General features: G+C 75.3%; 47 protein-coding genes and 3 pseudogenes (1 of these 50 cut by a window edge). 24 read left to right on the top strand and 26 right to left on the bottom strand.

The features are described 5' to 3' along the window. The 5 genes from ABT093_RS17895 to ABT093_RS17875 all read right to left on the bottom strand — a co-directional run. Positions 1-347, bottom strand: the 5' end (the start) of a protein-coding gene (locus tag ABT093_RS17895) for a Gfo/Idh/MocA family protein (protein WP_350565229.1). It extends 805 nt beyond the left edge of the window; 347 of the gene's 1152 nt are visible here — the first part of the coding sequence; the start codon lies at positions 345-347; its stop codon lies off the left edge, out of view. 58 nt (positions 348-405) lie between these two features. Then, a complete protein-coding gene (locus tag ABT093_RS17890) occupies positions 406-1389 on the bottom strand; it encodes a hydroxyacid dehydrogenase (protein WP_350565267.1) in 984 nt (327 codons plus the stop codon). Positions 1390-1487: 98 nt separating this feature from the next. Continuing rightward, positions 1488-2336 carry a carbohydrate ABC transporter permease gene (locus ABT093_RS17885; RefSeq protein ID WP_350565227.1) on the bottom strand — a complete coding sequence of 283 codons (849 nt, stop codon included), beginning with the start codon at positions 2334-2336 and terminating at the stop codon, positions 1488-1490. After that, positions 2333-3268, bottom strand: a complete 936-nt coding sequence (locus tag ABT093_RS17880; RefSeq protein ID WP_502884247.1) for a carbohydrate ABC transporter permease — start codon at positions 3266-3268, stop codon at positions 2333-2335. Before ABT093_RS17880 ends, ABT093_RS17885 begins: the two co-directional genes overlap by 4 nt. After that, positions 3265-4611, bottom strand: a complete 1347-nt coding sequence (locus ABT093_RS17875; protein ID WP_350565225.1) for an ABC transporter substrate-binding protein — start codon at positions 4609-4611, stop codon at positions 3265-3267. Before ABT093_RS17875 ends, ABT093_RS17880 begins: the two co-directional genes overlap by 4 nt. A 339-nt stretch (positions 4612-4950) precedes the next feature. Between ABT093_RS17875 and ABT093_RS17870 the strand changes: the two genes are divergently transcribed. The 3 genes from ABT093_RS17870 (at position 4951) to ABT093_RS17860 (ending at position 8852) form a co-directional block, all read left to right on the top strand. Beyond that, positions 4951-6885 (top strand): DUF2264 domain-containing protein, encoded by a 1935-nt coding sequence (locus tag ABT093_RS17870; protein WP_350565223.1) that lies wholly within the window; start codon positions 4951-4953, stop codon positions 6883-6885. Between the two features lie 9 nt (positions 6886-6894). After that, positions 6895-7677: a sugar phosphate isomerase/epimerase family protein gene (locus ABT093_RS17865; RefSeq protein ID WP_350565221.1), complete on the top strand. Its 783-nt coding sequence runs from the start codon at positions 6895-6897 to the stop codon at positions 7675-7677. Between the two features lie 119 nt (positions 7678-7796). Next, the gene (locus ABT093_RS17860) at positions 7797-8852 is read left to right on the top strand and encodes a hypothetical protein (RefSeq protein ID WP_350565219.1); all 1056 of its coding nucleotides are present in this window, start codon (positions 7797-7799) and stop codon (positions 8850-8852) included. A gap of 28 nt (positions 8853-8880) precedes the next feature. Here ABT093_RS17860 and ABT093_RS17855 read toward each other — a convergent pair whose 3' ends face one another. Further along, positions 8881-9966: a substrate-binding domain-containing protein gene (locus tag ABT093_RS17855; protein ID WP_350565218.1), complete on the bottom strand. Its 1086-nt coding sequence runs from the start codon at positions 9964-9966 to the stop codon at positions 8881-8883. 247 nt (positions 9967-10213) lie between these two features. On the opposite strand from ABT093_RS17855, the gene ABT093_RS17850 reads away from it, so the two are divergent. The 3 genes from ABT093_RS17850 to ABT093_RS17840 all read left to right on the top strand — a co-directional run bounded on the left by ABT093_RS17850 (position 10214) and on the right by ABT093_RS17840 (position 13812). After that, positions 10214-12007 carry a glycoside hydrolase family 35 protein gene (locus ABT093_RS17850; protein ID WP_350565216.1) on the top strand — a complete coding sequence of 598 codons (1794 nt, stop codon included), beginning with the start codon at positions 10214-10216 and terminating at the stop codon, positions 12005-12007. Positions 12008-12177: 170 nt separating this feature from the next. Beyond that, positions 12178-13239, top strand: a complete 1062-nt coding sequence (locus ABT093_RS17845; protein ID WP_350565214.1) for a substrate-binding domain-containing protein — start codon at positions 12178-12180, stop codon at positions 13237-13239. Between the two features lie 171 nt (positions 13240-13410). Further along, positions 13411-13812: a hypothetical protein gene (locus ABT093_RS17840; protein WP_350565212.1), complete on the top strand. Its 402-nt coding sequence runs from the start codon at positions 13411-13413 to the stop codon at positions 13810-13812. Between the two features lie 333 nt (positions 13813-14145). On the opposite strand, the gene ABT093_RS17835 is transcribed toward ABT093_RS17840, so the two are convergent. Beyond that, positions 14146-15390: an MFS transporter gene (locus ABT093_RS17835; RefSeq protein WP_350565210.1), complete on the bottom strand. Its 1245-nt coding sequence runs from the start codon at positions 15388-15390 to the stop codon at positions 14146-14148. A 141-nt stretch (positions 15391-15531) separates the two neighbouring features. Here ABT093_RS17835 and ABT093_RS17830 point away from each other — a divergent pair, with 141 nt between their 5' ends. Continuing rightward, on the top strand, positions 15532-16467 hold the full coding sequence (locus tag ABT093_RS17830) for a LysR family transcriptional regulator (protein WP_350565208.1): 936 nt from the start codon (positions 15532-15534) through the stop codon (positions 16465-16467). A 71-nt stretch (positions 16468-16538) separates the two neighbouring features. Here ABT093_RS17830 and ABT093_RS17825 read toward each other — a convergent pair whose 3' ends face one another. Continuing rightward, positions 16539-16985, bottom strand: coding sequence for an anthrone oxygenase family protein (locus tag ABT093_RS17825; RefSeq protein WP_350565206.1), 447 nt, complete (start codon positions 16983-16985; stop codon positions 16539-16541). 91 nt (positions 16986-17076) lie between these two features. Here ABT093_RS17825 and ABT093_RS17820 point away from each other — a divergent pair, with 91 nt between their 5' ends. Both ABT093_RS17820 and ABT093_RS17815 read left to right on the top strand, forming a co-directional pair. Then, a complete protein-coding gene (locus ABT093_RS17820; RefSeq protein ID WP_350565204.1) occupies positions 17077-17655 on the top strand; it encodes a TetR/AcrR family transcriptional regulator in 579 nt (192 codons plus the stop codon). Between the two features lie 182 nt (positions 17656-17837). After that, the gene (locus ABT093_RS17815) at positions 17838-19187 is read left to right on the top strand and encodes a TolB-like translocation protein (RefSeq protein ID WP_350565202.1); all 1350 of its coding nucleotides are present in this window, start codon (positions 17838-17840) and stop codon (positions 19185-19187) included. Between the two features lie 82 nt (positions 19188-19269). Here ABT093_RS17815 and ABT093_RS17810 read toward each other — a convergent pair whose 3' ends face one another. Then, positions 19270-19701, bottom strand: a complete 432-nt coding sequence (locus ABT093_RS17810) for an SRPBCC family protein (protein ID WP_350565200.1) — start codon at positions 19699-19701, stop codon at positions 19270-19272. A gap of 233 nt (positions 19702-19934) precedes the next feature. Here ABT093_RS17810 and ABT093_RS17805 point away from each other — a divergent pair, with 233 nt between their 5' ends. The 7 genes and pseudogenes from ABT093_RS17805 to ABT093_RS17775 all read left to right on the top strand — a co-directional run bounded on the left by ABT093_RS17805 (position 19935) and on the right by ABT093_RS17775 (position 27850). Then, the gene (locus ABT093_RS17805; RefSeq protein WP_350565198.1) at positions 19935-21206 is read left to right on the top strand and encodes an NAD(P)/FAD-dependent oxidoreductase; all 1272 of its coding nucleotides are present in this window, start codon (positions 19935-19937) and stop codon (positions 21204-21206) included. A gap of 75 nt (positions 21207-21281) precedes the next feature. Then, positions 21282-23228, top strand: coding sequence for a sigma-70 family RNA polymerase sigma factor (locus ABT093_RS17800; RefSeq protein ID WP_350565197.1), 1947 nt, complete (start codon positions 21282-21284; stop codon positions 23226-23228). Positions 23229-23355: 127 nt separating this feature from the next. Further along, positions 23356-23748: pseudogene (locus ABT093_RS17795) on the top strand (FAD-dependent oxidoreductase); the annotation flags it as partial. A gap of 73 nt (positions 23749-23821) precedes the next feature. After that, entirely contained in the window at positions 23822-24424 is a 603-nt protein-coding gene (locus ABT093_RS17790) for a DUF1365 domain-containing protein (protein ID WP_350565195.1), read from the top strand. Beyond that, a complete protein-coding gene (locus ABT093_RS17785; protein ID WP_350565193.1) occupies positions 24421-25704 on the top strand; it encodes a class I SAM-dependent methyltransferase in 1284 nt (427 codons plus the stop codon). The genes ABT093_RS17790 and ABT093_RS17785 overlap by 4 nt, the downstream gene beginning before the upstream one ends. Before the next feature lie 56 nt (positions 25705-25760). Beyond that, the gene (locus ABT093_RS17780) at positions 25761-26540 is read left to right on the top strand and encodes a DUF1295 domain-containing protein (protein WP_350565264.1); all 780 of its coding nucleotides are present in this window, start codon (positions 25761-25763) and stop codon (positions 26538-26540) included. Continuing rightward, positions 26537-27850 carry a cryptochrome/photolyase family protein gene (locus ABT093_RS17775; protein ID WP_350565191.1) on the top strand — a complete coding sequence of 438 codons (1314 nt, stop codon included), beginning with the start codon at positions 26537-26539 and terminating at the stop codon, positions 27848-27850. Before ABT093_RS17780 ends, ABT093_RS17775 begins: the two co-directional genes overlap by 4 nt. 283 nt (positions 27851-28133) lie before the next feature. On the opposite strand, the gene ABT093_RS17770 is transcribed toward ABT093_RS17775, so the two are convergent. The 5 genes from ABT093_RS17770 to ABT093_RS17750 all read right to left on the bottom strand — a co-directional run bounded on the left by ABT093_RS17770 (position 28134) and on the right by ABT093_RS17750 (position 36275). Next, the gene (locus tag ABT093_RS17770; protein ID WP_350565189.1) at positions 28134-29159 is read right to left on the bottom strand and encodes a hypothetical protein; all 1026 of its coding nucleotides are present in this window, start codon (positions 29157-29159) and stop codon (positions 28134-28136) included. Positions 29160-29314: 155 nt separating this feature from the next. Then, on the bottom strand, positions 29315-30070 hold the full coding sequence (pflA, locus tag ABT093_RS17765) for a pyruvate formate-lyase-activating protein (RefSeq protein ID WP_350565188.1): 756 nt from the start codon (positions 30068-30070) through the stop codon (positions 29315-29317). Between the two features lie 109 nt (positions 30071-30179). Beyond that, entirely contained in the window at positions 30180-32462 is a 2283-nt protein-coding gene (gene pflB / locus ABT093_RS17760) for a formate C-acetyltransferase (RefSeq protein WP_350565186.1), read from the bottom strand. A gap of 25 nt (positions 32463-32487) precedes the next feature. Next, a complete protein-coding gene (gene adhE / locus ABT093_RS17755; RefSeq protein ID WP_350565184.1) occupies positions 32488-35136 on the bottom strand; it encodes a bifunctional acetaldehyde-CoA/alcohol dehydrogenase in 2649 nt (882 codons plus the stop codon). A gap of 182 nt (positions 35137-35318) precedes the next feature. Continuing rightward, positions 35319-36275, bottom strand: coding sequence for an ArsR family transcriptional regulator (locus ABT093_RS17750; protein WP_350565182.1), 957 nt, complete (start codon positions 36273-36275; stop codon positions 35319-35321). 85 nt (positions 36276-36360) lie between these two features. Here ABT093_RS17750 and ABT093_RS17745 point away from each other — a divergent pair, with 85 nt between their 5' ends. Continuing rightward, positions 36361-37431, top strand: a complete 1071-nt coding sequence (locus tag ABT093_RS17745) for an alpha/beta hydrolase family protein (RefSeq protein ID WP_350565181.1) — start codon at positions 36361-36363, stop codon at positions 37429-37431. Between the two features lie 28 nt (positions 37432-37459). Here the strand turns inward: ABT093_RS17745 and ABT093_RS17740 are convergent, their stop codons facing one another. Beyond that, the gene (locus ABT093_RS17740) at positions 37460-38347 is read right to left on the bottom strand and encodes a universal stress protein (protein ID WP_350565179.1); all 888 of its coding nucleotides are present in this window, start codon (positions 38345-38347) and stop codon (positions 37460-37462) included. A 256-nt stretch (positions 38348-38603) separates the two neighbouring features. On the opposite strand from ABT093_RS17740, the gene ABT093_RS17735 reads away from it, so the two are divergent. Further along, positions 38604-40316: a GAF domain-containing sensor histidine kinase gene (locus tag ABT093_RS17735; RefSeq protein WP_350565177.1), complete on the top strand. Its 1713-nt coding sequence runs from the start codon at positions 38604-38606 to the stop codon at positions 40314-40316. Between the two features lie 57 nt (positions 40317-40373). Here ABT093_RS17735 and ABT093_RS17730 read toward each other — a convergent pair whose 3' ends face one another. Next, positions 40374-40781 (bottom strand): pyridoxamine 5'-phosphate oxidase family protein, encoded by a 408-nt coding sequence (locus tag ABT093_RS17730; RefSeq protein ID WP_350565175.1) that lies wholly within the window; start codon positions 40779-40781, stop codon positions 40374-40376. Between the two features lie 245 nt (positions 40782-41026). Between ABT093_RS17730 and ABT093_RS17725 the strand changes: the two genes are divergently transcribed. The 3 genes from ABT093_RS17725 (at position 41027) to ftsH (ending at position 44498) form a co-directional block, all read left to right on the top strand. Further along, complete coding sequence (locus ABT093_RS17725; protein WP_350565173.1) at positions 41027-41791, top strand: ribosome hibernation promotion factor; 765 nt, start codon at positions 41027-41029, stop codon at positions 41789-41791. A gap of 414 nt (positions 41792-42205) precedes the next feature. Next, positions 42206-42454: a hypothetical protein gene (locus tag ABT093_RS17720; protein ID WP_350565171.1), complete on the top strand. Its 249-nt coding sequence runs from the start codon at positions 42206-42208 to the stop codon at positions 42452-42454. 88 nt (positions 42455-42542) lie between these two features. Then, positions 42543-44498: an ATP-dependent zinc metalloprotease FtsH gene (gene ftsH, locus ABT093_RS17715; protein WP_350565169.1), complete on the top strand. Its 1956-nt coding sequence runs from the start codon at positions 42543-42545 to the stop codon at positions 44496-44498. 275 nt (positions 44499-44773) lie between these two features. Here ftsH and ABT093_RS40985 read toward each other — a convergent pair whose 3' ends face one another. From ABT093_RS40985 to ABT093_RS40975, 3 genes and pseudogenes are all read right to left on the bottom strand, one after another. After that, complete coding sequence (locus ABT093_RS40985) at positions 44774-45178, bottom strand: putative PEP-binding protein (RefSeq protein ID WP_502884251.1); 405 nt, start codon at positions 45176-45178, stop codon at positions 44774-44776. A 73-nt stretch (positions 45179-45251) separates the two neighbouring features. Beyond that, positions 45252-45599, bottom strand: a pseudogene (locus ABT093_RS40980) (putative PEP-binding protein); the annotation flags it as partial. Positions 45600-45756: 157 nt separating this feature from the next. Further along, positions 45757-46284, bottom strand: a pseudogene (locus tag ABT093_RS40975) (PEP/pyruvate-binding domain-containing protein); the annotation flags it as partial. Positions 46285-46533: 249 nt separating this feature from the next. On the opposite strand from ABT093_RS40975, the gene ABT093_RS17705 reads away from it, so the two are divergent. Further along, entirely contained in the window at positions 46534-47505 is a 972-nt protein-coding gene (locus ABT093_RS17705; RefSeq protein WP_350565167.1) for an ABC transporter ATP-binding protein, read from the top strand. After that, complete coding sequence (locus tag ABT093_RS17700; RefSeq protein ID WP_350565165.1) at positions 47502-48335, top strand: ABC transporter permease subunit; 834 nt, start codon at positions 47502-47504, stop codon at positions 48333-48335. Before ABT093_RS17705 ends, ABT093_RS17700 begins: the two co-directional genes overlap by 4 nt. On the opposite strand, the gene ABT093_RS17695 is transcribed toward ABT093_RS17700, so the two are convergent. The 6 genes from ABT093_RS17695 to ABT093_RS17670 form a co-directional block, all read right to left on the bottom strand. Next, positions 48252-49646 carry a cation-translocating P-type ATPase C-terminal domain-containing protein gene (locus ABT093_RS17695; protein WP_350565163.1) on the bottom strand — a complete coding sequence of 465 codons (1395 nt, stop codon included), beginning with the start codon at positions 49644-49646 and terminating at the stop codon, positions 48252-48254. The genes ABT093_RS17700 and ABT093_RS17695 overlap by 84 nt on opposite strands. 13 nt (positions 49647-49659) lie before the next feature. Further along, the gene (locus ABT093_RS17690; RefSeq protein ID WP_350565162.1) at positions 49660-49941 is read right to left on the bottom strand and encodes a dsRBD fold-containing protein; all 282 of its coding nucleotides are present in this window, start codon (positions 49939-49941) and stop codon (positions 49660-49662) included. A gap of 91 nt (positions 49942-50032) precedes the next feature. Continuing rightward, a complete protein-coding gene (locus ABT093_RS17685; protein ID WP_350565160.1) occupies positions 50033-50566 on the bottom strand; it encodes a flavodoxin family protein in 534 nt (177 codons plus the stop codon). Between the two features lie 125 nt (positions 50567-50691). Beyond that, positions 50692-51549 carry a universal stress protein gene (locus ABT093_RS17680; protein ID WP_350565158.1) on the bottom strand — a complete coding sequence of 286 codons (858 nt, stop codon included), beginning with the start codon at positions 51547-51549 and terminating at the stop codon, positions 50692-50694. Positions 51550-51579: 30 nt separating this feature from the next. Further along, on the bottom strand, positions 51580-52467 hold the full coding sequence (locus ABT093_RS17675; RefSeq protein ID WP_350565156.1) for a universal stress protein: 888 nt from the start codon (positions 52465-52467) through the stop codon (positions 51580-51582). Further along, positions 52464-53453, bottom strand: coding sequence for a nicotinate phosphoribosyltransferase (locus ABT093_RS17670; RefSeq protein WP_502884246.1), 990 nt, complete (start codon positions 53451-53453; stop codon positions 52464-52466). Before ABT093_RS17670 ends, ABT093_RS17675 begins: the two co-directional genes overlap by 4 nt. A 139-nt stretch (positions 53454-53592) precedes the next feature. On the opposite strand from ABT093_RS17670, the gene ABT093_RS17665 reads away from it, so the two are divergent. Continuing rightward, on the top strand, positions 53593-54201 hold the full coding sequence (locus tag ABT093_RS17665) for an Rv1733c family protein (RefSeq protein ID WP_350565154.1): 609 nt from the start codon (positions 53593-53595) through the stop codon (positions 54199-54201). Positions 54202-54251: 50 nt separating this feature from the next. Here ABT093_RS17665 and ABT093_RS17660 read toward each other — a convergent pair whose 3' ends face one another. After that, the gene (locus tag ABT093_RS17660) at positions 54252-56651 is read right to left on the bottom strand and encodes a glycoside hydrolase family 65 protein (protein WP_350565152.1); all 2400 of its coding nucleotides are present in this window, start codon (positions 56649-56651) and stop codon (positions 54252-54254) included. Positions 56652-56827: the final 176 nt, after the last annotated feature.

Here is a 56827-nt window from a genome sequence, read left to right as displayed (position 1 = left end):
GCGGTGGGCTTCTCGGTGTAGACGTGCTTGCCGGCCGCGATGGCCCGGCGGATGGCCTGCTCGCGGACCTGGGTCAGCTGGGCGTCGAAGTAGATCTCGGCCAGCGGGTGGGCCAGGGCCTCGTCCAGGGAGGTGGTCCAGTGCTCCAGGCCGTGGCGCTCGGCGAGTTCCTTCAGCTTGGCGGCGCTGCGGCCGACCAGGATCGGCTCGGGCCACAGCACCTCGCCGTCGCCGAGAGGCAGGCCGCCCTGGTCGCGGATGGCGAGGATGGAGCGGACCAGGTGCTGGCGGTAGCCCATCCGGCCGGTGACACCGTTCATGACGATGCCGATCACCCTGCGGGACATGGGGGTTCTCCAATTCGTGGGGAGCTGGGTCGTTCTCGTGCGGGGGACGGCGCGCGGTTCACGCGGTGCGGTGGACGTCCTCGGCGCGCACGGGGTGGGCGAAGGGCTGCCCGGCGGCGTAGCGGGCCAGTTCGTCGGCGGCCGCGGCGGCCATGCGGTGCAGCTCCCGGCCGAGCGAGCCGGCGATGTGCGGGGTGAGCACCACGTTGGGCAGGTCGTAGAGCGGGGAGTCGGCGGGCAGCACCTCGGGGACGGTGACGTCGAGGACGGCGTCGAGGCGCCCGGAGAGCAGTTCGCCGACGAGCGCCCGCTGGTCGACCAGGGAGCCGCGGGAGGTGTTGATCAGGGTGGCGCCGTCGCGCATCGACGCCAGGCGGCGGGCGTCGATCAGGTGGTGGGTGGCCGGGAGCTCGGGGGCGTGGATGCTGACCACGTCGCTCGCCGCGCAGAGTTCGTCCAGGCCGACGGCGCGCGCGCCGAGCGCGGCGGCCCCGGCCGCGTCCACGTACGGGTCGTGCAGCAGCAGGTCGAGGTCGTGCGGGCGCAGGAGTTCCAGGACGCGCCGGCCGATCCGGGAGGCGCCGACGATGCCGACGGTGCGCCGGTAGTTGCCGGCGTCGGGGTAGCCGCGCTGCCAGTCGTGCGGGACGCCGCGCCGGGCGCGGTAGTCCTCGCGGAGCCGCAGCACCTGCTTGTTGGCCAGCAGGACGGCGGCGACGGTGTACTCGGCGACGGGCAGGGCGTTGGCCCAGGCGGCGGAGGTGACCAGCAGGCCGCGCCGCCAGCAGGCGTCGGTGACGTGGTGCTTGATCGAGCCCGCCGCGTGGATCACCGCGCGCAGCCGCGGGGCGGCGGCCAGCACGCTCTCGTCGATCGCGGGGCAGCCCCAGCTGGACACGATGACCTCGGTCTCGGCGAGGACGGCGCGGGCCTCCTCGGTGCCGAAGTCGTCGAGCACCAGCGCGGGGTCGAGGTCGGCGACCTCCGTCAGGCGGGCCGTCGAGCGCTCGTCGAAGAGGCGGGCGGTGAGCTCGCGGTGCATCGCGAGCACGGCGCGGGGGCGGTGGGCGGGGTGGGCCGGGCCCGCCGCTCGGGGGTCGGTCATGGGGATCTCCGGGGCGGGGGCGGTGGATGGGGTGCTCACTTGACGCTCCCCGCGGTGAGACCGGCCTTCCAGTGCCGCTGGAGCAGGACGAAGGCGAGGATGAGCGGGACGACGGCCAGCAGCGCGCCGGTGACGACCAGCGGGTAGTACTCGGGGAAGGCCTTGGTCTGGGCGTTCCAGCTGAACAGGCCGAGGCTGACCGGGAAGAGCCGGTTGTCGGAGAGCATCACCAGGGGCAGGAAGAAGTTGTTCCAGATGGCGGTGAACTGGAACAGCAGGACGGTGACGAAGCCGGGCATGACCATGCGCAGGCCGATCGACCAGAAGGTGCGCAGCTCGCCCGCGCCGTCCATCCGCGCGGCCTCCAGCACCTCGCCGGGCACGTAGCCGGCGCAGAAGACCCGGGCGAGGTAGACGCCGAAGGGGTTCACCAGGGAGGGCAGGAAGACCGCCCAGAAGGTGTTGACGATGCCGAGTTCGGAGGCGAGCAGGTACAGCGGCAGGGCGAGCGCGGTGGTGGGCACCAGCACGCCGAGCAGGACCAGGCCGAACAGCTTCTCCTTGCCGGGGAAGGTGTAGACGTGGAACGCGTAGCCGGCGCCGACGCACACCAGCGCGCAGAGGAAGGAGCCGATCCCGGCGTAGAGCAGGGAGTTGAGGTACCAGCGGAAGTAGATGCCGTCGCCGGTGGTGGCGAGGTCGCTCAGGTTCTGCCCGAGGTTGAAGTTGGCGGGGGTCAGGGTTCGGCCGCCGAGCAGGTCGGCGGTGTTCTTGGCGGCGGCGGTGAGCAGCCAGCCGAGCGGCAGCAGGGTGTAGGCGGTGGCCAGGACGAGGGCGCCGTTGACGGCGCCCTTCGACAGGGTCCAGGGACGTCGGGTGTTCACGGGCGGGCCTCCCGTCCGCGCCCGGAGCGGGAGCGGGTCAGCCGGGTGACGGCGAAGGAGAGCGCGGCGGCGGCGAGGGCGAGCAGCACCGAGGAGGCGGCCGCCAGGCCGTAGTCGCCGCGCTCGAAGGCGGCGGTGTAGGCGTACATGTTGGGGGTCCAGGTGGAGACCACGCCCGGTGCGGTGCCGTGCAGGATCATCGGCTCGGTGAAGAGCTGGAGCGAGCCGATGACGGTGAACAGCCCGACCATGGCGAGCGAGGGCCGGATCAGCGGGATCTTGATGCTCAGCGCCGTCCGCAGGGGCCCGGCGCCGTCGACGACGGCGGCCTCCAGCACCTCGCGCGGGATGGCCTGGAGCGCGGCGTAGAAGATGACCATGTTGTAGCCGCTCCACTGCCACAGCGCCATGTTGACCACGGCCGGCAGCGGGTTGCCGAGCGGGTCGGGCTGCGCGCCGAGGGCCTCGAAGGCGTCGAGCACCGGGCTGATGCCGGGGGTGTACAGGTACATCCAGATCAGCGCGGCGATGATGCCGGGCACCGCGTGCGGGATGAACAGGGCGAGCTGGAAGAACCGCTTGGCCCGGGCCAGCGCCGAGTCCAGGAGCAGCGCGAGGACGAGCGCGAGGACCGTCATCAGCGGGATGTAGAGCAGGCAGTACCGGGCGATGGTGAGGAAGCCGTCGCGGAAGGCCTCGTCCCGCAGGGCCCGGGTGTAGTTGCCGAGGCCGGTGAAGACCGTCTCGGTGCCGCCGAAGCCGAGGCCGGAGCGGTGCTCGGTGAACAGGCTCAGCCTGATCGCGTAGCCGATCGGGACGAGGGTGCAGGCGGTGAACAGGAGGAAGAACGGGGCGAGGAGCGCGGCCGGTGCCCCGTACCGCCCGCGCCGCCGCACGGCGGCGGCGCGGGGGACCTTGGTGCGGGTCGTCACTGGGCGACCTTCAGCCCGCGGTTCTTGAACTCGGCGAGGGTGGCCTGCTGCCCGGCGGAGAGGGCGTCGTCGATGGTGCCGGTCTTGCCGGCGACCTTGCCGAAGGCGTCCTTCAGGGTGCTGTTGGTCAGGCCCATGACGGGGCCCCAGGTCCAGCCCTGCTTGATCGACTTGGCGGCGTCGGAGAACACCGCGTAGATGTCCTGGCCGCCGTAGAAGTCGGTGTTGAAGGCCTGGGCGGCGACCGGGACGAGCTCGGTGGCGGCCGGGTAGGAGGACGAGGTGCCGGAGGCGATGCGGGCCTTGATGCCCTCGGGCGTGGTGGTCGCCCAGGTGGCGAAGGTGACGGCGGCCGCGGCCTTCTTGCTGTCCTTGGAGACGGCGAAGGTGGTGCCGCCGAGCATGCCGCTGGCGGGGGTGCCGTCCCAGCTGGGCAGCGGGGCGACCGCCCAGGTGCCGTTGACCTCGGAGGTGGTGCCGAGGTTGGCCTTCAGGACGCCGCCGCCCCAGGAGGCGCCGAGGTAGCCGGCGGTCTCGCCCTTCTGCAGGGAGGCGGTCCACTGCTGGCTGAAGGACGGCTGGACGCGGACCAGGTCCTCGTCGATCAGCTGCTGCCAGTAGGCGGAGACCTTCCTGGTCTCGGCGCCGGTCAGGTCGGCCTTCCAGGACTCGTCGGCGGCGGTGAACCAGCGGGCGCCGTTCTGCCAGGCCATCGCCTCCAGGGTGGTGGGGTCGTCCGGGAAGAACGTGGCGATGCGGGCGTCGGGCTGGGCCTCCTTGAGCTTCTGGGCGGCGGTGCGGAACTCGTCCCAGGTCCTGGGGACGGTGATGCCGGCCTTCTCGAAGAGGTCCTTGCGGTAGTAGAAGGTCTGCGGGGCGGCGTCCAGCGGCAGCGCCCAGGTGCGGCCGCCGAGCGAGGTGAGCTCGGTGGCCTGCGGCAGGTACTTGGCCTTGAGGTCGGCCCCGACGAGCTTGGAGATGTCCTGGACGGCGCCCTGGCTGACGAAGTCGGGCAGCTGCGGGTACTCGACGTTGAACACGTCGGGGGCGTTGCCGGCCTTGACGGCGTTGGAGAGCTTCGCGTAACCGCCGGCGTTGCCCGCGGGGATCTCCTCGAAGGTGACCTGGATGTCCGGGTGGCTCGCGTTGAAGGCGGCCACCACCTCCTTGGTGCCCTTGGCCCAGCCCCAGAAGGTGAGGGTGACGGGCTTGCCGTCGGCGGCGTCGGTCGCCTTGCCGCCGTCGCTGCCGCAGGCGGCGAGGAGGGTCACCGAGAGCGCGGCCGCGGTGACGGTGGCGGCGGCGCGGAGGGCTCTGCGGCGGGGGAACGCGAATGAGCGCATGGCACGGCTCCTAGGGGGATGGTCACGGCCCGGGGGGTCGGCCCGGTCGCGGACTCGTGAGGGTGGGGGCGACTGGCAGCCATCCTGAGCAGCTTGCCGATCGGAGTCAAGACCGATAGATCGAATGATCCGATCTGATCGGATGGCCGAGTGGGCGACGGTAGCCGTTGGTGCGCCGTTCACCTGCGAAAATGACGCACCGTCGGGGGGTGGGGTGGCAAGGTCACAATCTGATCAACTGGTTCATTTGATCCGGAAGCCTTGACGAATGATCGACTGCTTTCTAGATTCCGGCCAGGAACCCACCCGTTCCCGGACACTCCAGACGAAGGACACCCGATGCCGCTGCCCCCGGAGGACCGACGCCTCAGCCCCCGTACCGGCTGGACCAGGGCCCACTGGGAAGCGGTGGCCGACGACCTGCTCGCCGCCGTCCGCCCCCACGCGAGCCCCGGCCACGCGCTGATCGACCTGCCCGGCACCCGGCCCAGCTGGTCGGGCCGCCGCTCGGACGCCCTGGAGGGCTACGCCCGCACCTTCCTGCCCGCCGCGCTGCGGATCGCCGGCGCCGGCGGCGCCGACCCGCACGGCCTGCTGGAGCGGTACGCCGCCGGACTCGACGCCGGCACCCGCCGCCCCACCGGCGAACGCGACCTCGCCGACGGCGACCGGGAGTCCTGGCCGCTGATCACCGACCGGGGCCAGGCCATGGTCGAGTCCGCCTCGATCGCCTTCGCGCTGCGGCTCACCCGGCCCTGGCTCTGGGACCGCCTGGACGGCCCGGTCCGCGACCGCGTCGGGCGCTGGCTGGCCGACGCGCTGCACCGCACCCCCAACGACAACAACTGGTGGCTCTTCCCGCTCGCCGTCGGCGGCTTCCTCGCCGAGGCCGGCATCGAGGAGCCGGCCGCCCGCGCCGCCGTGCGCCGCGGACTGGAGCGGATCGACCGCTTCTACCTCGGCGAGGGCTGGTACACCGACGGCCGGCCCCGGGCCTTCGACCACTACAACGGCTGGGCCCTGCACCTCTACCCCGTCCTGCACGCCCACCTCGCCGCGGACCGGGCCCTGCTCGACGCGTACGGCCCCCGGCTCGCCGCCCACCTCGCCGACCACGCCCACCTCTTCGGCGCCGACGGCGCCCCCGTCCACCAGGGCCGCTCGCTCACCTACCGGTTCGCCGCGACCGCCCCGCTGTGGGCCGGCGCCCTCACCGGCCACACCCCGCTCGCCCCCGGCACCACCCGCCGGCTCGCCTCCGGCGCGCTGCGCCACTTCGTCGACCACGGGGCCTTCGACGACCGGGGCCTGCTCACCCTCGGCTGGCACGGACCGGAGCCGCGGCTGGTCCAGCCCTACTCCGGCCCCGCCTCGCCGTACTGGGCGGGCAGCGGCTTCCTCGGCCTGCTGCTCCCCCCGGAGCACCCGGTCTGGACCCACCCCGAGCAGCCCGCCCCGGTGGAGCAGCGCGACACCGTACGGGTCATCGCGAAGCCCGGCTGGCTGGCCCAGTCCACCGCCGCCGACGGCCTGGTCCGGCTGCACAACCACGGCAGCGACGACCAGCCGGCCGACCGGGTCGGGCCGGACGACCCGCACTACGCGCGCCTCGCGCACTCCACGGCCACCGGCCCCACCCACCGCGGCCCGGCCGACAACCACCTCGCCCTGCTGACCGGCGGCGGGCCGACGGAGCGCGGCCGCATCCGGCCGCTCGCCTGCGGCCCCGACTGGGCGGCCTCCCTCGGCCGCCCGCGCGTCGGCGGGCGGGACCTGCCCGGTGTGACGGTCACCTCGCTCACCCTGGCGCACGGCGCCGACGAGGTGCGCGTCCACCTGGTCGCGGGCGCGGAGCCCGGAACCGCCGTCCGGCAGAGCGGCTGGGCCGTCGCCGGCCGCAGCGCCGGGCCCGCCCCCGGGAGCACGCCGCCCGGCGCGGCCGGCTCGGCCGACGACGGCCGCCTCACCAGCGTGCTCCACCCGCTGCACGGCTTCACCACGGCCGCCGTCCTCGCCGTGCCGGACGGCACCGCCTTCGGCCCCGAGGCGGCCCTGCCGGTCCTCGGCGGCGTCCTCGCCGACGGCTCCGGCCTGCTCGTCTGCGCGGTGCGGCTCACCGGCGCCGCCGCCGGGCTGCCGCCGCTGGACGCGACGCGGGTGCGGGTGGGCGCCGCGGAACCGGGCGCGGACACCCGCCGCCTGGACCTGACCTGGCCGGACGGCACCACCCACCGGATCCGCATCGGGGCCGGCACGGTCTCCGTCGACAGCTGAGGACCCGCCATGCCCCTCGCCCTCGCCACCCTCGGCCTGCCCGGCACCCCGCTCGACCGGGTGGTCGGCCTGGCCGCCGACCACGGCTGGCACGGCCTCGAACTGCGCTGCGCCCCCGACCAGCCGGTGCACCCGGAGCTGACCGTGCCCCGGCGCCGGGCGGCGGTGCGGCTGTTCACCCGCGCCGGGATCGTGCCGCTGACCCTCGCCTCCTACCTCGGCGTCGCGGCGCCGGGGCCGGACGGGCCGGTGGTCGCGGACCTGCGGGCCCACCTGCGGCTCGCCGCCGACCTCGGCTGCCGCCATCTGCGGGTCTTCCCGCGGGGCGGCCCCGGGGCGGGCGCGGCGGCCGACGAGGGCGCGGCGCGCCGGCTCCTCGCCGTGGCCGAGGAGGCCCGGTCGGCGGGGGTGCGGATCCTGGTCGAGACCCATGACTCGCACCGGTCGTCGGCGGCCCTCGCGGCGCTGCTCGACCGGGCCGGCCACCCCGCCGTCGGGGCGCTGTGGGACCTCCTGCACACCTGGCTGGCCGGTGAGGAGCCGCGGCGGACCCACCAGCTCCTCGGCCGCCACCTGGGCTACGTCCAGGTGAAGGACGTGGCGTCGGCCGACGACCTCACGCCGCTCGCCCCGGGCGCCGGCGTCCTCCCGATCGCCGACTGCCTGCACTTGCTGCCGCCGGACGGCTGGATCGCCTGGGAGTACGAGGCGCCCTGGCACCCCGGGGCCGCCCCGCTGGCCCCGCAGCTCGCCGCCGGGGCCCGCCACCTGGCGGCCCTGGCCCGGCAATAGCGGCCCCGGCAGGCAAGAGGGAGGCACTGGCGGGCGGCGTGCGAGGGCGGGTGCACGCCGGTGGCGTGCCGCACGCGCGGGATGTACGGCACCGGTGACGGCCTCGGATACTGCCGGTCATGAACAACGGACCAGCAGGTACCCGGCTCCTCGCCGCTCTCGCCGCCTGCGCGGCCGGCGCCTCCCTGCTGGTGGGCGTCCAGGGCGGCCCCGCGTCCGCGGAGGTCGTCTGCGGCACCCACTCGGTCGACGGCGCGATCTGGACCGAGTACACCCAGGCACCCGGTGTGCGGGAGGCCCTCGGCTGCCCCACCGGCGACGAGCTCGGCCTTCCCGACGGGGTCGGCCGCCGTCAGGCCTTCGAGCACGGCTCGATCTACTGGAGCCCGGACACCGGGGCGCACGCCGTGTGGGGTCTGGTCCTCCAGGAGTGGGGCCGGCACGGCTGGGAGGGCGGCTACATGGGCTACCCGCTCACCGACGAACTGCGGAACCCCGACGGGATCGGCGTCCGCCAGCGGTTCCAGAACGCCACGGTCTACTGGTCGCCCGGTACCGGAGCGCACGCGGTGCACGGCAACATCGGGTGGTGGTGGGGGCAGTACGGGTACGAGCGGGGCTCGTACGGCTACCCCACGAGCGACGAGTACGACACCGGCGGCGTCGGCGGCAACGTCGACGACAACAGGGGCGTCCGCCAGGACTTCCAGTACGGCAGGTACCTGCTGTGGAGCGGTGGTCAGGCCGACGCCTTCGAGGCCTGCCACACCGCGTGCATCGGCTACGGCGGCATCACCGACACGAAGTGGGTCAAGAAGACCGAGGTCTACGTCAACTGGACCGACAGCCGTCTGACGCCCGTCCACGTGACCCCGACGGACGCCGCGTTCAAGACCGTCACGGGGAACGACGACGCCGCCAGCGACGTGAACGAGGACTGGCGGCAGGTGTGGTCCAACACGGCGATGTTCCCCGGCGCCACGCCGACCGCGAAGAACTCGACCCTCCAGCAGCTGCTGTGCCACGCGCAGTTCTCCTACCCCAACGGCAGCGGTGGGCACTTCGGCGGTCCGACGTGGGATCTGGAGACCTGGCACCCCGAACTCACCGGGGACGCCGAGGCGAAGCTCAAGAAGATGCTCCGCTCCGGGTGCAACTGGGAGACGGACTCGTAGCCTCCTCCGTGCCGGGACGCTCGGGCGGTCAGCCGCCGCAGGAGGTGCGCACCCGGAGGACGGGCAGCAGGGCGGTGCGGTGGACCGGCAGCTCCTCGCCTCCCGCGAGGCGCCGCAGCAGCAGGTCGAACGCCGCCTCGCCGACGGCGTGCCGGGGCGGCGCCACGGCGGTCAGCGGGGGAGCGGCGAGCGCCGCGAACACGTCGTCGTAGGCGATCAGCGCCACGTCGTCGGGCACCCGCAGCCCCCGGGCGCGCAGCAGCGGCGGCAGCCGGATCGCGTCCTGGTCGTTGTGGACGAGCACCGCGCGGGTGCCCGCGGCGACCGCGCCGGCGATCCGGTCGGCCAGCAGGACGGCGTCGGTCTGCGTTCCCTCGGAGGTGAGCGTGTCCAGCACCGGGAGCTGCGGCAGGTCCAGCAGCCGGGTCCCCTCGCGGTAGCCGGCCCGGACCTCCTCCGCCGTCCAGGAGTCGCTGCGGGCGGCCAGCAGCACGCTGTCGTGGCCGAGGCCGGCGAAGTGCCGCAGCGCCCGCAGCACGCCGTGGCGGTGGTCGGAGCCGACGGCGTCGAGCCGGGAGCCGGCGCCGTCCGGCGTCGGGGAGCGGCGCTCGACCAGCACCGCGGGGACCGGCAGGTCGTCGAGCCAGTCGCAGTCGGGGGAGCGCCGCCCGGGGAGCAGGCCCGGGGCGAGCAGCAGGCCCTCGGCACCGGACTCCAGCAGCCGCTCGACCTGGACCCGGTCGTCACCCGCCTGGTAGGGCGCGATGCCCAGGACCAGCCGGGCGCCGGCGGCGGTGGCGGCGGCGCGGGCGCCGGAGATCACCTCGTCGAAGTAGGAGCCCACCGAGGGGACCAGCAGGCCGACCGTGCGGCCGGAGCCCGCGGCGGTGCCGGCGGCGGGCTCCGCGGTCCGGCCGGCGCCGGGCTCGTCGAGCGAGACGAACCCGTGCGAGCGGACGAGCCGTCCGGCGTCGGCCAGTGCGGCGACGTCGCGCCGGACGGTGACGGCGGGGATGCCCAGCCGGTCGGCGAGGTCCTTGAGCCGCACCTGGCCGCCGAGATCGCCGACGGCCGTGACGATGAGCCGACGACGCTCCTCCCTGGACATGGCCATCCTTTCCCTCCGTGGTTCCGTGCTCTCTCCACCTGTTGAATAGATCAAATGGTATCGTTCGATCGAATCTCGATCAAGAGAAGCGGTCTGTATCGATTGATTGACCGCCCGATCATCCTGCTCATAGGGTGCGTACCGGCGATCGATCGTCGATCTCGCCCACTGCCCCCACCCCCACCCTCACCCTCACCCCGCCCGGAGTCCCTCGCTCCGGCCCACCTCCATGCCCGCACCGACGGAGGCACCCATGGCCGACCAGGCCGCCCACCCCGCCCTGACGCTCGACGGCGACACCTTCCTGCGCGGCGGACGCCCGCACCGGATCGTCTCGGCCGCCGTCCACTACTTCCGGATCCGCCCCGAACTCTGGTCCGACCGGCTCCTGCGGCTGCGCGCCATGGGCGTCAACACCGTCGAGACCTACGTGGCGTGGAACTTCCACCAGCCCGTGCCGGGCGCCGCCGACTTCACCGGCGACCGCGACCTCGCCGCCTTCGTCCGCACCGCCGGTGACCTCGGACTCGACGTCATCGTCCGGCCCGGCCCCTACATCTGCGCCGAGTGGGAGTTCGGGGGTCTGCCGGCCTGGCTGCTGGCGGAGCCCGGACTGCGGCTGCGCCGCGTCGACGGCCCCTACCTCGCGGCCGTCGACGCCTGGTTCGACGTCCTCGTCCCGGTGCTGCTGCCGCTGCTCGCCTCGCACGGCGGGCCCGTCGTCGCCGTCGCCGTGGAGAACGAGTACGGCAGCTACGGCAACGACACCGCCTACCTGGAGCACCTGCGCGAGGGCCTGGTCCGCCGCGGCGTCGACTGCCTGCTCTTCACCGCGGACGGCGCCGAGGACGGCTTCCAGCTGGGCGGCCGGCTGCCCGGACTGCTCACCACCGGCACCTTCGGGTCCCGTCCCGAGGAGTCGCTGGACTGCCTGCGCCGCCACCAGCCGGTCGGCCCCCTGGTCTGCATGGAGTACTGGACCGGCTGGTTCGACCACTGGGGCGTGCCGCACCACCTGCGCGACCCGCAGGAGTGCGCCGACGTCCTCGACCGGATGCTCGCCGCCGGCGCCTCGGTCAACATCTACATGGGCCACGGCGGCACCAACTTCGGCTGGTGGAACGGCGCCAACCACGACGGGACCACCTACCAGCCCGACACGACGAGCTACGACTACGACGCCCCGGTCGGCGAGGCCGGCGAACTCACCACCAAGTTCCACCTGTTCCGCGAGGTCATCGAGCGCCACCAGGGACCCAATCCGCACCAGCCGCCGCCGCCGCCCGCCCGGCTCGCCCCGCAGAGCGTCCCGGTCGCCTCCGGCGCCGCCCTGCTCGCCTCCCTCGACGACCTCGCCACCGTCCACCGCGGCGCCGAGCCCGAGCCGATGGAGGCCTACGGCCAGAACTTCGGCCTGATCCACTACCGCACCCGCCTGCGCGGCCCGCTCGCCCACGGGGAACTGCGCGTCGACGGACTCGCCGACCGCGCCCAGGTCTTCCTGGACGGCGCCCCGATCGGCGTGCTCGAACGGGACCGCCCCGACGAGGCGCTCCCGGTCACCGTGCCGGCCGGCGGAGCGGTGCTCGACCTGCTGGTGGAGAACATGGGGCGGATCAACTACGGGCCGCTGCTGCACGACCGCAAGGGGATCACCGGGGGCGTGCGGATCGACCGCCAGTACCAGTTCGGCTGGGAGGTCCGCCCACTGCCGCTCGACGACCTGAGCACCCTGCGCTTCACCCCGGGACCGCACGCGGGCGAGGGCCCCGCCTTCCACCGGGCCTGGCTGGCCGTCGAGGAACCGGCCGACGGCTTCCTCGCCCTGCCGGGCTTCACCAAGGGCATGGTCTGGCTGAACGGCTTCGCCCTGGGCCGCTTCTGGGACCGCGGCCCGCAGCGCACCCTCTACGCCCCCGCGCCGCTGTGGCACCCGGGCGCCAACGAGGTGGTCGTCCTCGAACTCCACCGGCCGGGTACCCGGATCGAGCTGCGGGACGGCCCCGACCTCGGCCCGACGGCCCCGCAGTGGACGCCCGCGGACTGAGCCTGACCGCCCCGGCCCCGACGCGCCCGCCGAAACCGGCACCCGCGCCGGGGCCGGGGCGGCTGATCGCGACCCGATCGTGTCCCGATCACGGCCTGACCGAATGGTAGATTCCTGTCCGCGTTGCGCAGATCACTTCGCACCGACCGGAGCAAGGCGCAGGGAGTGACATGTCGATCTCGGCCGACGAACGCCGCAGCCGCATCCTCGAAACCGTGCAGGGCCTCGGCTCGGTCCGGGTCGCGGAGCTGGCGGAGCGCCTGGCGCTCCCGGCGGTCACCGTGCGCCGCGACGTCGCGGCACTCGCCGACGCCGGCCTGCTCCGCCGCTCCCACGGCTCGGTGTCCTGGGCGGCGGCCGCCCCGCAGAGCGGTCCGGCGCGCGGTGAGGCACCGTCACTCGGACTGCTCGTCCCCGCGGTCGGCCAGTACTTCGACGAGGTGATCGCCGGGGCCCGGGCCGCCGCCGCCCAGGCCGGCGCCCACCTGGTGCTCGGCATCTCCTCGTACGAGGCGAGCGCCGACCAGGTCCAGGTGGAACAGCTGCTCAAGTCGGGCGTCAAGGGGCTGCTGCTCGCGCCCAACTGGACCCCCGCCGACACCCCGGGCCGCGGGGACTGGGTCGAGGACCTCCCCGTCCCGGCCGTCCTGGTGGAGCGCCGCCCGGCGCCGGGCAGCCCGGCCGAGGAGCTGGACTCGGTCGCCTCCGACCACCGCCACGGCGTGCTGCTCGCCGTGCGCCACCTCGCCGGACTCGGCCACGGCTCCGTCGCGCTGGTCGCCCGCCGGGACACCTGGACGGCGCACGAGATCCGCCGGGGCTACGCCGAGAGCTGCGAGCTGCTGGGCCTTCCCGCCGAGCCCGTCATCGACATCGTGAACCCGGTGGCGGACGCCGAGGCGGTGGCGGACGCCCTGACCGAGGCCTGCGCGCGCGGTGTCCAGGCGGCGCTGGTCCACAACGACCAGGACGCGATCCAGCTGCTGCCGCTGCTGCGGGTCCGCGGCATCCAGGTGCCGGACCAGCTGGCGGTGGTCAGCTACGACGACGTGCTCGCGGCCCTCGGCGCTCCGCCGCTGACGGCGGTCGCCCCGCCGAAGCGGGCCGTCGGCTCCGAGGCGGTCGCGCTGCTGCTGCGCCGTCTCGGCGGTGACGACCCGTTCCCGGTCCACCACCTCCTGCTGCTGCCGAGGCTGACGGTCCGCGAGTCCTGCGGCGCCCGCACCGCCTGACACGGCTCCGCGGTTCGCCCCGGCCCTCGACCCCCGGTTCCCCGAACTTCTACAGTCCTGTAGATTCTCGCTGGTGGCGGCCGTCGGCGCGGGCCCGGCCCGGCCTGCCCGGGTGCGGTGTCCGGCCGTCCGGCGCGCCCGCCGGAGCCGACAGAGACGACAGGAGTAGCAGTGAGTTCGCGTGTGCTCGCGAAGATCGCCCCCGCCCTCGTACTGGTCGGGCTGGTGCTGGGCTCGCCCGGCGCCGCCCAGGCCGCACCCGCCGTCGCCCAGGCCGCACCCGCCGTCGCCCGGGCGGTGCCCGCCGTCACCCAGGTGGCCGTCACCCAGGCCGCCGGCCCCGGGACCGCCGCGCAACCCGGCGGCGAGCGGCCGGAGGCCGTCCGGACCGCGGGCGACCGCGCCGCGCTCGCGGCCGGTGACACCAAGGAGAAGAAGAAGGGCGGCTTCTTCAAGAAGCTCGGCATCGCCGCCCTGGTCGTCGTGCTGCTGATCGTGCTGTTCTTCGTCGCGCTCGTCGTGGCGATCGTGTTCGCGCTGCGCCGGATCTTCCGCCGCCGCCGGGAGGCGTGACCGGACCGGCCGGCCCGCCGGCGGCGAGCAGGTCGTCCGGGGGCGCGGACCCGACGCGGCGGCAGCTGGTCATGGACCCCGGCGACCGCGTCAGGCGGGACGTGCGGCCGCCGGCCGCGGTCGGCCGCATCGGGGACGGCGCCGCCGGTGCTGCGTCCGGCGATGGCCGGCGTGGTGACGCCGTGTTCGCGCAGTCGGCGGCCGGGATCCGTGGCGGCCGGCGCGCCGAAGCGGGTCCGGCGTGCGGCGCGGTCGCCCGCCCGGCGCGTCGGGCGGCGCGTGGACGGCGGTGGCGGCGTCCACGTGGTGCGGGAGGCGGTGCGGAGTTGGCGGTCAGCCGCGGCCGGGAGCCGGGTCCGGCAGGTGCCGCGGCGTCAGGTCGCCGCGCGGCAGCAGCAGCGGACTGGCCAGGATGAGCAGCCCCGCCGCCGCGATGGCGGTGCGCGGGCCGGTGGCGTCGGCGAGCAGTCCGCCGAGCGCGGTGAGGAGGGCGATGGACGTCTGCTGGGCGACGGACCAGGCCGACAGGGTGCGGGCGACCAGCCACTGGGGCGTGCGTTCGAGCCGGTAGGTGGCGAGCACCGGGTTGTACAGACTCATGTGCACGACGATCGCCAGCTCGACGGCGATCACGGTGACCAGGCCGACGACGCCGGGGCGGACGAGGACCAGGCCGATCAGCCAGACCGCCCGCAGGGTGCCGACGGTGCGGAACACCCGCTGCCGGCCGTGGCGGGCCACCACGCGGGCGGCCAGCCGCGAGCCGAGGAGGCCGCCGAGGCAGGGGACGGCGAAGGCGAGGCCGTACTGCCAGGGCGCGAACCCGAGCCGGCCGAGCAGGAGCACGGCCAGCAGCGGCTCGGTGGCCATGATCAGGCCGGAGACCAGCATGTTGTTGAGGCAGAGCGCCCGCAGCCCGGGCTCGCCCATCAGGTGCCGCCATCCGTCCAGCACGGCGCCCGGCCCCACCCGGCCCGCGCCGGCCGGTCGCGGCGCCTCCTCCCGGCCCCGGATCGCGGCGATGCCGAGCGCGGAGAGCAGGTAGCTGAACGCGTCGGCGAGCACGGTGGTGACCGGCCCGAACAGGCCGATCGCCGCCCCGCCCAGCGGCGGTCCGATCGCGATGGAGCTCCAGTTCGTGGACTCGAAGCGGGCGTTGGCCACCAGCAGGTCCTCCGGCCGGACGAGCGCCTTGAGGTGGGCGCCGCTCGCCGCGTTGAACGCGATCCTGGCGGCGGCGACCACGGCGGAGACCACCAGCAGCTGGACGAAGCCGAGCCGGCCGACGGCGTGGGCGACGGGCACCGAGGCCATGGCGGCGCAGCGCACCAGGTCCGTCGCGATCATGACCGGGCGTTTGCGCCGGAACTCCACCCACGGTGCGAGCGGCACCGCGATCAGCGCGCCGACCGCGGGCCCCACCGCCGACAGCGCGGCCACCTCGCCGGGACCGGCGTGCACCACCAGCACGGCGATCAGCGGCAGGGCCCCGAATCCCAGCCCGGATCCGTAGGCGCTCGCCGCGTAGGCCGCCCACAGCCAGCCGAACTGCCGGCCCAGCGCTCTCCTGCCCGTCATGCCGCGCACGCTCCCCTTCGCCGTCCCGACCGAACAAACCGGCGTTGACCGGGGAGAGCCAAGCGCTCCGGAGAAGCGCAGGTCAAACAACCTGCTCACCGGATCCGCACAACCTCCGGTTGTTCACTAAGGTGGGCCGGCATGGACCTCGAAGCTGTACGCACCTTCGCCGCCGTCGCGGAGGCGGGCCAGTTCCAGAAGGCCGCCGCCGACCTGTCGATCACCCAGCAGGCCGTCTCCAAGCGCATCGCCGCGCTGGAGCGCGACCTGGGCGTGCGGCTGTTCGACCGCACGCCCAGGGGCGCCGAGCCGACCATCGACGGGCGGGCGTTCCTGCCGCACGCGCGCGAGCTGCTGCGCGTCGCCGAGCGCGCGGTCGCCTCCGTGCACGCCGGCCGCCGTCCGCTGCGCGTCGACGTGATCAACCTCCGCGGCGCCGCGTCCGGCCTGCTGCGCGGCTTCCACCGCGCGCACCCCGGCACCGAGCTGGACGTGCTGACGCTGCTGGAGATCGAGGCCGCCGTCACCGCGATCCGCTCGGGCACGATCGACGCGTCCTTCCGGGCGGTCGCGATGCCGGGCCGGCCCCTTCCCGAGGACCTGGCGTCCGTCCGGGTGGTCGACGAGCCGCTCCAACTCCTCACCGGCCCCGGCCACGCGCTGGCGGACGCCCGGTCGGTGACCCTCGCCGAGCTGGCCGGGCACCGGATCTGGATGCCCGGCATGCTCCCCGGCAGCGAGTGGGCCGCCTACTACGACGACCTCGTGGCGGAGTTCGGCCTCACCATCGAGGCGACCGGCCCCAACTTCGGCTCCGAAGCGCTCCTGGACACCGTCGCCGACACCCCGGCGCTGGCCACCTTCATGGGCGCGCACACCCGCCTCGTCTGGCCCGCCGGCCACGGCCTGCGCCTCGTCCCGGTCACCGACCCCGCGCCCGTCTACCCGCACGCCCTGCTCTGGCACCGCGACAACCTCCACCCGGCCCTGGCCGCCCTCCGCACCCACCTCGCCGCCACCGGAGCCGTCCACGACGCCCCCGGCACCTGGCGCCCGCGCTGGGTGGTCCCGGGCTGACCGCCGCGCCGCCGTGCTCCCGCGCTCGGCCGGGGACCGCGCGCCACCGGCGCGGTGTGCGGCCCCCGGGCTCAGGCGAGGGCGGCGACCAGCAGGGCGAAGGCGGCGATGATGACGGCGACGCGGGCGTAGTGGTAGCGGTCCCAGCGGTTCATCTGCTCCTTCCAGTCCTCGGGCCGGTTCTCGGGGGTCCACGTCTTGCCCTGGTCGTTGATCGGGACGAGCAGCAGCACCGACATGAGCACGCTGACGATCAGCAGCCCGCCGGCGGTGACGACGAGGCCGGCGCCGTGGTGGTGCCATCCGGCGACGGCCCATGCCGCGACGAGGACGAGCGAGGTGATGTACCAGACCGGCATCACGGCGCCGAGCATCCGGCCCCCGTGGGCGCGGCCGAGCTGGCCGCTGTCGCCGGGGAGTGCGTCGAGGATCCGGTTGACGACGAAGGCGACGGAGAACTCCACCCCCACCATCACGCCGACGGACACGGTGGTGAACACCTGGAGTGCGTTGAGCATGATGACCCCTCCTGGGATCTAGCGCTGCTAGCTGATGAGGCAACGCTAGACCTGCTGTCGCTCGATTGTCTAGCGGTGCTAGGATCGGGTCATGTCGGTACAGGAACGCAAGCAGCGCGAACGGGCGGAACGCGAACGCCTCATCGTGGCGACGGCCCGCGAACTCGCCGAGCAGCAGGGCTGGGACGCGGTCACCACCCGCCGGCTCGCCGAGCGCATCGAATACAGCCAGCCCGTCCTCTACAGCCACTTCCGCGGCAAACGCGAGATCATCGGCGCCGTCGCCCTGGAGGGCGCCGCCGAGATGGCCGTGGCGCTGCGGGCCGCGACCTCCGCCGCGGACGGCCCCCGCGGCCGGGTCACCGCCCTCGCCCACACCTACCTCGACTTCGCCGCCCGCAACCCGGCGGTCTACGACGCCCTGTTCCGGCTCGACGGTGGCCTGGCCTTCGCGGACGAGGACACCCCGGAGCCTCTGAAGGACGCCTTCGCCGCCCTGCTGGAGAGCCTCGCCGAGGTCGCCGGGGACGGTGTCCACCCGGGACTGTTCACCGAGGTGTTCTGGGCGGCCCTGCACGGACTGGCCACCCTGACCAGGGAGCGACGGCTCCCGCCGGAGGAGACCGGGCGCAGGGTGGAGCTGCTGGTGGACCGGCTCGCCGTGCTGTGACCCACCGCACCGGCGTCGGCAGCGGTGTCCAGTCGGCGAACTCACCGGCGGCGTATTCTCCGGGCGGTTTCCCCGCGCACCGTTGACCGCCGGCGCCGCGCGGCGCTTGGCTCTCCTCGGGCCCGCCGGCACGGGGAGCAGGGGGCGGGCCGGACTCGACCGTCCGGGGAGGACGCATCACCATGCAAGCGAGCAACCGAACGGGCCGCATCCGCCGCACGGCACGAGCCGCCGCCCGCGTGCTCGCGGTGGCCGCGGCGGTCGCCGCCGGCGCCGCGCCGGCCCAGGCCGCCCCCGCCTGGGGCCGCACCGTCCAGGCCGACCTCGGCGCGGACGGGGCCCGGGCCGACCGGCAGTCGACGGGCCTGGGCATCAGCGGCAACGGCCGCTACGCGCTGTTCGGCTCGTCCGCGACGAACCTGCTCCCGGGCGCGGCGGCCCCCGCGTTCGGCCTGTACGTCCGCGACCTGCGGACCGGGCGGACCGAGCTCGTCAGCCGGGCCGACGACGGCACCCCGTCGGCCGCCGTCGACGAGACGGCGGGGATCAGCGGCGACGGCCGCTACATCGCCTTCTCCGCCGAGGCGGACGGCGTCCACAACGTCTACGTCCGCGACCGCGTCCGGGGCCGCACCACGCGGGTCACCACCGGAACGGCGAGCGCCGAGGGGCGGGACAACGGCGCCTACCACCCGGCGATCAGCGCGGACGGCCGGCGCATCGTCTTCATGTCGGCCCGCGCCGACGTCGTCCCCGGCGCCCCCGCGGCTCCGGACACCCGCAACATCTACGTCACCGACCGCCTCACCGGCGCCACCCGCCTGGTCACCGTCGGAGCCGACGGGCAGCCGGCCGACGCCGACTCGGACCGTCCGACGATCAGCGCGGACGGCAGGACGGTCGGCTTCGGCTCCCGGGCGAGCAACCTGCTCCCGGCGGCGGCGGGCGGGACCACCGCCGGCCTGCTCCGGCCGCGCTACACCACCCTCTACGCCACCGACCTGCACCGCGGCACCACCGTCGTCGCCGCACTCGCACCCGACGGAACGCCCGGGCCGGCGGACCCGGTGCTGCGTCTCAGCCCCGACGGCCGCTACGCCGTCTACGCCCTCGCCGCGCCTCCGCTGCCGCACGGCAAGGCCCGCACCGAGCTCTTCGTCCGGGACCTGCGGACGGACCGGGTGCGGAGCATCAGGACGTCCGCCAACCCGGACGCGATCTGCTGGGCGGACGCGTCGGCGGCCGTCACCGCCGACGACCGGTGGATCTACTTCTCCGGCGGCTGCTCCGACACGGTCATCCCCGCGAGCCGGGCGCGCTACGACCTCCACCGCCAGGACCTGGCCACCGGGCGCACCGAACTGCTCACCACGGCCGCGGACGGCTCGCCGCAGGACGGCGCCGCCGTCAGCCCGTTCGTGACCGCCGACGGCCGCACGGTGCTGTTCAGCGACAGCAGCACCAACCTCCTCCCCGGGGACCCCGGCCCCTACGACTGGCACGTCTACGTCCGCTCACTCACCCGCGGCTGACCCGCGGTGCCCGGGCCGGTCATGGCCCGGGCACCGCCCGGCCACGCGTCCCCGGCGCCGGAAGACCGGGGGAAGCCCCTGGTCACCCTCCCGAAGCCACCCGGGGAAGCCGCCGCGCCACCGCGTCGGCGAGGCGTTCGAACTCGGCCCGCAGGAACGGCGACGCGAGGCGCGCCGGCCCGTGGAACCGCAGCCGCGCACGGTAGACGACCACCGCGCGGTTCCCGGAGGCCCGGACCGTGATGTCGTCGGTGGCCGTGACGGTCCGGTTGCGCCCGACGAACACCAGGCGGCCGGGCTCGTACCGCTCCAGGCGGTAGTGGAGCTCGGTCCGCCGCCCCCTGAACCTGGAGACGTTGCGCCAGGACGCCCCTTCCGCCAGGGCGGCGCCGTCCAGGCGCACGCAGCTCTCGGTGCCCGGATCCCACTGCGTCGCGTGGCCGAAGTCCGCCAGGTAGCGCAGGACCTCCCCGGCAGGCCGGTCCACGACCATGGTGCGCTCCACGCTGATCATCGGGCCTCGTGAAGTCGGCGGACGATGTCCATCAGTGCTCCCGGAATCTCGGCTGCCATGACCCGTGTCCGCCTCCCACCCTGGGACCGGTGGCCCGCCGGTGGCAGCCGCAGCGTTGGTGCAGCGGTCGCGGCGCCTTCCCCGGCGAGGGCGGTCCGATCCGCGGCGTCGCCGTCTCCGAAGCACCGGGGTGGAAGCCCCGCGTCCGCGCGGAGCGGGAAGGAGCGGGCGAGATGTCACTGGACGCGACCGAGGTGGTCGTCGTGGGCGCGGGCCTGGCCGGCCTCGCGTGTGCGCTGGACCTGACGGCGGCCGGCCGGGACGTGCTGCTCGTCGAGGCCGCCGAGGAGGTGGGCGGCCGGATGCGCACCGACGTGGTGCGGGGCTTTCGCCTGGACCGGGGCTTCCAGGTGTTCAACACCTCCTATCCGCAGGTGAAGCGCCGTCTGGACCTGCGCGCCCTACGGTTGCACCCGTTCACCGCCGGGTTCTTGACCGCCGGCGCCCGAGGCTCGCACCGCGTGGTGGACCCGACCAGGCACCCGGGCCGGAGCCGCGACCTGCTGCCCGGTCGGCTGATGCCCCTGCGCGACCTGGCGGCGCTCGGGCTGCTCGGGGCGTGCGACGCGGTGCTGCCGGCCGGCGTGCTCAAGCGCCTGCCGGAGACCAGCACCGCTCGGGCGCTGCGGGCCGCCGGCGTGTCGCGGCGCACCCTGGACACGCTGCTCGCACCGTTCCTCGCCGGGATCTTCCTGGAGGAGGGACTGGAGACCTCCAGCCGGATGTTCCACCTGGTGTGGCGCAGCCTGGTGCGAGGGAGCCTGTGCCTGCCGCGCGACGGCATCGGCGCCGTCCCGCGGCAGCTGGCCGACCGGCTGCCGGAAGGACGGCTGCTGCTCGGCGCGCCGGTGGACCGGGTGACGGCCGACGGCGTGGCGCTCGCCGACGGGTCGGTGCTGCGGGCCGGCGCGGTCGTGGTGGCGACCGGGATGGCGCGGGCCGCCCGTCTGCTGCCGGGCCTGCCGGTCCCGGCGGGCCGGGCGGTGACGACGTTCTACCACGCGGCGCCGGCCGCCCCGCTTCGTGAGCCGACGCTCGTCGTGGACGCGGATCGGCACCTGCTGAACACGGTGGTGCTCTCGGAGGTCGTCCCCGGCTGCTCGCCGGACGGACGCGCGCTGGTGTCGACCTCGGTGCTGGGAACGGACGCCGACGAGGAGGCGGCCCGGACTCGCGCGGGCGTGCTGTACGGGGCCGACACCTCGCGGTGGCGGCTGCTGGCCGACTACCGGATCGCCGACGCCCTGCCGGCCGGACCCGCCCCGCTCGCGCTCAGCCGCACCACCCGGTTCGCACCGGGCCGTTACGTGTGCGGGGACCACCGGGCGACGGCGTCGGTGCAGGGGGCGCTGGCCTCGGGCGCGCGGGCGGCCCGGGAGGTGTCGGCCGATCTGGACCGCGCCCGCCTCGCCCGGCCCGCCGTGCGCGGGGGCGCCGGCCGGTGATCACCCCCGCTCGGGCAAACGCTGCACAAACGCTTCGACTGCGCCCCGCGCTCCGGACCGCTGCAGCGTGGAACCGTGACCCCAGCCGCACAGTGCCACCCCGACCCGCGCGTCGCCGACGCTCCGGCCACGACGACCGAGGACCTGGCCCGCCTTCTGGCGAGCTCGGCGGGCGGGGACGACGCGGCGTACGAGCGGCTGTACCGCGCGGTCGCCGGGCCGGTGTACAGGGTCGCCCTGCGCACGCTGCGCAGCCCCGCCCACGCCGAGGAAGTGGCCCAGGAGGTCCTGCTGGAGGTGTGGCGCACCGCGGCGGCCTACCGGCCCGAGCGCGGATCCGTGCTGGCCTGGGTGCTCACCATCGCGCACCGCCGGGCGGTGGACCGGGTGCGGTCCGCCCGGGCGGCGGCCGAGCGGGACCTCCGCGCCGCGCTGAGGGAGCCGGTGGACGACGAGCCGCCGGACGTCCGGGTGGCGCGCTCGCTGGACGGGCTGCGGGTGAGGGCGGCTCTCGAACGGCTGAGCGGGGTCCAGCGCGAAACGGTGGTGCTGGCCTACTACGCCGGGTACTCGCAGCGGGAGATCGCGGATCTGCTGGACGTGCCGCTGGGGACCGTGAAGACCAGGACCCGTGACGCCCTGATCCGGCTCAGGGCCGTGGTCGGCCCGTGCGACCGGGCAGCGCCGCCGCCGCCCGCCGCCCGGGCCGTGCCCGTGACCCCCGGAACACCCCCGACCGCGGGAGGACGTCATGACCCCCGACCGAGACCTGCTCACCCACGGGCGCCCGGTGCCCGCGAGTCCTCCCACCGGGCCGCCCGAGGGCGAGGGACCGATGTGCGCGGTCAGGTCCACCCCGGAGCGGGCGGAACTCCGCTCGGCACGGCCCGGTTGGATTCCCCCGCCGGTGATCGCCACCATGGTGGTGTGCTGCCAGGGGTTCACCGTGGGAAGGATCGCCGGATGGTGACGTCGACGGCCGGCGGCGACACCGGACGGCAGGGCGGCGAACCGCCCGCGGCGTCCCGCCCACCGGAGGACGTGGGGCTGCCGACCGGCGGCGTGGCCCAGCGCCTCGGCGTGTCGCCCACCACCATCCGCTCCTGGGAGCGCCGCTACGGCATCGGCCCGGCCCACCGTGAGGCGGGGCACCACCGCCGCTGGAACCACCAGGACATCGCCGTGCTGGAGGCCATGTGCCGCCTGACGGCCCGGGGGGTGCCGCCGGGCGAGGCCGCCCGCGCCGCGCTGGCCGAACGCGCCGCCGCACACCGCGGCACCGGCCCGGTGGATCCTTCCGGGGAACCCGGTACGGCCGCCCGCGGCGGTGCGCGGTCCGCCCCGGGTCCCGGCCCCGGCGGGAGCAGGGCCCTGCGGGTCGGGGCGGTGCGCCCGGAATGCCGGGGCCTCACACGGGCGGCGGTGCGGCTCGACGCGCCGGAGGTCGCCGGGATCCTGCGCGAATCCGTCGGCACCCTCGGCGTGATCGACGCCTGGACCGAGGTCATGATGCCCGCCCTGCGGGCCGCGGGCCGCAAGTGGGCGGCGGACGGCGAGCAGTACGTCGAGGTCGAGCACCTGCTCTCGTGGCACGTCTCCAGCGTGCTGCGCGGCGTGGCGGTGGACGCCGTCACCGCGAGGCCGGTGCCGCCGGTGCTCCTGGCGGCCGCGCCCGGCGAACAGCACAGCCTCCCGCTCGAGGCGACGGCCGCCGCGCTGGCCGAGCGCGGCCTGCCGTACCGCATGCTCGGCGCGGCCGTCCCGCCCCGGGCACTGCTCGACGCCGTGCACCGGATCGGCCCGGTCGCGGTGATGGTCTGGTCCCAGGACCGGCGTACCGCCGACCGCGAGCTCGTACGCCGGGTCGCCGCCAGCACGTGGGGCCCGCGCGGTTCCCGCGGCCGGGCGCTGGTGGTGGCCGCCGGACCCGGCTGGGCCCGCACCCGGCTGACGGCCGGCACCGCGCGCCCCCGCACCCTCCGGGACGCCGTGGACCTCCTCGAACGGGCGGTCACGGCCTGACACCCGCGCCCTCGCCCGGGGTGACGCGCCGTCGGAAAACCGGACCCAATCCGCTGCGCGGTCGGCTCCGAAGAATCGGTGCAACGACAGTGCAGGCCGCCTGACGGCCCCGCCGGGAGGGACCCTCATGACCACGTTCGACACCGTCTCCGCCGACCGGGCCGGCCCCATCGCGCAGAACGGCGAACGACCGCGCCGGGTGGTGGTCGTGGGATCCGGTGTCGCCGGACTCACGGCGGCGTACCGGCTGACCCGGGCCGGCGTACGGGTCACGCTGTTCGAGGCCGACGCACGACTCGGCGGCCACGCCCACACCCAGGAGGCCACCGGGGCGGACGGCCGGGCGCTGGCCCTCGACACCGGCTTCCTCGTCCACAACGAGCGCACCTACCCCCATCTGCTGCGGCTCTTCGCCGAACTCGGCGTCCGCACCCGCGACACCGAGATGAGCATGTCCGTGCGGTGCGACGGCTGCGGCCTGGAGTACGCGGGCGCGCGCGGCCCCGGCGGACTGTTCGCCGGGACGGATCGACCGGCTCCCGCCCGTCCCGGGGCCGCTCCGGCCGCTGGCCCGGTTCCGGCACGAGGACCACGTGCCGGACCGTGACCGGCGGAAGGCGACGATCCGCCGGTCCCTGGACGGCTACCTCGCCGGCCACGGGGTCCGGCTCGGCGGCGGACAGGTCCTGATGCTGACCCAGGCCCGGTCGCTGGGACACGTCTTCAACCCGCTGACGGTCTACTGGTGCCGCGACGGTGCGGGCCGGCCACTGTGCACGGTCGCCGAGGTCCACAACACCTACGGCGGCCGGCACCGCTACCTGCTGCCCCCCGATCCCGGCGGCCGTGGCGAGACCCTCAAGGACTTCTACGTCTCCCCGTTCCTCCCCGTCGACGGCCGCTACCGGATGGTGCTGCCCGAGCCGGGGGAGCGGCTCGATCTCACCGTCCACCTGGACCTCCCGGCGGGCCGCGCCTTCACCGCCACCGTCCGCGGCACCGCGCGGCGGGCCGGCCCCGCCGCCCTGCTGGCCGCGGCGCTCACCCACCCCTTCGCCACCTGGGCCGTCAGCCTGCACATCCGCTACCGGGGCATTCGCCTGTGGCTCGGCGGCCTGCCCGTCCACCCCCGCCAGACGACCGGCTCCCGGCGCGCCGAGCGCGCCGGGCCCACCGAAGAGGTGCCCGCCCCATGACCACCACGGCTTCCCCGGCGAGGCCCGCGCCCGTCGTCGATCCCGCCCGCTGGCCGGACGTGGCCCGGGTGCCGCACGTACCGCTGCGCGCCGCCCTGGCCGGGCGGCTGCTGCACCGGGCGGCCGCGCGCCGCGGCCTGCGCGTCGAGCTCCCCGACGGCCGGACCCTGCGGCCGGCCCCGGCCGACGCGCCGGTCCTGCGGCTGCACCGCCCGGGGGACTTCCTGCACCGGATCGGCGCCGGCGGCCTGATCGGCTTCGGCGAGTCCTACCAGGCCGGCGACTGGGACAGCCCCGACCTGGTCGCGCTGCTGACCGAACTGGCCACCGCCCCCGAGACACTGGTGCCGGCCGGCACCCAGTGGCTGCGCCGGCTGCACGTCCGGCGCCCGCCGACGGCGGAGCTCCCGACGGCGGCGAACGCGCCCCGCAACATCCACCGGCACTACGACCTGTCCAACGACCTGTTCGCCCTGTTCCTCGACCCGACGATGACCTACTCCTCGGCGGTCTTCCCCGTCGGCCCGGGCCCGGTGCCGCTCGTGACCCGGGACGCCCTGCCCGCCGCCCAGCACCGCAAGATCGACCGCCTGCTCGACCTGGCCCGCGTCGGCCCGGGCACCCGGCTGCTGGAGATCGGCACCGGCTGGGGCGAACTCGCCGTGCGGGCGGCGGCCCGCGGCGCCCGGGTGGTCAGTCTCACCCTCTCCGAGGAGCAACTCCTCCTCGCCCGCCGCCGGATCGCCGACGCGGGTCAGGCGGGGCGGGCCGAGGTCCGGCTGTGCGACTACCGCGCCGCCGAGGGCGCGTACGACGCCGTGGTCAGCGTGGAGATGATCGAGGCGGTGGGACGGCCCTTCTGGCCCGAGTACTTCGCCACCCTCGACCGCGTCCTCGCCCCGGGCGGGCGGGTCGCCCTGCAGGCGATCACCATGCCGCACGACCGGATGCTCGCCACCAGCCGCACCTACACCTGGATCCTCAAGTACGTCTTCCCCGGCGGCCGGATCCCCTCCCTGCGCGCCGTCGAGGAGACGGCGGCCCACGCCACCCGGCTGCGGGTGGTCCGCGCCGACGCCTTCGGGCCGCACTACGCCGAGACCCTGCGACTGTGGCGCGAGCGCTTCACCGAACGCTCGGCCCAGGTCGCGGACCTCGGCTTCGACGAGGTCTTCCGGCGGACGTGGGAGTTCTACCTCGCCTACTCGGAGGCCGGCTTCCGCTCCGGCTACCTGGACGTCCACCAGGTGCTGCTCGCCCGCGAGGGGGTGGGGCCGTGAACGCCGGTGCCTTCGCTCTCGGCCTCGCGGTCGCAGCCACCGTCGTGCTGGCCGTCATGCTCGCGGCCTTCGGTGTCGGGGTGCGCACCGGGCGCCACCGCGGTGTGGACGTCGCCTGGGGGCTGGCCTTCACCGCCGTGGCGGTGAGCGGACACGTGCTGTCGGACGGCCACGGCGACGCCGGACGCCGGCTGCTCGCCACCGTGCTCGTCGCCGTCTGGGGCCTGCGGCTGTCCGCGCACATCCGGCGGCGTGCCCGGGGCGCGCCCGAGGACCCGCGCTACGCCCGGATGCTCGCCCGCGCCCCCGAGGGCCCGGCCCGCACCCGGTACGCGCTGCGGAAGGTCTACCTGCTCCAGGGCGCCCTGGTGTGGTTCGTCTCCCTTCCCGTCCAGGCCGCCCAGTACATTCCCCGGCCGCCGGGCCCGCTCGCCTGGGCGGGCACCGCGGTGTGGGCGGTCGGCCTGACCTTCGAGGCGGTGGGGGACCGGCAACTCGCCCGGTTCAAGGCCGACCCCGCCAACCGCGGCCTGATCATGGACCGGGGCCTGTGGCGCTACACCCGCCACCCCAACTACTTCGGCGACGCCTGTGTGTGGTGGGGGCTGTTCCTGCTCGCCGCCGACACCCCCGCCGGCTGGGCGTTCGTCCTCAGCCCGCTCCTGATGACCTGGCTGCTGGCGTTCGGCAGCGGCAAGCCGCTGCTGGAACGGCAACTGGGCGCACAGCGCCCCGGCTGGTCCGCCTATGCGGCCCGTACCAGCGGCTTCGTACCGCTGCCACCGCGCCGGAACCCGAGCATCCCGACCACACCCCCCGTGAGGCCCCACCCGTGACCGTGTCGATCGCCCTGTTCACCCAGGACCTGCGTCTGCACGACAACCCCGTCCTGCACGCCGCCTGTGCCGCGGCCGACGAGGTCGTGCCGCTGTTCGTCCTCGACCCCGCGGTCGAGAACGGCGGATCCGCCGCCCCCAACCGCACGGCGTTCCTCGCGGACTGCCTCGCCGACCTGGACGCCTCGCTGCGCCGGATCGGCTCCCGGCTGACCGTGCGCCGCGGTGAACCCGCGGAGCAGACGGCGCGTGTCGTCGCCGCGACCGGCGCCGCCACCGTGCACGTCGCCGCCGGTGTCAGCCGTTTCGCCCAGCGCCGTGAGACCCGGTTGCGTGAGCTCCTCGGAGACCGCCTCCAGGCGCACGACGGTTCCACGACGGTGGTGCCGCCCGGGCGGGTCGCCCCCGCCGGCCGCGACCACTACGCGGTCTTCACCCCCTATCACCGCGCCTGGCAGGGGACGCCCCGCCGCGCCGTGCTCGGCGCACCGCGGATCATCCGCACCCCGGACGGCATCGGCAGCGAGAACATGCTGGTCGGCGGCCCGATCTCGCCGGGCCTGCCGCCGGGCGGCGAGACGGCGGCCAGGGAGCGATGGCGGCGGTGGGACGTCGGTGCCTACGCCGGCGTCCATGACGACCTCGCGGCCGACGGCACCTCCCGGCTGTCCCCGTACCTGCACTTCGGCTGCCTCTCCCCGACGGAACTCGTGACGCGCGCCCTGCGGCACGACGGCGCCGGTGCGCAGGCCTTCGTCCGACAGCTCGCCTGGCGGGACTTCCACCACCAGGTGCTCGCCGCCCGCCCCGACGCCGCGCACCGCGACTACCGGGACCGCGGCGACCACTGGCACCAGGACGAGCGCGAGGCCGAGGCGTGGCGGCAGGGCCGCACCGGCTATCCGGTCGTCGATGCGGGCATGCGTCAGCTCGCCCACGAGGGATGGATGCACAACCGGGCCCGACTGCTGACCGCGAGCTTCCTGGCGAAGAACCTCTACCTGGACTGGCGGATCGGCGCCGCCCACTTCCTGTCCCTGCTGGTCGACGGTGACGTGGCCAACAACCAGCTCAACTGGCAGTGGGTCGCCGGCACGGGCACCGACACCCGGCCCAACCGGATCCTCAACCCGCTGCGGCAGGCGGACCGCTACGACCCCACGGGGGACTACGTGCGCCGCTGGGTGCCCGAACTCGCCCATCTTCCCGGCCCGTCCGTCCACCGCCCGTGGCTGTTCACCGACGGCTACCCGGCCCCGATCATCGGTCCCGACGCGCTGACCGCCCGGTTCCGGCACGGGCGGCCGTGACCGCGACGAGGCGTCCACGGCTACCCTGCCCGCCGGGCGGCGGCTGGGCGAGGACCGGGTCGCCCGGACGGCCCGGATCGCCGCCTGGTGGGCATCGGCGCGCTGCTGTTCCCTGTTCCCCTACGCGCTGCGTCGCCCCGCCGGGTGGCCCGTCCAGGTCGTCGGGGTCGCGTGGGGGCTGGCCGGTCCCGCCTTCCTGGTCTTCGGCGGGCTCGACCACTTCACCCACATCGGGCTGATCGTCACCACCATGTGAGCCGCGGCCCGCGCCGGACCGCCCGTCCTACGCGTCGATCATGGTGAGGTCCGGGTAGACGTCCTGCCAGCGGTAGCGGCGGCAGTGCAGCTGCCAGTGGGTGAACCCGGTGAGGTAGCGGTCGAGGTGGGGGCGCTGCTCCTCGGTGGCGAGGTCCAGGACGCGGCGGTGGGCGGCCCGGCCGCCGGCGAGCACCCGGCGGTAGGCGGCGAGGTAGGGGATGCCCTCGGTGACCGCCCGGCGGTGGATCCGGCCGGTGGCGAAGTCCGCGCCGTGCACGGCCTCCTTGTAGAACGAGACGACGTCGTTGACGTCGTTGAGGAACGCGACCCCGGAGCTCAGGGCCGCCGACCAGAACGCCCGGTGGGTGTCGGCGCGCAGGCAGGGGGCGGTGAACTGGAGCGAGGTGAACCAGAACTGGGAGAAGCCGTTGAAGGTCCGGGCGAAGTCGCTGTCGATCCCGTCCGAGGCCCCGGGGTCGAACTCGGCCTCCAACAGCACGCCCGTGATCGCGTTGTAGAAGAAGTTCTTCCAGACCGCGAGGAAGGTCGGTTCGCAGAACGGCGCGACCTCGTCGAACATGTGGCGGATGTACCGGGTGACCGGTGAGGACGGCGGTGCGTCGGGCAGCAGACCGGCGCGCATCACCGCCGCCGCCTGGCCGCGGTCGTGGCAGCAGACGTCGTCGGTGCGGGTGGTGAACACCCAGATCCGGTCGACGGCGAGGGCGAGCGCGTCGTCGGCGATCGGCACCATCACGGCGCGCATCCGGGTGATGTGGCGGATCGTGGCGGCGGGCACCTCGACGCCGAAGGCCGCGAACTCCGCGGTGAGCACCTCCACGGCGGTGCGGCACTGCGTCCCGTTCACGGGAGGGTCGAACGCGGCGGTGGCGGCGATCAGCCCGTCCACCAGCCCGGAGCCGAGGACCTCGGCCACCATGGCGCGGTGCCGGGGGTCGGGGATCGCGGCGAGGGCGCCGTGCGGACGGTAGCGGAGGGTGTCGATGCCCGGCGGCGGGTGTCCGACCGGGCTGCGGACGGTGGGGTTCACGCTGCGCCCTTCCGAGGTGCGGGGACCGGTGTCGTCCGGCGGCTCGTGCCGGATCCTCGCCCGGCCGCCCGGCGTCCAACCGCGGACGACGCAGCTTGAAGCCGAACAGGTGAATCCCGGGTTGACGGGTTGACGGGTTGACGGCGGAACCGGGCTCAGACGGCGTACAGGCCGTGGGCGGTGAAGACGGCGCGGGCGGCGGCGATATGGTCGGCGGTGGGTACCGGGGTGTCGGCGAGCGGGAAGTCCAGGCCGAGGGCGCGCCACTTGGCGGCGCCGAGCTTGTGGAAGGGCAGCACGTCGACCCGGCTGACGTTGCCCAGCGAGGCGGCGAAGGCGGCGACGCCCTCGACGTTCCCGGCCGGGTCGGTGAGGCCGGGGACGAGCACGAAGCGGACCCAGACCTCGGTGCCGAGGCCGGCCAGGCGGCGGGCGAAGTCCAGGGTGGGGGAGAGCCGGCGGCCGGTCACCCTCCGGTAGAGGGCGCGGTCCCAGGACTTGACGTCCAGCAGCACGAGGTCGGTGTCGGCGAGCAGCGCGTCGTCGGCCCGGGCGCCGAGGTAGCCGGAGGTGTCCAGCGCGGTGTGCAGGCCCAGGTCGTGCTTGAACCGGTGCAGGAGTTCCCCGGTGAGGGCGGGCTGCAGCAGCGGCTCGCCGCCGCTGACCGTCGCGCCGCCGCCGGAGGCGTGGATGAAGGCGGTGTACTGGGCGGCCTTCCGGACGAGTTCGTCGGCGGTGACCGGGCGGCCGTCGCTCAGGTAGCGGGTGTCGGGGTTGTGGCAGTACTGGCAGCGCAGCGGGCAGCCGGCCAGGAAGGCGACGAAGCGGGTGCCGGGGCCGTCGACGCCGGTGGACAGGTCCCAGGAGTGCAGCATGCCGGTCGCGGGGGCCGTGGGGGCGCCGTCGGTCATCGCGGGTCTTCTCCAGCGGTAGGGGGCGCCGCCGGTGCCCGGAACGCGGGGCACCGGCGGCGCGGGGGCGGGACGGAGGACGGGGACGGGCGGGGACGGGCGGGGCGGGCTACAGCGCGTCGTGGAAGGTGCGGTTGACGACGTCGAGCTGCTGCTCGCGGGTCAGCCGCACGAAGTTGACCGCGTAGCCGCTGACCCGGATGGTCAGCTGCGGGTACTTCTCCGGGTGGGCCATCGCGTCCAGCAGGGTGTCCCGGTTCAGCACGTTGACGTTCATGTGGAAGCCGCCGACCGCGGTGTAGCCGTCCAGCACGCCGACCAGGTTGGTGATCCGCTCCCGCGCCGTGCGCCCGAGGCCGTCCGGGGCGACGGTGTGGGTGAGCGAGATGCCGTCCTCGGCCTGCGCGTACGGGAGCTTGGCGACCGACAGCGCGCTGGCGACGTAGCCGTGGCGGTCGCGGCCGTTCATCGGGTTGGCGCCGGGGGAGAACGGCTCGCCGGCCCGGCGGCCGTCCGGGGTGTTGCCGGTCTTCTTGCCGTACACCACGTTGGAGGTGATGGTGAGCACCGACTGGGTGTGCTCGGCGCCCCGGTAGGTGGGGTGCTTGCGCACCTTGCGCATGAACTCCTCGACCAGGTGCACCGCGATCGCGTCCACCCGGTCGTCGTTGTTGCCGTACGCCGGGTACTCGCCCTCGATCCGGTAATCGGTGACCAGCCCGGTCGCGTCCCGCACCGGGGTGACCTTCGCGTACCTGATCGCCGACAGCGAGTCCGCCGCCACCGCGAGGCCGGCGATGCCGCAGGCCATGGTGCGCCGCACGTCGCGGTCGTGCAGCGCCATCTCCAGCCGCTCGTAGGCGTACTTGTCGTGCATGTAGTGGATGACGTTGAGCGCGTGGACGTACGTGCCGGCGAGCCACTCCATCTGCTCCTCGAAGCGCGCCATCACCTCGTCGTAGTCGAGCACCTCCGAGGCGATCGCCCCGGTGGCGGGGCCGATCTGCTCGCCCGACTTCTCGTCCCGGCCGCCGTTGATCGCGTAGAGCAGCGTCTTGGCGAGGTTGACCCGGGCACCGAAGAACTGCATCTGCCGGCCGACCGGCATCGCCGAGACGCAGCAGGCGATCGCGGTGTCGTCGCCGAAGCGCGGGCGCATCAGCTCGTCCGACTCGTACTGCACCGAGGAGGTGTCGATCGACACCCGGGCGCAGAACTCCTTGAAGCCCCGGGGCAGCCGGGGCGACCAGAAGACGGTCAGGTTCGGCTCGGGCGCCGGGCCGAGGTTGTACAGGGTCTGCAGGTAGCGGAAGGAGGTCCGGGTGACCAGGGTGCGGCCGTCCTCGCCCATGCCGCCGATCGACTCGGTGACCCAGGTCGGGTCGCCGGAGAACAGCTCGTCGTACTCGGGGGTGCGCAGGAAGCGGACGATCCGCAGCTTGATGACGAAGTCGTCGATCAGTTCCTGGGCCTGTTCCTCGGTCAGCCGTCCGGCGGCGAGGTCGCGCTGCAGGTAGACGTCGAGGAAGGTCGAGGTGCGGCCGAGCGACATGGCCGCGCCGTTCTGCTCCTTCACCGCCGCCAGGTAGGCGAAGTACAGCCACTGGACGGCCTCCCGGCCGGTCGTGGCCGGGCCGGCGAGGTCGTACCCGTAGGCCGAGGCCATCGCCTTGAGCTCGCCCAGCGCCCGGATCTGCTCGGCGAGTTCCTCGCGCCCGCGGATGGTGTCCTCCAGCCGCGCCGGGTCGGTGGGCGCGGCGTCCAGCTCGGCCTTCTCGGCGAGCTTGCCGGCGATCAGCCGGTCCACGCCGTAGAGGGCGACCCGGCGGTAGTCGCCGATGATCCGGCCGCGCCCGTAGGCGTCCGGCAGGCCGGTGACGACGCCGGCCTTGCGGGCGGCCCGGATCGCGGGGGTGTAGGCGTCGAACACCCCGGCGTTGTGGGTCTTGCGGTACTCGGTGAAGACCTTCTCCAGCCCGGGGTCGACCGGGTAGCCGTAGGTCTTCAGCGCGCCGGCGACCATCCGCCAGCCGCCGTTGGGCATGATCGCGCGCTTCAGCGGGGCGTCGGTCTGCAGGCCGACGATCAGCTCGCGCTCCCGGTCGATCCAGCCGGGCGCGTGCGCGGTGATGGTCGAGGGGACGTCGTACGCGACGTCGTGGACGCCCTTGGCGCGCTCCTCGGGGAAGCGATCGGTGATCCGCCGCCAGACCGCGAGGGTGCGCTCGGTGGGGCCGGCCAGGAAGCCGGCGTCGCCCTCGTACGGGGTGTAGTTGCGCTGGACGAAGTCCCGCACGTCGACGCCGTCCTGCCAGGGGCCGGGGGCGAAGCCGTCCCAGGCTCCGGCCGGCGTGGTGGTGGGGGCGGTCCGCGTCCGCTGCGAGGTGGTCATCTCGGTGTCTCCTCTGTCCGGGCCCTCAGGCCCGGTCGCCGTAGTAGGCCTGGCGCATCAGCCGCTGCATGTCGGTGAGCAGCGGCATCCGGGGGTTGGCGGGGGCGCACTGGTCCTCGTAGGCGTTCATCGCCTGCTGCGGCAGGGCCGCCAGGAAGGCGTCTTCGTCGACGCCCGCGTCCTTGAAGGAGCGGGGGATGCCGACCCGGTCGCGCAGGTTCTCGACCGCCGCGGCGAGCGACTCCACGCCCTGTTCGGGGGTGGCGGCCGGCAGGCCGAGCGTCCGGGCGATCGTCTGGTAGCGCTCGGGGGCCGTGTAGCTCCGGTACTTGGGCCAGCCGGTCACCTTCGCCGGCGCCGAGCCGTTCCAGCGGATCACGTGCGGCAGCAGCAGGGCGTTGGTCCGCCCGTGGGCGACGTGGAAGCTGGCGCCCAGGGTGTGCGCCATGGCGTGCACGGCGCCCAGGAAGGCGGAGCCGAAGGCCATGCCGGCGATCGTGCCGGCGTTGTGCATCTTCTCCCGGGCCCGCGGGTCCCCGGGCCCGGCGGTGACGGCCCGCTCCAGGTTCTCGAAGATCAGCCGGATGCCCTGCAGGGCCAGGCCGTCGGTGAAGTCGTTGGCGTAGACCGAGACGTAGGTCTCGATGCAGTGGGTGAGGGCGTCGAAGCCGGTGTCGGCGGTGACGTGGGCGGGCAGGCGGGTGGTGAGCGCCGGGTCGACGATGGCCACGCTCGGGGTGAGCGCGTAGTCGGCGAGCGGGTACTTCTGGCCGGTGGCGGTGTCGGTGATCACCGCGAACGGGGTGACCTCGCTGCCGGTGCCCGAGGTGGTCGGGATGCACACCAGCCTGGCCTTCTCGCCGAGGTCGGGGAAGGTGAAGGCGCGCTTGCGGATGTCGAAGAACTTCTCCTTGAGGTCCGCGAACTCCACCTCCGGGTGCTCGTACATCAGCCACATCACCTTGGCCGCGTCCATCGGCGAGCCGCCGCCGAGCGCGATGATGGTGTCCGGCTCGAACTCCCGCATCAGCTCCGCGCCCCGGCGCACCGTGTCGATGCTCGGGTTGGGCTCGACGTAGTCGACGACCCGCACCTCGACCGGCTCCCGGCGCCGGTCCAGCACACCGCGGATCCGCTCCAGGTGGCCGATCGCCACCATGGTGTGGTCGGTGACCACGACGACCCGGTGGGCGCCCGGCATGCTCGCCAGGTACTTGACGGAGTTGCGCTCGAAGAAGATCTTCGGCGGGACCTTGAACCACTGCATGTTGGTGTTGCGCCGCCCGATCCGCTTGATGTTCACCAGGTTCAGCGCCGAGACGTTGCCGGCCACCGAGTTGTGCCCGTAGCTGCCGCAGCTCAGGGTCAGCGAGGGCGTGAAGGCGTTGTAGACGTCGCCGATGCCGCCCTGCGAGCTGGGCGCGTTCCAGATGATCCGGCAGGCCTTGACGGCGTGTCCGAACTCCTCGGTGAACGCCGCGTCCTCGGTGTGCACCGCCGCCGAGTGCCCCAGCCCGTCGAACTCCACCATGGCGGCGGCCAGTTCGACGCCCTCCCGGCGGGAGCCCGCGGTCAGCACGGCGAGTACCGGGCAGAGCTTCTCCCGGGTGAGCGGTTCGGCCGGGCCGACCCGCTCGCAGTCGGCCAGGATCACCGAGGTGTCGGCCGGCACCTCGAAGCCGGCCGCCGTGGCGATCTCGGCGGCGGTGCGGCCCACCACCTCGGCGTTCAGCTTCGCACCCGCGCACGAGGCCCCGTCGCCCACGCCGAACAGGTAGCGCTCCAGCAGCGCCTTCTCCTCGGCGCTCGCGTGGTGCGCCTTCAGCCCGCGGAACTCGGCGAGCGCCGCGTCGCGGATCTCCGCGTCCAGGATCACCGCCTGCTCGGAGGCGCAGATCATGCCGTTGTCGAAGGTCTTCGACAGCACGATGTCGTTGACCGCCCGCCGCAGGTCCGCGCTGCGCTCGACGTACGCCGGCACGTTGCCCGCGCCGACGCCCAGCGCGGGCTTGCCGCAGCTGTAGGCCGCCCGCACCATCGCGTTGCCGCCGGTGGCCAGGATCGTCGCCACCCCCGGATGGCGCATCAGCGCGTCGGTGGCCGCCATCGACGGCTCCTCGATCCACTGGACGCAGTGCGCCGGCGCACCGGCCGCCACCGCCGCGTCGCGCACGATCCGGGCCGCCTCGGCCGAGCAGCGCTGGGCCGCCGGGTGGAAGGCGAAGACGATCGGGTTGCGGGTCTTCAGCGCGAGCAGCGCCTTGAAGATCGTGGTGGAGGTGGGGTTGGTGACCGGGGTGATGCCGGCGACCACGCCGACCGGCTCGGCGATCTCCACGATGCCGTCGATCTCGTCCCGGCGCACCACCCCGACGGTCTTCGTCCTGGCCATCACATGGGTGACGTTCTCGCAGGCGAAGACGTTCTTGACGGCCTTGTCCTCGAACAGGCCCCGCCCGGTCTCCTCCACCGCCAGCACCGCGAGCCCGGTGTGCTGGGCCAGCGCGGCCAGCGAGGCCTTCCTGACGATGTGGTCGACCTGCTCCTGGGTGAAGGAGCCGTACTCCTCCAGGGCGTCGAGGGCGGCGGCGACCAGCCGGTCGACGCTGTCGGGCGGGGCGGGAAGGGCGCTCGTGGTCGACGGCTGCGCATCGTGCTTCGGGCGGGAGGTCATGCTGGACTGCCTTTCCGGTCGTCGTCCGACATCGGGCGCCTCGGGCGCCTTCGGTTCCAGACTCCTCGCCCGGGGGCCGGCGGGGATCCGCCCAACGGGACCTGTCCGCGGTCCGAAGGTCCCTGCCGCGGAGGGTGGTTGGTCCCGGTGCCAGGAGGGGGCCGAGCGGCGGGCCGCGGCGCTCAGGCGCCCGCGACCAGCGCGCCGAGGGCGGTGCGCCGGTGGGTGACCGAGCGGCCCGTGCGGGTCGTCGTCGCCATGCCCGCTGCCCGCAGCGCCGCCGCGTGGGAGGAGGCCGTCGCGTTGCTGACGCGCAGGGCGCGGGCCAGGGAGGTCGTGGTGTGGGGTTCGGCGAGCAGGCGCAGGGTGTCCAGCCGGGTGCGGCCCAGGACGGCGGCCAGGGACTCGGCGGGGACGACCGGGTGCCCCGCGGCAGGCGGGAGCCCGGGACCGGCCGGGTACGTCAGGACCGCGGGACGGCCCGGGACGTCCTGGAGGAGCGGGCCCGCCGGGTGGTGGAAGGTGGGCAGCAGGACCAGGCCGCGCCCGTCGAGGCGGACCTCGCGGTCCGGCGCCGCGCCGGGCCATTCCCACACGTCCTCGTGGAGCCGGCTGCCGGGGGTCAGGCCGGTCAGTGCGGCGGCCGTGCCGTGCTCGGCGACGGTCAGGGCGTAGCGGGTGAACTCCTCGCGGTGCAGGTCCTGGACGGCGGACCAGACCGGGGCGAGGACCGCCTCGTACGCGGCCCGCTGGGCGCGGCGCAGGGTGCGCCAGGCCGTCCCGTCGCCCGCGTGCAGACCGCGGATCCAGTGCGGGGCGGGCACCGCCCCGTGGACCCGCTCCAGCTCGGAGCGGACGAGAGCGGGGCGGGCGGCGCGGATCTGTTCGAAGCCCTCGGCCATGGTGTCGCCGAGGACGTCGAGGAAGGAGGGCGGGCGGCCGGCCGGGACCAGGTCGGCGAGCGGGTCGGCCGCGGCGGGGAGGGAGCGCAGGACACGGCCGCGCCACGGCGCGAACAGCGGCCCGCCGCGCCGGGTCACGGCCGTCGTCAGGGCGGCGTGCAGCTCCTGGAGCGGCGCCGGGCGGGGGGCGAAGCGGATCCGGGCGAAGTCCCGCGCGGTGAAGTGGATCCGCAGCACCCTCGCAGCTCCTCGTCCCGGGCCGGCCTTTCGGTCAGAGCCTGAACCTTCGCATCGTGACGGCCCCCGCCCCAAGGATGTTCGTATGACTTCTCGACGCGCTCTTCTGAAGGGCACCCTACTCGGAACCGCCGCCGCCCTGCTGCCCACGGCTGCGTCCGCCGCCGCCGGCCCGGTCCTCCGGCTGCCCGCGCCCACCGGCCCCTACCCCGTGGGCCTGCGGACGGTCCATCTGACGGACCCGGCCCGGACCGACCCGTGGGTGGGCGGCGTCCGGGAGCTGATGCTGACCGTCCTGTACCCGGCCCGGTCGGTACGCGGCTTCTCCCGGGCCCCGCAGCTCACCCCGGCCGAGGCCGCGGTGTTCGCCGAGTACGCCCCGGGCCGCCACCCCGGGCTGCCGGAGCCCGGAGCGGTGGACTGGGGCGCGGTCCTCACCCACGGATACGTGGGCGCGCCGCCGCTGCCCGGGCGGCGGCCGGTGCTGGTGTACTCACCGGGCGGCGGTGACTCCCGCACGCTCGGCACGACCCTCGCCGAGGACCTGGCGAGCCACGGCCGGGTGGTCGTCCTCGTCGACCACCCCGGTGACGCCTCCCAGGTGGAACTGCCGACCGGGCTGCGGACGACCGTCCTGATCGGGCCGCCGGACCCGGCGACCTTCCGCACGATGGTGGACACCCGGATCGCGGACCTCCGGCTGGTCCTGGACGGGCTCGGCGACCTGCCGCTCGCACCGGTCGTGGACCCCGGCCGGATCGGTCTGTACGGGCACTCCGCGGGCGGCACGGCGGCGGTGTACGCGGCCCGCGGCGACCGCCGGGTCGGTGCGGTGGCGAACCTGGAGGGCTATCTCGACCTGTACCCGGCACCGGCCGAAGCCGGCCGGCCGCTGCTGCTGCTGCGCACCGACGGATTCGAGGGCGCGGCCCGTGTCGAGTCCTCCTGGGCGGGCCTTCCCGGCCGCCGCGTGCTGCTCGCCGACGCGAACCACTGGGCGTTCACCGACTACGGCCCGCTCGTCGCGCGCCTTCAGGCCGCCGGCCTGGTGACGGCGACGACGCGGGCCGCGCTCGTCGGCGCCGGCGACCCGGCGGTGACCCTCGCCGACGTCCGGCGCCGGGTGGGGGCCTTCTTCGGCCGCCACCTGTCGTAGCCGGACGGCGAGGAGGCGGCCGGTGGTTTCAGTGGTGCGGCACGACGGCGACCGGGGCGTGCGCGTGGTGGAGCACCGACTGGACCACCGGCCCGAGGTGGGGCCCCGTCAGCGGGTGCCGGGCGGTGCGCCGGCCGAGCACCACCAGCGAGGCGCTGCGGGAGGCCTCCACCAGCACCCGGCCCGCGCTCCAGGGGCACACCTCGGCCTCGACCCGGACCTGCGGGAACTTCTCCCGCCAGCGGGCCAGCGCGTCCCGCAGCCGCACCTGCTCGGCGGCGGCCAGCGACTCCCTGATCTCGGCCTGCTCGACCGGGGCCTGCGTGGTGTAGACGTCGTGGGAGGTGGTCCGGCTCTCCACCGCCCGCAGCCGGGCGCCGCGGTCGGCCGCCTGCTGGAAGGCGAACTCCAGGACGGCGTCGCACGGCCGGTCGCCCTCCACACCGACCACGACGTCGCCCGGCGCGTCGATCCGGTCGGCTGCGGCTTCCGCTTCGGTCTCGGCCTCGGTCTCGGCCCGCACCAGCACGACGGGGGAGAGCGACCGGGCGGCGGTCCGCAGCCCGACGGAGCCGACCAGCAGGCCGGTGAATCCGCCGAGGCCGCGCGATCCCAGCACCAGCAGCTCGGCCCGACCGCTCGCCGCGGCCAGGGTGTACGCCGGGTGCCCGGGCTGGACCTCGCAGGTGACGTCCAGTTCGGGCCACCCGGCGGCGATCCCGTCGCAGATCTCGGCCACCCGCCCGGGCAGCGCCCGCCCACCGCCCAGGTCGCGCTCCAGGGCGTCGGCCTCGGTGCCCGCCACGTGGATCATCCGCAGCGCGAGCCCGCGCCGGTGTGCCTCGCGGGCGGCCCACTCGGCCGCCGCCGCGCTCTGCACCGAACCGTCGATGCCCACCGTCACGTTGTGCGTCATGTCCGCGACCTCCCCGGTCCCCGGCGGTCCGCGTCACCGGTGCGCGCGATCCCGTCAGGCCTCAGCCTCCCGCCGGGACGGGGGCCGGCCCCAGGGTCCGAGCAGCCCCATCCGCCTGCCGAAGGTCCCGGGCGCAGAGCGCCTTCCGGGCCGTGCCGCCGCGCGTGCCGGGTGATGGCCGGAGCTGTGAGGCCGCCCTTGCGCATTCACCGCGATCTGTCACAATCGCGCGGGCGGCGGACACGAGGAGAGCTCTGTGAGCAGCGAGACGGTGCGGTCGAGGATCCCGCAGCTTCGGCTGGACGAGTTGCTGGAGGAGTTGCAGGCCCGCATCGACGCGGCCCGCGGCACCCGGGACCGGGTGCACAGTCTGCTGGAGGCGGTGCTGTCGGTCGGCCGCGAGCTGGACCTCACCCAGGTGCTGCGCCGGATCGTCGAGGCCGCCGCCGTCCTGGTCGACGCCCGGTACGCGGCGCTCGGGGTGATCGGAGCCGACGGCGAGACGCTCTCCCAGTTCCTGACGGTCGGTCTGTCGGAGGAGGAGATCGCGCGGATCGGGCCGTACCCGACCGGGCGGGGCCTGCTCGGCGAACTGATCCGCAACCCGGCGGCGCTGCGGCTGGAGGACCTCTCGCAGCACCCCTCCTCGGTGGGCTGCCCCGCCCACCACCCGGTGATGCGGCGCTTCCTGGGCGTCCCGGTGCGGGTGCGCGAGGAGGTCTTCGGGAACCTCTACCTGACCGACAAGCGCAACGGCGAGGAGTTCGACGCCGACGACGAGGCGGTGATCTCCACGCTGGCGGTGGCCGCCGGGGTGGCGATCGACAACGCCCGGCTGTTCGAGGAGGCGCAGCGCCAGCAGCGCTGGCTGAGCGCCAGCGCGGAGATCACCCGCGCCCTGCTGTCCGGCGGCTCCCGCTCGGAGGTGCTGGCGCTGATCGCGCAGCGCTCGCGGGAGATCACCGGCGCGGATCTGGCCGACGTCTGCGTCCCGGTGGACGGGACCGGCACGGTGCGCGTCGAGCTCGCCTCGGGCGGGGACGCCCCGGGCCGGGAGGGCCTGGCGGTCCCGCTGGAGGGGTCACTGGCCGGCGAGGCCTGCGCCTCGGGGGTGCCGGTCATCACGGCGGACCTCGCGGGCGACCCCCGGCGGGCGGCGGGGACGGGGCGTTTCGCCGGGCTCGGTCCGGCGGTCGCGGTGCCGCTCGGACGGGACACCGGCCGGATCGACGGCGTGCTGATGCTGGCCAGGACGGCCGGTGCGGCGGAGTTCACCGACCGGGAGACCGGCCCGCTGCTGGGCTTCGCCGACCAGGCCGCCCTGGCCCTGGAGGTGGCCGAACGGCGGCGTGACGCCGACCAGTTGGCGATGCTGGAGGACCGCGACCGGATCGCCCGGGACCTGCACGACCTGGCCATTCAGCGGCTGTTCGCCACCGGGATGACCCTGCAGAGCGCCGCCCGGCTGATCGACCATCCGGGCGCCTCGGACCGGGTGCTGCGCGCGGTGGGGGACCTCGACGAGACCATCAAGATCATCAGGTCGACGATCTTCGGCCTGCGGGCCCGCGAGGAGGCCGTCGGCCACGGGCTGCGGGCCCGGGCGGTCAAGGTCGTGGAACAGGCCCAGGCGGTGCTCGGCTTCGCGCCCCGGCTGAGCATGGAGGGGCTGCTGGACACCGACGTACCGGCCGAGGTGGCCGGGCACGTGCTGGCCGTGCTCGGCGAGGCGCTGAGCAATGCCGCCCGCCACGCCGCGGCGAGCCGGGTCGAGGTCGCGCTGCGGGCCGCGGGCGGGCAGGTGGTGCTGACCGTCGCGGACGACGGCGTCGGGGTGCCCGAGCAGGGGCGGCGCAGCGGTCTGCGCAACCTGGCGGAGCGGGCCGGCTCGCTCGGCGGGGCGTTCGCGCTGGAGCGCCCGGCGGAGGGCGGCACCCGGCTGGTCTGGTCGGCGCCGCTGCCGGTCTGAGCCGTCCGCGGGGCGGGCCGTCGCGCGGGCCGGGCCGTCCGGCGGGACGGTCGGACGTCAGCGCGGGGTGTCCGGCAGCAGCCGGCCGGTGACGAGTTCGGGCCGGATCCGGATCGATACCCGGCCCGGGCGGGCGTCCGCCGGGCGGGCGTCCGGGGGCGGACCGTCCGGGGAGACGTCGGCCCGGCCGAGCACGGTCACGCTCCAGCCGGCCCCGTCGGCCTCGTCGACCTCGCCCGCCTCGAACGCCACCAGCGCGCCGGACACCGCCCGCGCCAGCTCGGAGCGGGCGGCGGCGCTGAGCAGCACGCTGCCGTCCCGCCCGAGCCGGTAGCGGACCGGCAGGACGGCCGGCAGCGCGCCGACCGTGTAGACCACCCGGCCGACCGAGGACCCTGCCAGCAGGCGCCGGCAGTGCCGCTCGTCCAACGGGGCGTGCGCGGTGGGGATGCGGTCGGATTCCATGGGCTCGATGGTCGGCCTCCCCGGGCGCATGGGAGAAGGGTCGTTCGGTCCCCCACCGCCCGGCCGGACGCCCCCCTCGGCAACCGCCAGGGACCCTCGGGACGTCCGCACCGGGACCGGTGGCGCCCGCGAGGGGGTCCTCCGGCCCTGCCCCCGGTGTCCCGGCCCCCGGAGGATCGGTGCCACGAACACGGCGACCAGGTCGGCGTGTTCGGCTCCCGGCGCCTTCAGGAAAGGACGTTCAGATGAACCCGCTGCAGAGCCTCCCGGCCGTCGAGATCAGTGTGACGACCCGTGGTGAGGTCTCCCTGGCCGCGCCCGACTACGCCCGCGCCAAGCTGGAGGCGGTGCTCCGCCGGATCCACGAACCCGTCCTCGCGGTGCGGGTGAAGCTCACCCAGGAGCCGCACCACTCGGTGGTCCGCCCCTCCGTCGCCCAGGCCGTCGTGGACCTGAACGGCCGCCCGGTCCGCGCCCAGGTCGCGGCCGCCACCATGCAGGAGGCCGTCGACCGGCTCCAGGACCGCCTGTCCGCCAAGTGCGCCAAGGTGGGCCGGCGTCACCACACGAGCGCCTGGGTCGAGCGGCACGGCGAGGAGCACAGCCCGCAGCATGTCGAACGGGCGGCCGCGGAGCGGGAGATCGTGCGGCACAAGACCTACGGCCTGGCCCGGCAGAGCGCCTGGGCGGCCGTGCTCGACCTGGAGGCGATGGACTACGCCTTCCACCTGTTCACCGACGCCCGCAGCGCCGCCGACAGCGTGGTCTACCGCGACGACCGCACCGGCGCCCACCGGGTCGCCTCGGCCGGCGCCCCCGCCGAGCCCGTCCCCGGCCTGACCGTGAGCACCGCCGACGTACCGGAACTGACGGTGGGCGGGGCGGTGGAGCGCCTGGACCTCTCGGGCCTGCCGTTCGTCTTCTTCACCGACGCGGCCACCGGGCGCGGCAACGTCCTCTACCACCGCTACGACGGCCACTACGGCCTGATCACCCCCGCCCAGGACTGAGCGGGTCCCCGGCCATGGCGCGCCGGCCCGCCGGCCCGCCGGCCCGGAGGTCGGCGGGCCGGCGGCCCGGTCACGGAGGCGTGGGGGTACCGTGCCACAGCATGTCCTGCCCGGCCGTACGGGGCCACGGCAGGGCGGCGTCGGGATCGGGGCAGCGGGGGCCGTACGGCACCGCCTGGCGGACCCCGCCGCCCGGCAGCGACGTCCTGGTGGTCTCGGGCGGCATCGGACTCGCCCCCCTGCGGCCGGTGATCGAGGAGGTCCTCGCCCGCCGCGACGCGTACGGCACCGTCACGGTGCTCAGCGGGTACCGCGCTCCGGGTGGGCAGCTGTTCCTCGGGCAGCTCGCCCGCTGGCGCTCGCGCGCCGACGTCCGGGCATCCGGGCCGGGTCCACCGGCTCACCCTGCACCCGGTGCCGCCGGAGCAGCCACTGGACACCGCGACGGCGGTCGGCACGCACGGGCTGGGCCTGGGCCAGGGCACCGCGCTGGCCGCCGAGCTCGGCAGACTGCCCGGGGAACTCGTGGTGGTCGCGGTGGAGGGCGGCGACTTCACCATCGGCCAGGGCCTCGGCCCCGCCGTCGCCGCCGCCGTGCCGAGGGCCGCCGAGGAGGTCCGCGCGGTGCTCGCCGCCCACCGGGACCGCCCGGCGGGGCAGTGACCGGCCGAGCCGCGTGTCCGGCCGGGGTGGGCCGGACGGCCCTGCCCGTGGCCCGCGCGGTGGCGGACCATGGAGGCGGAGGCACCAGATGACCGCACGCAACCGCTTCCCGGTCCGGCACCCGACACGGAGGGCGAAGCCGGGCCCGCCGCCCGCCCCTCCGAAGCCCGCCGGCCGGGAACCGGGACGGCCGCCCGCGGGCCTGCGGCGGTGGCTGCTGCCGGTCGTCGTCGCGGTGCTCCTGATCCTCGTCCTGCTGACCCGGATGCCGTCGGGGACGGCCGACCGGTACTCCTACTCGGACTTCACCGGCCGGGTCGGCGCGGGCCAGGTCAAGACGGTCGAGATCACCGACAAGGGCGCCGTCAGCGGCACGCTGAAGGACGGCACGAAGTTCACCACGCAGATCCCGACCGCGCTGGACAGCAGCGGGCTCACCCGGCAACTGCAGGCGCAGCAGGTCGAGATCACGGCGAAGCCGACCGGCGGCGGCTCGGTGCTGACCACCCTGTTCGTCTTCCTGCCGCTGATCGTCCTGGTGGGGCTGTTCCTCTGGTCGGGGCGGGCGGCGACCAGGGCGATGACCGGCGGCCTCAGCGCGATCGGGCGGTCCCGGGCGAAGATCATCGAGGCCGAGCGGCCGCACACCCGGTTCGCCGACATCGCGGGCTACGAGGGGGTGAAGCAGGAGGTGAGCGAGGTCGTCGAGTACCTGCGCAGCCCCGGGCGGTACGCCGCCGCCGGCGCGAAGGGCCCACGCGGGGTGATCATGGTCGGCCCGCCCGGCACGGGAAAGACCCTGCTGGCGCGTGCGGTCGCCGGTGAGGCCGAGGTGCCGTTCCTCTCGGTGACCGGGTCGGCCTTCGTGGAGATGTTCGTGGGAGTCGGGGCCTCCCGGGTCCGCGACCTGTTCGAGGAGGCGCGCAAGAGGGCGCCGTCGATCATCTTCATCGACGAGATCGACGCCGTCGGCGCCCGGCGCGGCGGGGGAGCGCGCCTCGGCGGGAACGACGAGCGGGAACAGACCCTCAACCAACTGCTCGCCGAGATGGACGGCTTCGACCAGAGCGTCGGCATCGTGGTGCTCGCCGCGACCAACCGTCCCGACGCCCTCGATCCGGCCCTGCTGCGGCCCGGCCGCTTCGACCGGCAGGTCACGGTCCCGCTGCCGAACCAGGCGGAGCGGGCGGCCGTCCTCGCCGTCCACGCGCGGGGCAAGACGCTGGCCGGGGACGTCGACCTGGACCGCACCGCCCGGGCCACACCCGGGTTCTCCGGGGCGGACCTCGCCAACCTGGTGAACGAGGCCGCCATCAACGCCGTGCGCGCCGGCCGCACCGTCATCACGGCACAGGATCTGGACACCGCACGGGACCGGGTCCTGCTCGGCCGCCGGGAGTCCTCCAACGCCCTGCTCCCGGAGGAACGCCGAGCGGTCGCCGTGCACGAGTCCGGCCACGCCCTGATGGCCGCGCTCTGCGAGCACGCCGACCCGGTCGCCAAGGTCACCATCCTGCCGGCCGGCATGGCCCTCGGCGCGACCCAGCAGCTGCCCGAAGCCGAACGGCACCTCTACAGCCAGGGGTACCTGGAGGACCTGCTGGCCGTCCAGCTCGGCGGCCGGGCGGCGGAGCTGGTCGTCCTCGGCGAGGGCTCCAGCGGCGCCGCCGACGACCTCGCCAACGCCACCGTGGTCGCCACCCGCATGGTTCGCGAGTTCGGCCTCTCCGACGCCCTGGGCCCCGTCGGTTATGCCTCCGGCACACCCCAGTACCTCGGCGAGAGCGCCGAGGACCGGCTGCGCCGTCCCTACTCCGAGCAGACCCAGCACGCGGTGGACGAGGAGGTGGCACGACTGCTGCGGCGGGCGGAGCAGCGCGCCGTCGAGCTGCTGCGCGGCCACCGCCGGCAGCTGGACGAACTGGCCGGGCGGCTGATGGCGGAGGAGACGGTCGACGGGAAGGCCGTGCTCGCCATCCTCGGCGCCGAGCAGCCGCCGCCCATGTCGCTCCGCAAGCCGCGGGACCCCGGGGAGCGGGAATGACCACGGCGGGCCGGGGCGGTGTCGTCACCCGTGAGCGGATCGGCCGGGCGGGCACGCTCGTGCTCCGTCCGCCGGTCAGGCGCCGTGGTGGAGGCGGTCGGGGCCCGCCAGGGCGATTCCGTCCAGGGCCGCTTCGGCACGCAGGCCGGGAGTGAAGCCGGCTCCGCTGTAGCAGGCCGGCCGAGCGCGGCTCACGTCCGTGCCGCTCGCGCCGGGGCGCCGGATCGTGCAGGGCCGGTCGGTCCACCGTTCCGGTCCGACCGGGCGGGCCCGGCTCACCCGCTCCGCTCGGCGGCGGCCACGGCCCGCTTCACCGCGGCGAAGCTGTCCGGGCTGACGGAGATCGAGTCGATCCCGGCCGCGACCAGGAAGCGGGTGAAGTCCGGGTCGTTGCTGGGACGCTGTCCGCAGAGGCCGACGTGGCGGCCGGCCGCGTGGGCGGCGGCGATCAGGGACTCGATGCCGCGGGTGACGGCGGGGTCGCGCTCGTCGAAGAGGTGGGCGAGCAGGCCGGAGTCGCGGTCGACCCCGAGGGTGAGCTGGGTGAGGTCGTTGCTGCCGATCGAGAACCCGTCGAACCGCTCGGCGAACCGCTCCGCGAGCAGGATGTTCGCCGGGATCTCGGCCATGACGAAGACACGCAGGCCGTTCGCGCCCCGGGTGAGCCCGTTGTCGGCCATCACCGCGAGGACCCTGGTCGGCCTCCCGGGGGGTGCGGCAGAACGGGATCATCACCATGACGTTGGTCAGCCCGAGTTCGTCGCGGGCCCGGCGCAGCGCCCGGCACTCCAGGGCGAAGCCCTCGCGGTACCCGGGGTCGTAGTAGCGGCTCGCGCCGCGCCAGCCGATCATCGGGTTGGCCTCGTCCGGTTCGAACGGGCTGCCGCCGATCAGCCGGGCGTACTCGTTCGTCTTGAAGTCGCTGGTGCGCACCACCGGGTCCGGCCAGCGGGACGCGGCGATCCTGGCCACGCCGTGGGCGAGCCGGTCCACGAAGTACTCGGTGCGGTCCGGGTAGTCGAACGTCAGCTCGTCGACGCGCCGGCGGTCCCCGGCACAGAGCCGTTCGGGATGGACCAGGGCCATCGGGTGGATCCGCACCTGGTGCGCGACCACGAACTCGGTCCGGGCCAGCCCCACGCCGTCCGCCCCCCGCTGATCCCGTCCTTGGCCCACTCCAGATCCATCGGGCACCGGCGCCCGCGAGGTCGGAGCGGACCATCAGCTGGACGCCGACCGACAGCGCCACGGAGAGGTGGTCGAAGCCCATCCGCTCCCGGTAGTCGATCGCCCGGTCGGTGAACAGCGAGGCGAAGCAGCGCCGGCAGGCGTCCAGCAGCGCTCCGGCGCCCCGGACGTTGAGGAAGGTCTCCTGCCGGCCCGCGAAACTGGCCCCGGGCAGGTCCTCGGCGGTGGCGCTGCTGCGCACGGCGACGTCGGGATCCTCGCGGCCCGCCTCCCGGGCGAGCCGCCGGTACGCCTCGGTGATCTCCTCGGCCGTCTCCGGGGGCAGCGGCGCGGCCAGGACGGCGGACCGGATCGCGGCGCCGGCCTCCGCCAGCGGCACGCCCCGGTGCAGGCGCTCGACCTGCCGCGCGATCACCTCGCGCAGGCCTCCGGCGTCCAGCAGCTCCCGGTAGGCGTCGGCCGTGGTGGCGAAGCCGTCGGGGACCCGTACGCCGAGGGGGCCGAGCGCGGTGATCAGCTCACCGGGCGAGGCGTTCTTGCCTCCCACCACGCCGGTGTCCGCCCGGCGGAGTTCGCGGAAACGGATGACACGGCGCATGGCTGCCCCCGGTGTCTCGCCGAGTGCCCCGGACCGCACGGGGGCTCCGTTCCCTCCACGGTGCGCCACCGGACGGCCCGACGCCAGGGACCGCCGGCCCGGGACCCTGGCCCGCCGGGTCCCGCCGCGCAGGGCCGTTCGGCCCCGTGCGCCCCGGCCGCGGGCGCGCCAGGGTGGGGGAGCGGCAGCCCGGTACGCGATGCCGTCGCGCGGGAACCATGGAACGGCGCTCACCACGGGAGGTGGAACATGTCCGCTGCGGGCACGGCGGTGATCGAACTCAGATCGCTGACCAAACGGTACGGCCGGAGCGTCGGCGTCGACGGCCTGGACCTCGACATCGGAGCCGGCGAGGTGTTCGGCCTGCTCGGGCCGAACGGCGCGGGGAAGACCACGACCCTGCGCTGCCTGGTCGGCCTGCTCAAGCCGAGCGCCGGCGCGGTCCGCGTCCTCGGCCGGGACCCGGTGGCCGACCACCGCCGGGTGGCGCCCTCCATCGGCTACCTCCCGGGCGAGCTGCGGCTCTACCCCGAACTCACCGGGCGCCAGACCCTCGACCTGCTGGCGAACCTCCAGGGCGCCCCCGCCCCGCGGCAGGCCGAGCTCTGCGCCCGGCTGAGCCTGTCCCGGGCGGACCTGGACAAGACGGTCGGCGCGTACTCGCGCGGCATGAAGCAGAAGCTGGGCCTCGTCCAGGCCCTGCAGCACCGGCCGGCCCTGACCGTGCTCGACGAACCCACCGAGGGGCTGGACCCGCTGGTCCAGGAGGTGTTCTTCGAACTCCTCGCCGAGGAGACCGGGGCCGGCCGCACGGTGCTGCTCTCCAGCCACGTGCTGCCCGAGGTGCAGCGGGCCTGCGGCCGGGTGGCGATCATCCGCGGCGGGCGGCTGGTGGCCGTCCAGTCGGTCTCCGCGCTGCGCCGGGCCCGCGCCCGGCGGATCCGGCTGGTGCTGGCCGACGGGCTCGGCACGCGGCCGCTCGGCGCGGCGGAGCAGTGGTCGCCGCGCTGGGACGGCGACCGGGTGGAACTCCTGGTGCCCCCGGACGACCTCGTGGCGGCGGTGCGCGACCTGCTCGCCGCCCTGCCGGTCGGGGACCTCACCGTCGAGGAGGCCGGTCTGGACGAGGCGTTCCTCGACCTCTACCGGACCGGCGACGGGGCTTCCCCCGAGTCCGGGGCCAGCTCCGGCGACGGCCACGCCCCGGAGCAGCGGTCATGAGCCGGGCCACCGTCAGCCGACGGCTCCCGTTGCTCTGGCTGGCCCTGCACCGGCGCCGCCGGATGCTGCTCTCGCTGGTGCTCGGCATGGTCGTCTTCGAGGCGCTGATCGTCGTGATCACCGGCACCGTGCCGCCCACGGACCTGTTCGGCGGCACGGCGAACCCGCCCGACGCCTTCAAGGCGTTCAGCGGCTCCAACGGGGACGTCTCCATCGCCAGCTACCCCGGTCTGCTCGGCGCCGGGCTCACCCATCCCTTCTGGATCGCGCTCCAGCTGACCGCCATCGGCGCGCTGGGCGCGGCCGCGGTCGCCGCCGACGTCGAGTCCGGCACCATCGAGCTGCTGATGACCCGTCCGGTCTCCCGCCGCCGGCTGCTCGCCGAGCGGACCGCCGCGCTCGCCGCCGCGTCCGTCCTGCTGAACGCCGCGGCCACCGCCACGGTGGCGCTCGGTGTCGCCCTCTCACCCGACCTGCGGGCCGCCGTCCCGGTCGGCGGGGTGCTCGCCGCCGGGCTGCTGGGCTGCGGCTTCACGCTCTGCCTGACCGGGCCCGTGCTGGCCGTCTCGGCCGTCAGCCGCCGCCGGGCCCATGTGGTCGGCGCCGCGGTCGCCCTCGGCGCGGTCGGCTTCGCGCTCAACTTCGTGGCCCTCGCCTGGGCCCCCGCCGCGCCGCTGCGCTACCTCAGCCCCTTCCACTACTACACGCCCGGCGACGCCCTGGCCCACGGCAGCGTCCCGTGGGCCTCACTGGCGGTCCTGTGCGCCGTCGGCCTGGCCGGCCTGGCGGCCGCCTTCGCCCTGCTGGAGCGCCGCGACCTGGCGATCTGACGCGACCCGGCGCTCCGGGCGGGCGGACGGCGCGGGTGGCGGATCGCCCCGGTGCCGCCCGTGGCCGGCGGCGATCCGCCCGGCGTGCGCGACCAGCTCCGCGGCCGCCCGTTCGCCGACCCCGAGGGCTTCGTCGAGGCGCCGGGCGCTCCAGCCGTGGCGGGCCAGGAGGACGGGCAGGCCGTGGTGTCCTGGCTCCCCGGCGGGGACCGGCGCGGGGACCGGCGCCGTCACCGGCGCGGGGCGGTGACGGCGTACGGTGGCGCGGCGCAGCTCGTCCGCACCCCAGACCAGGAAGGGGAACGGTGTCACGGTCAGCAGCTGTGCCGGGGAGAGCGCGGCCGTGCCGAACACCCCGTGCAGTGCGGGCAGGTAGACGATCGCCGCGGCGAAGGCGAGCGAGAAGCCGATGCCGCCCAGCAGCCGGCGGTTGCCGAGCACACCGACCGACCGCAGCGAGGCCCGGTCGGTGCGGGCCGCGAAGGCGGTGCCGATCTGGCAGGCGACGATGCCCAGCCAGGCGACCGTGGTGGCCTGGCGGTAGACCTCGTGCAACGGCGTACCGGGACCGGTCGGGTCGCCGGGGTGCCAGCCGCCGCGGCCCAGGGTCAGCAGGAACCCGCCCATGACGAGGGCGGCGGAGATCAGGCCGAGGAACCCCCAGGCACGGGCGAGCATGCCCGGCCGGATCACCCGCTCCGCGCGGGGCCGCGGCGGCCGGTCCATGAGCCCGGGCTCGGCGCGTTCCCGGCCGAGGGCGAGAGCCGGAAGGGTGTCCGTGCCCAGGTCGACGGCGAGGATCTGCAGGCGCGCGTCCGCCGGGATCCGGTCGCCCTCCTCGACGACCAGCACGTCACCGGGAACCAGGTCGCGGGCCGGCACCCGCCCGCGCCGGCCGTCGCGCACCACCGACGACAGGTCGGGCAGGAACCCGGACAGGGCCTCCACCGCGCGTTCCGCCTGGCGCTCCTGCGCGAAGGCCAGCAGGGCGTTGAGCAGGATCACCGCCGCGATCGCCACCGCCAGGGCGGGGGAGGAGCTGACGGCGGCCAGCACCGCGGCCAGCGCCAGCAGCACCGCGAGCGGATGGGTGAACTGCTGGACCAGTTCCCCGGGCCACCGCCGCCGCTCGTGCCGGGCGAGGACGTTGGGGCCGTGCACCACCAGACGGTGACCGGCCTCGCGCGCGGTCAGGCCGTCGGGCGACGTCCGGAGGTCCCGCAGGAGCAGGGCGAGGGGTTCCCGGGGATCGGGCGCGGCCCGGTCCTCCGGGGGGCCGGGCCGCGCCGCGGCCGGTGTGCTGCCGGACACGCCGCGTCGGCGCTCAGCCGTCGTCGCGGGGCTCGTTGGCCGCGGCGTCGGTGCGGCCGGCGTGCAGCAACTGCTGCCCGAGGTCGATCAGGGCCCGGGCGGCCGCGTACTCGTCGCCGATCTCCGGCACCGGCGGGTCCTGCGGGTTGCGGTGCGCCTCGGTGCGGCTGTGCAGGGTGGTGTCCCCGGTGTCGAGGACGGCGTGGACCTTGGTCACGTCGCCCTCCTCGAACAGGTCGAGCCGAAGGGCCCAGCGCTTGGTGCGCATCGGCGTCGTGGTGGCGTTGGCGGTCATGGCCGTTCGGTCCTTTCGAACGCGGGGGTGCGGCGGGCGGAGGGCGGGCCGGGGAAGGGACGCGGGCCCGTCGCGCGCCCGGTGGTCGCCGTCAGACGAGGCCGGCGCCCCAGGCGCGGGCGCGGTCCAGTTCGCCCGCGCGCAGCGGGCCGTCGGCGCCCTCGACGACGAAGCCCTCGGGCTCGGCGACGATGTCGTAGTGGTGGTGTTCGAGGCGGTGGGCGATGCCCGGTGCGGCGCCGCCGCTGCCGGTGCCGGCGCCCCGGGTGTCGAAGGCGGCGGCGTAGGTGCCGGGCTCGGTGTCGGGCAGGTGGCGGAACCAGGTGCGCAGGCCCTCGCCCTCGGCGGTGTCGTGGGCCTCCCGGGCGGCTTCCTCGTGGCCTTCCTTCTTCGCCTCCGCACTGGCGGCCATCCGGCGGCTGAGGCCGGAGGACATGCCGCGCATGTGGGTCGGTCCGCCGACCACCAGCAGGTCCGCGGACCGGGCGAGTTCGGCGGAGGCCCGGGCCACCGGCAGGCAGTCGACGGCCGCGCCGGGGTCGGCTTCGTGGACGCCCTCGGCGATCGCCTCGGCGATCTCGCGGGTGTTGCCGTACATGCTCTCGTACACGATCACGGTGTGCATGGCTGTCACCTCTCGTCGGTGTCGCACCGGTCGTCACCTCCAGGCTGGCCCCGTGACCGGTGCCGGGGGTTGGGCCGTTCGGTCCGGAGCGGCCGCCGAACGGCCCGGCTGCGGCGGCCCGGTGGTCAGTCGTACGGGACGACGGCCACCGGGCAGCCGACGTGGTGGACGGCGGCGTGCGCCACCGGCCCCAGGTGCGGGCCGAACGGCCGGCGCCGCACGCGGCGTCCCACCACGACCAGGCCGGCCGTCGCCGAGGCGTCGACCAGGGCGTCGGCGGCCGCGGCGTGCACCAGCTCGGCCGTCGCGTCCACCTGGGGGAATCGGTCGCGCCAGGGGGCCGCCAGGGCGTCCAGCAGGTCCCGGTCGACCGCCGACAGGTCCCGCTCGGTGCCCTCGACCGCCGTGGCGGAGAGGTACTCGCTGCCGAGCGGCGGCTGCCAGCCGTGGACGATCCGCAGCCGGGCCGAGCGCAGGGCGGCGGCCTCGAAGGCGAAGGCGAGGAGTCCGTCGCACGGGTGCGCCAGGCCGACGCCGACGACGACGTCCCGCACGGCCTTCCCGTCAGGTTCGGCCCCGCCGGCGCGCACCAGCACCACCGGGCAGGCGGCCCTGCGCAGCACCTGCTGGCTCACCGAGCCGACCAGGAAGCCGTGCACGGTACCCAGCCCCCGGGAGCCGAGCGCCAGCACGGTGGCGTCCCGCCCGGCCGCCGTGAGGGCCTCGACGGGGTCCTCGGGGACGTGCGCGGAGCCGACCTCGGTCCCGGCGAGTTCGGCCCGCAGCTCCGCCTCGCGGGCCGCGAGCCGCTGCCGGCTCCAGCGGATCGCCTCGTCGGTGCCGAGCACGTCGGTCTTCGGCCAGGGCCAGGCCTGGAGCAGTTCGAGCGGCAACTCGCGCCGCCGCGCCTCGCGCGCCGCCCAGTCGGTGGCGGCCAGGCTCTCGGGCGAGTCGTCGAATCCGACGACGACGGGTCCGTTCACGGTGCTCTCCCAGGAATGATCGGCCAGGGGTCAGCCGGCCTCGTCGGACGGCAGCGGGACGGTGACGACGGGGCAGCGGGCGCGGCGGAGCAGCCCGTGCGGCACGGAGCCCAGCCGCATGCCGGTGAACCCGCCGGAGCCCCGCCGTCCGACCACCACGGCGAGCGCGTGCTCGGACGCCCGTGCCAGTTCCTCGACGGGATGGCCGTGCAGCACCTCGTGGGTGAGGTGCGGTCCGGGGTCCGTCGCCCGCAGGCCCGCGGTGGCCTCGGACAGGAGCCGCCGCGGCTCCGCCTCGGCCTCGTCCGGGGCGGTCCGGCCGCCGAGCGGGCCGCTGCTGCGGACCAGGACGGCGCGCAGATCGGCGCCGCGCCGGTCGGCGAGGCCGTGTGCGAAGCGGACGGCGGCGGCCGAGGTCGGACTGCCGTCCACGCCGACCACGACGTAGGGCCGTTCCTGGGTGACGTGCTCCGGGCCGGGCACCACGACCACCGGGCAGTGGGCCTGGGCGCTCACCGGGACGGTCACCGAGGCGAGGCTCAGCACCTCCTCGACCCGGCTCAGCCGCCGGGTGCCGAGGACGACCAGCGAGGCGTGCGCCGACTCCCGGCACAGCGCCGGCGCCGGCACGTCCTCGGCGACCACGGTGGTGACCGTCAGCCCCGGGTGCCGGGCGCGGGCCGCCGCGGCGGCCCGTCCGAGCGCCCGGTCGGCGCGCTCGCGCAGCGCCTTGTGGTAGCGGCCCTCGTCGAACGGCCGGAACTCGCGGACCACCGAGGGGACCGCGTGGACCAGCCGCAGCGGCAGTCCGCGGCGGTGGGCCTCGTCGGCGGCCCAGGCGGTGGCCATCGGCCCGGGGTCGGTGTCCACCCCGAGAACGACCGGGGCGCTTCCGTGGCCGGGGGTCGTGGCTGTCATGGTTCCTCCACATCGTCGGGCTCACCACCGGACGGTGGCGCCGTCGGGCCGCGTTCCCATGCCGCGCGGGGCGTCGTGCGGCCGGGAGGGGCCGGCGGCACCGGCCCGCGGATCCGCTCCTCGATACCGCGGCGGACCGCGGCGGTGTACCGGCGCAGCCGGTCGGACGGCGTGGCCGCGGGAGCCCGCGGCGCGACGATCCGCCGGGCCGCCGCGGGCAGTCCGGCGAGGTCCGCCTCGAACACGGCCCGCGCCCCGGCGAGCGTCGGCGGCGGGCCGGTCCGCTCGCCGTGCGCCATGACCGTCCGCAGCAGCGGCGCGGTGTCCGGCGGCGCCGGCTCGTCGGCGAGCGCGACGGTGTCGGTGAATCCGGGGCCCCGGTGGACCTGCTTGGCGCCGGGGGCGCTGATCTTTCCGGTCGAGAGCTTCATCATCGGCCGCCCGTCGTAGGCCACCAGTTTGTACGCCGCGTCCAGGTACGGCGCGTCGGCCGACACCCCCACCAGGGTGTCGACCGCGAAGGTGTCGATCGGCGCCCGGTCGCGCACCAGCCGCTCGATCGCGTACTCGCCCAGCCCGCCGCTGGCGGTGACGGCCACCCGGACCAGCCCGGCCTCGTCCAGGATCCGCCGGGCCGTGACCGCGAGCGCGCCCAGGTCGCCGCTGTCGAGCCGGACCGCGCAGCCCTCCTGCAGCCCCAGCTCGCGCAGCACCCGCGCGGCCGTCGCGACCCCGCCGGCGGTGTCGTAGGTGTCGACCAGGAGGGTGAGCGGCCCCGGGTGGGCGCGGGCGAAGGCCCGGAACGCGGCCGCCTCGTCGCCGAAGGCCTCGACGTACGAGTGCGCCATGGTGCCGACCGCCCTCAGCCCGTGCGCGTGGGCCGCCGCCACGTTGCTCGTCCCGGCGAACCCGACCAGGGCGCCCAGCCGGGCGGCCCGGTCGGCGGCCGACACGCCGTGGGTGCGCCGCAACGAGAAGTCGACCACCGGACGCCCCCGCGCGGCCAGGACGCACCGCGCGGCCTTCGAGGCCACCGCCCGGCGGGCCCCGGGGCGTCCGTGGCCGCGCCGGAAGACTGGGCTTGAGGCCGGCGGAACCGCGGGCCCCGCCCCGAGGAGGTGCGTCATGGCCGCGCAGCAGCACCGTCCGGTCGCGCACACGCCGCTCCGTTCCCGGCTTCGCCGCGCCTCCGGTCTGGACCACAATCCACTGTGCCGACCGGTCGACCGGGCCCGAAGCCGCCTGGTGCTGGCCCTGCCGGTCGTCCTCGCCGCGCTGCTCGCCGTGAGCGCGGCGGTCGCCGTCCTGGTGTTCCGGGCGGAGACCCGCAGCGAGCGGGAGGCGGCCCGCCATCGGCACGCCGTCGTGGCGACGACGGTCGGCCCGGCCGTGCCGGACGACCTGAGGACCGGAAGCTCCGGGGCGCGCGCCCCCGCCCGGTGGAGCTACCCCACCGGCCCCGGTGCAGGCACCATCCGGGTGAGCACCGGAACGCCGGTCGGGACGGCGGTACCGATCCACGTGGACGACAACGGCGCCCCGACTGCGGGGGCCCGCGACACCACCGCGATCCTCTCGGACGCGGGGATCCTCGGCCTCGGGACGGCGGCCGGCCTCACCTCGCTCGCCGTCCTCGGCTGCACCGTGCACCGCCGGGCACTGGACCGGCGGGCCGAACGGAGCTGGGAGCCCGAATGGGAGCGGGTGGAACCGCTGTGGACGCAGCGCCGCTGAGCCGTTCCGGTGACCCGGGCCGCAGGTGACCCCGGCGGCAGGGCGCCGGTTCAGAGCCGGAACACCGCGACCCCGCCGGGCCGCAGGGTCGCCGTGGTCCCGCGGCAGCGGACCCGGACCGGGTCGGCGCCGTCCTCGCGCAGGCGCACCGTGGCCGTGTGCCGGTCGACCGTGATCACCATGCCCTGGTGGCCCCGGTAGCGCAGTTCCAGTTCCAGCCGGCCGAGCGCCGACGGCAGGTGCGGGTCCAGCCGCAGCGCGTCCTCGCCGATCTCCAGCCCGGTGTAGCAGCGCTGCAGCAGGTCGACGGCCCCGGCCATGGCGCCGAGGTGGACGCCCTCCGCCGTCGTGCCGTGCTGACTGTCCCGGATATCGGCCACCAGGGCGTCGCGGAAGTACCGCCAGGAGGCCCGGCGGTCGGCGCGGGTGAGCACCCAGGCGTGGACGACCGAGCTGAGCGTCGAGCCGTGCACGGTGCGCCGCAGGTAGTAGGCCGTGGTGCGGCGGAACAGCTCGTGCGGGGCCGGGTGGCCCAGGTGCCGGAGCAGGTCGCGGACCTCGCGGGCGGAGAACAGGTACCAGAGCATCAGCGCGTCCGCCTGCTTCGAGGCCTGGTACCGGTTGACGGTGTCGCCCTCGGCCTCCAGGATCCGGTCGAGCCGGCGCAGGTCGGTGTAGCGCTGCCGGTAGGCCGCCCAGTCGAGTTCGGCGAGCCGCTCGTAGCCGTCGAACTGGCTCAGCACACCCCGGTGGAAGGGGACGTGCAGCCGCCGGCCGATCTCCTGCCAGCGGTCGAGCTCCAGGGCGTCCAGGGCGAGCCGTTCACGCAGTTCGCCGCACCGGTACCCGGGCAGCACCCGCAGGGTGTCGGCGGCCCGGGCCAGCACCCAGGAGGCCAGGACGTTGGTGTAGGCGTTGTCGTCCAGCCCGGGGCGGTCGGCGCCGGGGTAGGCGTCGTGGTACTCGTCGGGCCCGAGCACGCCCCGGATCGACCAGCGCCCCCGGTCGCGGTCGTACGCCGCCGCGGACGACCAGAAGCGGGCGATCTCCAGCAGCGTCTCGGCGCCCGCCGAGGAGAGGAACTCCAGGTCGCCGGTGGCCTCGTAGTACTTCCAGATGTTGTAGGCCACCGCCGAGCCGACGTGCCGCTGCAGGTGGCTGTGGTCCGGCAGCCAGCGGCCGGACAGCGGGTTGAGGTGGAGCTGCTGGGACTCCTCACGGCCGTCGCTCGCGCTCTGCCACGGGTACATCGCGCCGTGGAAGCCGGCCTCGTGCGCGGCCCGCCGGGCGGCGTCCAGGCGGCGGTGGCGGTAGCGCAGCACCGAGCGGGCCAGCTCCGGGAGGCGAAGGTCCAGCAGCCGGAGCACGAACAGCTCGTCCCAGAAGACGTGCCCCCGGTACGCCTCGCCGTGCAGACCGCGCGCCGGGACGCCGACGTCCAGGTCCACCGAGTGCTCCGAGTAGCTCTGCAACAGGTGGAACAGGGCCAGGTGCAGCGGTCCGGCGCCGTCGAAGTCCGCCTCGATCCGGCAGTGGCGCCACAGCTCCGTCCAGCGCCGCGCGTGCTCGGCGAGCAGCTCGGCGAAGCTCCCGGCCCCGGCGGCGAGCATCAGGGAGGCGGCCAGTGGGGTCTCGATCGCCGGGTCGCGGGAGGTGTGCACGGCCACCACCTTCTCGACCGCGACCGGGCGGCCTCGGCGCAGCTCCAGCATCCGCAGCTCGGCCGCCCGGCCGTCCCCGTGCTCGTGCGTGACGGCGAGGGTGCCGCGCGGCGCCCTGGTCCGGGCGGCCAGGGCGATCCGCAGCGGCGCGTCGGGCGCCGCGACCTCCACCCAGCACAGCCCGTCCCCGTCCACGCCCTGCCCGGCCGGGAGGAGGTGGCGGTCGGCCAGCCCCCGGTAGCGGGCGACGCCCCGGTTGGCGACCACGCCGTCCAGCGCCGAGCGGACCTCCAGCGGCCCGGACCAGTTCTCCGCCGTGAACGTGCTCTTCAGCGCGACCAGGTGCGGTGAGGCCTGACTGGCGAACCGCCGCTGCACCAGTTCGGTCCGCCGCCCCCGCCCGTCCACCACGAGGGCGGTGCGGGTCAGCACGCCCCGGCGCAGGTCCAGCTCCAGGGTCTGCCCGGCCGGAGGACCGGCGAACCACGCGTCCCCCGGGGCCCGGAAGGTCAGCGGCAGCCAGTTCGGGGCGTTGACCAGGTCCTCGTTGGTGACCGACCGGCCCGCCACGGTCGAGACCGCGCGGTGGTAGCAGCCGGCCAGGTACGTCCCCGGGTAGTGCACGCCGTCGGCGACCGCCTCCGGCGCGGCACCGCGGGTCACCAGGTACCCGTTGCCGACCGCGCACAGGGCCTCCCGCAGCCCCTCCTCGGCGGGGTCGAAGCCCTCGTAACGCAGGACCCACGGGTCCGGCATCACCGGGCGCCCCGCGGGCGGGCGTGCTTCCACGGGGGATCACCTCCCTGCCGAGCGGTCGTCTCCCAGTCTGCGCACCGCCCGCCCGCCCCGCCCGCCGGGGCCGGTCGGCCCTGGCCGGAACGGGAGGGTCCGGGGACGCTGGAAGGGTCCGGCCGGGAGCGCGGCGAAGCGCCCGGCAGCGCCCGGCGAACGGGCCGAGGAGGCTC

The organism is Kitasatospora sp. NPDC002551 (genome assembly GCF_040296005.1).
In the GTDB taxonomy this organism is placed as follows: domain Bacteria; phylum Actinomycetota; class Actinomycetes; order Streptomycetales; family Streptomycetaceae; genus Kitasatospora.
The sequence above is the reverse complement of the archived record's forward strand: the minus strand, read 5'-3'. Positions and strand labels throughout refer to the sequence as shown.

Excerpts from the sequence above, each read along its gene's own strand:
- ABT093_RS17890 (WP_350565267.1), bottom strand. The coding sequence starts at position 1,389 with ATGCACCGCGAGCTCACCGCCCGCCTCTTCGACGAGCGCTCGACGGCC.
- ABT093_RS17875 (WP_350565225.1), bottom strand. The coding sequence starts at position 4,611 with ATGCGCTCATTCGCGTTCCCCCGCCGCAGAGCCCTCCGCGCCGCCGCC.
- ABT093_RS17870 (WP_350565223.1), top strand. The coding sequence starts at position 4,951 with ATGCCGCTGCCCCCGGAGGACCGACGCCTCAGCCCCCGTACCGGCTGG.
- ABT093_RS17865 (WP_350565221.1), top strand. The coding sequence starts at position 6,895 with ATGCCCCTCGCCCTCGCCACCCTCGGCCTGCCCGGCACCCCGCTCGAC.
- ABT093_RS17860 (WP_350565219.1), top strand. The coding sequence starts at position 7,797 with ATGAACAACGGACCAGCAGGTACCCGGCTCCTCGCCGCTCTCGCCGCC.
- ABT093_RS17855 (WP_350565218.1), bottom strand. The coding sequence starts at position 9,966 with ATGGCCATGTCCAGGGAGGAGCGTCGTCGGCTCATCGTCACGGCCGTC.
- ABT093_RS17850 (WP_350565216.1), top strand. The coding sequence starts at position 10,214 with ATGGCCGACCAGGCCGCCCACCCCGCCCTGACGCTCGACGGCGACACC.
- ABT093_RS17845 (WP_350565214.1), top strand. The coding sequence starts at position 12,178 with ATGTCGATCTCGGCCGACGAACGCCGCAGCCGCATCCTCGAAACCGTG.
- ABT093_RS17835 (WP_350565210.1), bottom strand. The coding sequence starts at position 15,390 with ATGACGGGCAGGAGAGCGCTGGGCCGGCAGTTCGGCTGGCTGTGGGCG.
- ABT093_RS17830 (WP_350565208.1), top strand. The coding sequence starts at position 15,532 with ATGGACCTCGAAGCTGTACGCACCTTCGCCGCCGTCGCGGAGGCGGGC.
- ABT093_RS17825 (WP_350565206.1), bottom strand. The coding sequence starts at position 16,985 with ATGCTCAACGCACTCCAGGTGTTCACCACCGTGTCCGTCGGCGTGATG.
- ABT093_RS17820 (WP_350565204.1), top strand. The coding sequence starts at position 17,077 with ATGTCGGTACAGGAACGCAAGCAGCGCGAACGGGCGGAACGCGAACGC.
- ABT093_RS17815 (WP_350565202.1), top strand. The coding sequence starts at position 17,838 with ATGCAAGCGAGCAACCGAACGGGCCGCATCCGCCGCACGGCACGAGCC.
- ABT093_RS17810 (WP_350565200.1), bottom strand. The coding sequence starts at position 19,701 with ATGATCAGCGTGGAGCGCACCATGGTCGTGGACCGGCCTGCCGGGGAG.
- ABT093_RS17805 (WP_350565198.1), top strand. The coding sequence starts at position 19,935 with ATGTCACTGGACGCGACCGAGGTGGTCGTCGTGGGCGCGGGCCTGGCC.
- ABT093_RS17785 (WP_350565193.1), top strand. The coding sequence starts at position 24,421 with ATGACCACCACGGCTTCCCCGGCGAGGCCCGCGCCCGTCGTCGATCCC.
- ABT093_RS17780 (WP_350565264.1), top strand. The coding sequence starts at position 25,761 with ATGCTCGCGGCCTTCGGTGTCGGGGTGCGCACCGGGCGCCACCGCGGT.
- pflA (WP_350565188.1), bottom strand. The coding sequence starts at position 30,070 with ATGACCGACGGCGCCCCCACGGCCCCCGCGACCGGCATGCTGCACTCC.
- pflB (WP_350565186.1), bottom strand. The coding sequence starts at position 32,462 with ATGACCACCTCGCAGCGGACGCGGACCGCCCCCACCACCACGCCGGCC.
- adhE (WP_350565184.1), bottom strand. The coding sequence starts at position 35,136 with ATGACCTCCCGCCCGAAGCACGATGCGCAGCCGTCGACCACGAGCGCC.
- ABT093_RS17745 (WP_350565181.1), top strand. The coding sequence starts at position 36,361 with ATGACTTCTCGACGCGCTCTTCTGAAGGGCACCCTACTCGGAACCGCC.
- ABT093_RS17740 (WP_350565179.1), bottom strand. The coding sequence starts at position 38,347 with ATGACGCACAACGTGACGGTGGGCATCGACGGTTCGGTGCAGAGCGCG.
- ABT093_RS17730 (WP_350565175.1), bottom strand. The coding sequence starts at position 40,781 with ATGGAATCCGACCGCATCCCCACCGCGCACGCCCCGTTGGACGAGCGG.
- ABT093_RS17725 (WP_350565173.1), top strand. The coding sequence starts at position 41,027 with ATGAACCCGCTGCAGAGCCTCCCGGCCGTCGAGATCAGTGTGACGACC.
- ftsH (WP_350565169.1), top strand. The coding sequence starts at position 42,543 with ATGACCGCACGCAACCGCTTCCCGGTCCGGCACCCGACACGGAGGGCG.
- ABT093_RS40985 (WP_502884251.1), bottom strand. The coding sequence starts at position 45,178 with ATGGCCGACAACGGGCTCACCCGGGGCGCGAACGGCCTGCGTGTCTTC.
- ABT093_RS17705 (WP_350565167.1), top strand. The coding sequence starts at position 46,534 with ATGTCCGCTGCGGGCACGGCGGTGATCGAACTCAGATCGCTGACCAAA.
- ABT093_RS17700 (WP_350565165.1), top strand. The coding sequence starts at position 47,502 with ATGAGCCGGGCCACCGTCAGCCGACGGCTCCCGTTGCTCTGGCTGGCC.
- ABT093_RS17690 (WP_350565162.1), bottom strand. The coding sequence starts at position 49,941 with ATGACCGCCAACGCCACCACGACGCCGATGCGCACCAAGCGCTGGGCC.
- ABT093_RS17685 (WP_350565160.1), bottom strand. The coding sequence starts at position 50,566 with ATGCACACCGTGATCGTGTACGAGAGCATGTACGGCAACACCCGCGAG.
- ABT093_RS17675 (WP_350565156.1), bottom strand. The coding sequence starts at position 52,467 with ATGACAGCCACGACCCCCGGCCACGGAAGCGCCCCGGTCGTTCTCGGG.
- ABT093_RS17665 (WP_350565154.1), top strand. The coding sequence starts at position 53,593 with ATGGCCGCGCAGCAGCACCGTCCGGTCGCGCACACGCCGCTCCGTTCC.